The 55,112-nt window shown below is 75.6% G+C and carries 51 protein-coding genes (1 of these 51 running past the window's edge); 29 read left to right on the top strand and 22 right to left on the bottom strand.

What is annotated here, in order from left to right; translation table 11 throughout:
* Positions 1 to 322: the beginning of a hypothetical protein gene (locus tag ACH4SE_RS33775; RefSeq protein ID WP_398547379.1), read on the bottom strand. The gene continues 515 nt to the left of window position 1, outside the view; only the first 322 of its 837 coding nucleotides appear in the window; its start codon is at positions 320 to 322; its stop codon lies beyond the left edge, outside the window.
* Between the two features lie 223 nt (positions 323 to 545).
* Here ACH4SE_RS33775 and ACH4SE_RS33770 point away from each other — a divergent pair, with 223 nt between their 5' ends.
* Together ACH4SE_RS33770 and ACH4SE_RS33765 are read left to right on the top strand one after the other, a co-directional pair.
* On the top strand, positions 546 to 1,271 hold the full coding sequence (locus ACH4SE_RS33770; protein ID WP_398547378.1) for a transglycosylase family protein: 726 nt from the start codon (positions 546 to 548) through the stop codon (positions 1,269 to 1,271).
* 517 nt (positions 1,272 to 1,788) lie between these two features.
* A complete protein-coding gene (locus ACH4SE_RS33765; protein WP_398547409.1) occupies positions 1,789 to 2,004 on the top strand; it encodes a proteinase inhibitor I78 in 216 nt (71 codons plus the stop codon).
* 99 nt (positions 2,005 to 2,103) lie between these two features.
* Here the strand turns inward: ACH4SE_RS33765 and ACH4SE_RS33760 are convergent, their stop codons facing one another.
* The gene (locus tag ACH4SE_RS33760; RefSeq protein WP_398547377.1) at positions 2,104 to 3,123 is read right to left on the bottom strand and encodes a phosphatase PAP2 family protein; all 1,020 of its coding nucleotides are present in this window, start codon (positions 3,121 to 3,123) and stop codon (positions 2,104 to 2,106) included.
* A 373-nt stretch (positions 3,124 to 3,496) separates the two neighbouring features.
* Here ACH4SE_RS33760 and ACH4SE_RS33755 point away from each other — a divergent pair, with 373 nt between their 5' ends.
* The gene (locus tag ACH4SE_RS33755) at positions 3,497 to 4,690 is read left to right on the top strand and encodes an acyl-CoA dehydrogenase family protein (protein WP_398547376.1); all 1,194 of its coding nucleotides are present in this window, start codon (positions 3,497 to 3,499) and stop codon (positions 4,688 to 4,690) included.
* 121 nt (positions 4,691 to 4,811) lie between these two features.
* On the opposite strand, the gene ACH4SE_RS33750 is transcribed toward ACH4SE_RS33755, so the two are convergent.
* Complete coding sequence (locus ACH4SE_RS33750; protein ID WP_398547375.1) at positions 4,812 to 5,261, bottom strand: cell division protein SepF; 450 nt, start codon at positions 5,259 to 5,261, stop codon at positions 4,812 to 4,814.
* Positions 5,262 to 5,718: 457 nt separating this feature from the next.
* On the opposite strand from ACH4SE_RS33750, the gene ACH4SE_RS33745 reads away from it, so the two are divergent.
* The 5 genes from ACH4SE_RS33745 (at position 5,719) to ACH4SE_RS33725 (ending at position 11,724) form a co-directional block, all read left to right on the top strand.
* A complete protein-coding gene (locus ACH4SE_RS33745; protein WP_398547374.1) occupies positions 5,719 to 7,038 on the top strand; it encodes a DUF5685 family protein in 1,320 nt (439 codons plus the stop codon).
* Positions 7,039 to 7,450: 412 nt separating this feature from the next.
* The gene (locus tag ACH4SE_RS33740; RefSeq protein ID WP_398547373.1) at positions 7,451 to 8,548 is read left to right on the top strand and encodes an LLM class flavin-dependent oxidoreductase; all 1,098 of its coding nucleotides are present in this window, start codon (positions 7,451 to 7,453) and stop codon (positions 8,546 to 8,548) included.
* Positions 8,545 to 9,285: an LLM class flavin-dependent oxidoreductase gene (locus ACH4SE_RS33735; protein ID WP_398547372.1), complete on the top strand. Its 741-nt coding sequence runs from the start codon at positions 8,545 to 8,547 to the stop codon at positions 9,283 to 9,285. Before ACH4SE_RS33740 ends, ACH4SE_RS33735 begins: the two co-directional genes overlap by 4 nt.
* A gap of 331 nt (positions 9,286 to 9,616) precedes the next feature.
* Complete coding sequence (locus tag ACH4SE_RS33730; RefSeq protein ID WP_398547408.1) at positions 9,617 to 10,609, top strand: S1 family peptidase; 993 nt, start codon at positions 9,617 to 9,619, stop codon at positions 10,607 to 10,609.
* A gap of 125 nt (positions 10,610 to 10,734) precedes the next feature.
* The gene (locus tag ACH4SE_RS33725) at positions 10,735 to 11,724 is read left to right on the top strand and encodes a helix-turn-helix transcriptional regulator (RefSeq protein WP_398547371.1); all 990 of its coding nucleotides are present in this window, start codon (positions 10,735 to 10,737) and stop codon (positions 11,722 to 11,724) included.
* 161 nt (positions 11,725 to 11,885) lie between these two features.
* Here the strand turns inward: ACH4SE_RS33725 and ACH4SE_RS33720 are convergent, their stop codons facing one another.
* Positions 11,886 to 12,422 carry an ArsR/SmtB family transcription factor gene (locus ACH4SE_RS33720; RefSeq protein WP_398547370.1) on the bottom strand — a complete coding sequence of 179 codons (537 nt, stop codon included), beginning with the start codon at positions 12,420 to 12,422 and terminating at the stop codon, positions 11,886 to 11,888.
* A gap of 76 nt (positions 12,423 to 12,498) precedes the next feature.
* Between ACH4SE_RS33720 and ACH4SE_RS33715 the strand changes: the two genes are divergently transcribed.
* The 4 genes from ACH4SE_RS33715 (at position 12,499) to ACH4SE_RS33700 (ending at position 18,856) form a co-directional block, all read left to right on the top strand.
* Positions 12,499 to 13,764, top strand: coding sequence for an MFS transporter (locus ACH4SE_RS33715; protein WP_398547369.1), 1,266 nt, complete (start codon positions 12,499 to 12,501; stop codon positions 13,762 to 13,764).
* Between the two features lie 163 nt (positions 13,765 to 13,927).
* On the top strand, positions 13,928 to 17,383 hold the full coding sequence (locus ACH4SE_RS33710; protein WP_398547368.1) for a DNA polymerase III subunit alpha: 3,456 nt from the start codon (positions 13,928 to 13,930) through the stop codon (positions 17,381 to 17,383).
* On the top strand, positions 17,380 to 18,438 hold the full coding sequence (locus ACH4SE_RS33705) for a DNA polymerase thumb domain-containing protein (protein ID WP_398547367.1): 1,059 nt from the start codon (positions 17,380 to 17,382) through the stop codon (positions 18,436 to 18,438). The genes ACH4SE_RS33710 and ACH4SE_RS33705 overlap by 4 nt, the downstream gene beginning before the upstream one ends.
* 37 nt (positions 18,439 to 18,475) lie before the next feature.
* Positions 18,476 to 18,856 (top strand): GntR family transcriptional regulator, encoded by a 381-nt coding sequence (locus ACH4SE_RS33700; protein ID WP_398547366.1) that lies wholly within the window; start codon positions 18,476 to 18,478, stop codon positions 18,854 to 18,856.
* A 4-nt stretch (positions 18,857 to 18,860) separates the two neighbouring features.
* Here ACH4SE_RS33700 and ACH4SE_RS33695 read toward each other — a convergent pair whose 3' ends face one another.
* The gene (locus tag ACH4SE_RS33695) at positions 18,861 to 20,117 is read right to left on the bottom strand and encodes a DUF5925 domain-containing protein (protein WP_398547365.1); all 1,257 of its coding nucleotides are present in this window, start codon (positions 20,115 to 20,117) and stop codon (positions 18,861 to 18,863) included.
* A gap of 274 nt (positions 20,118 to 20,391) precedes the next feature.
* On the opposite strand from ACH4SE_RS33695, the gene ACH4SE_RS33690 reads away from it, so the two are divergent.
* Positions 20,392 to 20,655, top strand: a complete 264-nt coding sequence (locus ACH4SE_RS33690) for a hypothetical protein (protein WP_398547364.1) — start codon at positions 20,392 to 20,394, stop codon at positions 20,653 to 20,655.
* 168 nt (positions 20,656 to 20,823) lie between these two features.
* Here ACH4SE_RS33690 and ACH4SE_RS33685 read toward each other — a convergent pair whose 3' ends face one another.
* The 4 genes from ACH4SE_RS33685 to ACH4SE_RS33670 form a co-directional block, all read right to left on the bottom strand.
* Entirely contained in the window at positions 20,824 to 22,071 is a 1,248-nt protein-coding gene (locus tag ACH4SE_RS33685) for a type ISP restriction/modification enzyme (protein WP_398547363.1), read from the bottom strand.
* 14 nt (positions 22,072 to 22,085) lie between these two features.
* Complete coding sequence (locus tag ACH4SE_RS33680; protein WP_398547362.1) at positions 22,086 to 22,847, bottom strand: GntR family transcriptional regulator; 762 nt, start codon at positions 22,845 to 22,847, stop codon at positions 22,086 to 22,088.
* Positions 22,844 to 24,175, bottom strand: a complete 1,332-nt coding sequence (hmgA, locus tag ACH4SE_RS33675; protein WP_398547361.1) for a homogentisate 1,2-dioxygenase — start codon at positions 24,173 to 24,175, stop codon at positions 22,844 to 22,846. The genes ACH4SE_RS33680 and hmgA overlap by 4 nt, the downstream gene beginning before the upstream one ends.
* Positions 24,176 to 24,379: 204 nt before the next feature.
* Positions 24,380 to 25,831 carry a DHA2 family efflux MFS transporter permease subunit gene (locus ACH4SE_RS33670; RefSeq protein ID WP_398547360.1) on the bottom strand — a complete coding sequence of 484 codons (1,452 nt, stop codon included), beginning with the start codon at positions 25,829 to 25,831 and terminating at the stop codon, positions 24,380 to 24,382.
* A 389-nt stretch (positions 25,832 to 26,220) separates the two neighbouring features.
* On the opposite strand from ACH4SE_RS33670, the gene ACH4SE_RS33665 reads away from it, so the two are divergent.
* From ACH4SE_RS33665 to ACH4SE_RS33650, 4 genes are all read left to right on the top strand, one after another.
* Entirely contained in the window at positions 26,221 to 26,850 is a 630-nt protein-coding gene (locus ACH4SE_RS33665; RefSeq protein ID WP_398547359.1) for a TetR/AcrR family transcriptional regulator, read from the top strand.
* A gap of 4 nt (positions 26,851 to 26,854) precedes the next feature.
* Positions 26,855 to 27,472, top strand: a complete 618-nt coding sequence (locus tag ACH4SE_RS33660; protein ID WP_398547358.1) for a TetR family transcriptional regulator — start codon at positions 26,855 to 26,857, stop codon at positions 27,470 to 27,472.
* A 134-nt stretch (positions 27,473 to 27,606) separates the two neighbouring features.
* Positions 27,607 to 29,049: an aldehyde dehydrogenase family protein gene (locus tag ACH4SE_RS33655; RefSeq protein ID WP_398547357.1), complete on the top strand. Its 1,443-nt coding sequence runs from the start codon at positions 27,607 to 27,609 to the stop codon at positions 29,047 to 29,049.
* Positions 29,050 to 29,232: 183 nt separating this feature from the next.
* Positions 29,233 to 30,321 (top strand): Zn-dependent alcohol dehydrogenase, encoded by a 1,089-nt coding sequence (locus ACH4SE_RS33650; RefSeq protein ID WP_398547356.1) that lies wholly within the window; start codon positions 29,233 to 29,235, stop codon positions 30,319 to 30,321.
* Between the two features lie 52 nt (positions 30,322 to 30,373).
* Here ACH4SE_RS33650 and ACH4SE_RS33645 read toward each other — a convergent pair whose 3' ends face one another.
* Entirely contained in the window at positions 30,374 to 30,919 is a 546-nt protein-coding gene (locus tag ACH4SE_RS33645; RefSeq protein ID WP_398547355.1) for a DUF402 domain-containing protein, read from the bottom strand.
* 12 nt (positions 30,920 to 30,931) lie between these two features.
* Positions 30,932 to 31,618 carry a TetR/AcrR family transcriptional regulator gene (locus tag ACH4SE_RS33640; protein ID WP_398547354.1) on the bottom strand — a complete coding sequence of 229 codons (687 nt, stop codon included), beginning with the start codon at positions 31,616 to 31,618 and terminating at the stop codon, positions 30,932 to 30,934.
* A gap of 119 nt (positions 31,619 to 31,737) precedes the next feature.
* Between ACH4SE_RS33640 and ACH4SE_RS33635 the strand changes: the two genes are divergently transcribed.
* A complete protein-coding gene (locus ACH4SE_RS33635; RefSeq protein WP_398547353.1) occupies positions 31,738 to 32,898 on the top strand; it encodes an acyl-CoA dehydrogenase family protein in 1,161 nt (386 codons plus the stop codon).
* 134 nt (positions 32,899 to 33,032) lie between these two features.
* Positions 33,033 to 33,665, top strand: coding sequence for a TetR/AcrR family transcriptional regulator (locus ACH4SE_RS33630; protein WP_398547352.1), 633 nt, complete (start codon positions 33,033 to 33,035; stop codon positions 33,663 to 33,665).
* Here ACH4SE_RS33630 and ACH4SE_RS33625 read toward each other — a convergent pair.
* Positions 33,656 to 34,120, bottom strand: a complete 465-nt coding sequence (locus tag ACH4SE_RS33625) for a MaoC family dehydratase (RefSeq protein ID WP_398547351.1) — start codon at positions 34,118 to 34,120, stop codon at positions 33,656 to 33,658. The two genes, ACH4SE_RS33630 and ACH4SE_RS33625, sit on opposite strands and share 10 nt — an antisense overlap.
* 98 nt (positions 34,121 to 34,218) lie before the next feature.
* Positions 34,219 to 35,367 carry an LLM class flavin-dependent oxidoreductase gene (locus ACH4SE_RS33620; protein WP_398547350.1) on the bottom strand — a complete coding sequence of 383 codons (1,149 nt, stop codon included), beginning with the start codon at positions 35,365 to 35,367 and terminating at the stop codon, positions 34,219 to 34,221.
* Between the two features lie 359 nt (positions 35,368 to 35,726).
* Between ACH4SE_RS33620 and ACH4SE_RS33615 the strand changes: the two genes are divergently transcribed.
* From ACH4SE_RS33615 to ACH4SE_RS33605, 3 genes are all read left to right on the top strand, one after another.
* On the top strand, positions 35,727 to 36,494 hold the full coding sequence (locus ACH4SE_RS33615) for a helix-turn-helix domain-containing protein (RefSeq protein ID WP_398547407.1): 768 nt from the start codon (positions 35,727 to 35,729) through the stop codon (positions 36,492 to 36,494).
* A gap of 70 nt (positions 36,495 to 36,564) precedes the next feature.
* Entirely contained in the window at positions 36,565 to 37,311 is a 747-nt protein-coding gene (locus ACH4SE_RS33610; protein WP_398547349.1) for an SAM-dependent methyltransferase, read from the top strand.
* Between the two features lie 123 nt (positions 37,312 to 37,434).
* Positions 37,435 to 40,185 carry a penicillin acylase family protein gene (locus ACH4SE_RS33605; RefSeq protein WP_398547348.1) on the top strand — a complete coding sequence of 917 codons (2,751 nt, stop codon included), beginning with the start codon at positions 37,435 to 37,437 and terminating at the stop codon, positions 40,183 to 40,185.
* A gap of 73 nt (positions 40,186 to 40,258) precedes the next feature.
* Here the strand turns inward: ACH4SE_RS33605 and ACH4SE_RS33600 are convergent, their stop codons facing one another.
* On the bottom strand, positions 40,259 to 41,521 hold the full coding sequence (locus tag ACH4SE_RS33600) for a serine-threonine protein kinase (RefSeq protein WP_398547347.1): 1,263 nt from the start codon (positions 41,519 to 41,521) through the stop codon (positions 40,259 to 40,261).
* A gap of 286 nt (positions 41,522 to 41,807) precedes the next feature.
* Here ACH4SE_RS33600 and ACH4SE_RS33595 point away from each other — a divergent pair, with 286 nt between their 5' ends.
* The 4 genes from ACH4SE_RS33595 (at position 41,808) to ACH4SE_RS33580 (ending at position 45,961) form a co-directional block, all read left to right on the top strand.
* Positions 41,808 to 42,605: an SDR family oxidoreductase gene (locus ACH4SE_RS33595; protein ID WP_398547346.1), complete on the top strand. Its 798-nt coding sequence runs from the start codon at positions 41,808 to 41,810 to the stop codon at positions 42,603 to 42,605.
* Positions 42,602 to 44,257, top strand: coding sequence for a class I adenylate-forming enzyme family protein (locus ACH4SE_RS33590; RefSeq protein ID WP_398547345.1), 1,656 nt, complete (start codon positions 42,602 to 42,604; stop codon positions 44,255 to 44,257). Before ACH4SE_RS33595 ends, ACH4SE_RS33590 begins: the two co-directional genes overlap by 4 nt.
* A gap of 71 nt (positions 44,258 to 44,328) precedes the next feature.
* Positions 44,329 to 44,961: a TetR/AcrR family transcriptional regulator gene (locus tag ACH4SE_RS33585; RefSeq protein WP_398547344.1), complete on the top strand. Its 633-nt coding sequence runs from the start codon at positions 44,329 to 44,331 to the stop codon at positions 44,959 to 44,961.
* A gap of 19 nt (positions 44,962 to 44,980) precedes the next feature.
* Positions 44,981 to 45,961, top strand: coding sequence for an NADPH:quinone oxidoreductase family protein (locus ACH4SE_RS33580; RefSeq protein ID WP_398547343.1), 981 nt, complete (start codon positions 44,981 to 44,983; stop codon positions 45,959 to 45,961).
* A gap of 58 nt (positions 45,962 to 46,019) precedes the next feature.
* Here the strand turns inward: ACH4SE_RS33580 and ACH4SE_RS33575 are convergent, their stop codons facing one another.
* Together ACH4SE_RS33575 and ACH4SE_RS33570 are read right to left on the bottom strand one after the other, a co-directional pair.
* Entirely contained in the window at positions 46,020 to 47,234 is a 1,215-nt protein-coding gene (locus ACH4SE_RS33575) for an acyl-CoA dehydrogenase family protein (protein WP_398547342.1), read from the bottom strand.
* Between the two features lie 5 nt (positions 47,235 to 47,239).
* Complete coding sequence (locus ACH4SE_RS33570; protein WP_398547341.1) at positions 47,240 to 48,316, bottom strand: phosphotransferase family protein; 1,077 nt, start codon at positions 48,314 to 48,316, stop codon at positions 47,240 to 47,242.
* A 137-nt stretch (positions 48,317 to 48,453) separates the two neighbouring features.
* On the opposite strand from ACH4SE_RS33570, the gene ACH4SE_RS33565 reads away from it, so the two are divergent.
* A complete protein-coding gene (locus ACH4SE_RS33565) occupies positions 48,454 to 49,791 on the top strand; it encodes a glucarate dehydratase family protein (protein ID WP_398547340.1) in 1,338 nt (445 codons plus the stop codon).
* A 54-nt stretch (positions 49,792 to 49,845) separates the two neighbouring features.
* Here ACH4SE_RS33565 and ACH4SE_RS33560 read toward each other — a convergent pair whose 3' ends face one another.
* From ACH4SE_RS33560 to ACH4SE_RS33540, 5 genes are all read right to left on the bottom strand, one after another.
* The gene (locus ACH4SE_RS33560) at positions 49,846 to 50,358 is read right to left on the bottom strand and encodes a gluconokinase (RefSeq protein ID WP_398547339.1); all 513 of its coding nucleotides are present in this window, start codon (positions 50,356 to 50,358) and stop codon (positions 49,846 to 49,848) included.
* A gap of 120 nt (positions 50,359 to 50,478) precedes the next feature.
* Positions 50,479 to 50,805: a DUF202 domain-containing protein gene (locus ACH4SE_RS33555; protein WP_398547338.1), complete on the bottom strand. Its 327-nt coding sequence runs from the start codon at positions 50,803 to 50,805 to the stop codon at positions 50,479 to 50,481.
* A complete protein-coding gene (locus tag ACH4SE_RS33550) occupies positions 50,802 to 51,197 on the bottom strand; it encodes a YidH family protein (protein WP_398547406.1) in 396 nt (131 codons plus the stop codon). The genes ACH4SE_RS33555 and ACH4SE_RS33550 overlap by 4 nt, the downstream gene beginning before the upstream one ends.
* Positions 51,198 to 51,283: 86 nt before the next feature.
* Positions 51,284 to 51,442 carry a hypothetical protein gene (locus ACH4SE_RS33545; protein WP_398547337.1) on the bottom strand — a complete coding sequence of 53 codons (159 nt, stop codon included), beginning with the start codon at positions 51,440 to 51,442 and terminating at the stop codon, positions 51,284 to 51,286.
* The gene (locus ACH4SE_RS33540) at positions 51,439 to 52,494 is read right to left on the bottom strand and encodes a hypothetical protein (protein ID WP_398547336.1); all 1,056 of its coding nucleotides are present in this window, start codon (positions 52,492 to 52,494) and stop codon (positions 51,439 to 51,441) included. The genes ACH4SE_RS33545 and ACH4SE_RS33540 overlap by 4 nt, the downstream gene beginning before the upstream one ends.
* 29 nt (positions 52,495 to 52,523) lie before the next feature.
* Between ACH4SE_RS33540 and ACH4SE_RS33535 the strand changes: the two genes are divergently transcribed.
* Positions 52,524 to 52,853 carry a hypothetical protein gene (locus ACH4SE_RS33535; protein WP_398547335.1) on the top strand — a complete coding sequence of 110 codons (330 nt, stop codon included), beginning with the start codon at positions 52,524 to 52,526 and terminating at the stop codon, positions 52,851 to 52,853.
* A gap of 293 nt (positions 52,854 to 53,146) precedes the next feature.
* Here ACH4SE_RS33535 and ACH4SE_RS33530 read toward each other — a convergent pair whose 3' ends face one another.
* Positions 53,147 to 53,707 carry an NUDIX hydrolase gene (locus tag ACH4SE_RS33530; RefSeq protein ID WP_398547334.1) on the bottom strand — a complete coding sequence of 187 codons (561 nt, stop codon included), beginning with the start codon at positions 53,705 to 53,707 and terminating at the stop codon, positions 53,147 to 53,149.
* A 59-nt stretch (positions 53,708 to 53,766) separates the two neighbouring features.
* Here ACH4SE_RS33530 and ACH4SE_RS33525 point away from each other — a divergent pair, with 59 nt between their 5' ends.
* Positions 53,767 to 54,732, top strand: coding sequence for a pirin family protein (locus tag ACH4SE_RS33525; RefSeq protein ID WP_398547333.1), 966 nt, complete (start codon positions 53,767 to 53,769; stop codon positions 54,730 to 54,732).
* Positions 54,733 to 55,112 lie beyond the last annotated feature (380 nt).

The raw sequence follows: 55,112 nt of genomic DNA, 5'->3' as shown, positions 1-55,112 counted from the left end.
GCACCGGCGAGTGAAACGGTACGGCAGGTGCCGGCGGCGCCGTCCCGCCGCCTCCGGCGGTGCGCACCGCGCCCTGCAGCTGCTCCTCCGCGACGGGTACGACCTGCGACGGGATGCAGGCGGCGTGGGCGAAGGCGAGCACCGCGGTCTCGTCGCCCACGAAGAGCACCGTGCTGGTCCGCTCCTGCGTGCTGTCCCCGGGGGTGCGGCAGGACGTGCAGTCGTACGTGCCCGGGGCGTTGTCGCCGGCGAGGAGACGCCTGGTCTCCTCCTCGCCGATCTCGGCTCGTACCTCGTCGCTCACGTCGAGCAGGGGCGCCACGGGAGTCTCCTTGGTCCGTTTGGCCGGGCCTGCCCCGGCGCACTGTGACAACGGACGGTCTGCGCCGGGAGTCACGGTTTGCGCCGGCGCCGCTTGCGGCCCGCACGCCGGGCTGGGCCGAACGGGTGCGCTGCGGCGGCAGGCGGGGCGCGGCTCCCGCGGGGGCGGGGGAACGCGTGCTTAGCGTGGGGCGATGAGCGAGAAATCGTCTTATCGTCATGTGTTGAGGTGCCAACGCGCCGCCGCCGTCGCCGGTTTCGGCGCCGCGGCCGTCCTGCCGCTGGCGGCCCAGCCCGCGGCGGCGGCGCAGGCGGCCGCCCCCGGGCGCCCTCCGGCCGTGTCCGGTGGCGCCACGGCGATCCGCCTTCCGGCGATCGGCGTCACGGCGCGAGCGGCGAACACGGTGAGCGCGGTGAGCGCAGCAAGCGCAGCGAACGCGGCCGGCGCGGTCAATGCGGCCGGCGCGGCGCGGACGGCCGCCACCGCCGCCGTACCCGGCCTGCCGTCCGGCTTCCCGGGGACGGCGCCACCGCGCTCCCGCTCCGTCTGGGACGACCTCGCGCTGTGCGAGAGCAGCGGTGACTGGCACATCAACACCGGCAACGGCTTCTACGGGGGCCTCCAGTTCTGGCAGCCCACCTGGGAGATGTTCGGCGGCCTGAAATACGCCCCGCGGGCCGACCTGGCCAGCCCCGACCAGCAGATCACCGTCGCCGAGGCCGTGCTGCGGGTCCAGGGCTGGAGTGCCTGGCCGGTGTGCTCCAAGCGGCTCGGGCTCAGCGGCGGTGCGACCTCGGTGCACACCGTCAGGGCCGGCGAGACGCTGGCCGGTATCGCGAGCGCCGAGGGCGTGGCGGGCGGCTGGCGGAAGCTCTACACGCTCAACCGGAAAGCGGTGGGCGCCGACCCCGACAGGCTCGTGCCCGGCGAGCTCCTGAACCTGCACTGAGCACGGCGGCGGGAGCCGGAAGGATGCGGGATCCGCCACCGGCTCCGCGCGCGCCGCGGACCCTCCGCCGGACTCCCGGCGCCGCCCGGAGCCGGGTCCGGCAGCCCCCTGCCCCCGGCTCTGGCGGCGCGGCCGTGCTGCGTAATTCCGCGGCCGAATGCCCCCGCGCCCGGCCGCCGGGGGCCCCGCCGACGGGCCCGGAGGCGGTGGCCCGGCGGGGGAGTCGGCCGGGTGTCCGAATGGCAATACGTCCCCTATAGCGGTCACCCGCGGGTGGTGGGCAATGCCGCGAGTTGTGTGTAAATCGTGTGGGTGGGAAATCGGCGGCGGCGGCCGATTTTCACCCCGGCGCAATGTCCGCGATGCACGATCCGTGACGCGAACACGCCGACACCGGCCGCCGCCCCGCGCAGGGCGCCCGCCGCCGCCGCGGCCTACGGTGGCAGGCATGGCCCCCGCATCGCACACCCCCGAGGACCCCCGCCCCGGCGAACCGTCCGAGCCGCCCCGGCGGCGCATGCCCGAGCAGCCGTTTCCGGGCGGCATCCCCGACGACGACCTGGACGCCTACGTCGGCCTGCCGCAGCGCGAGGCCGAGCACCGGGCGTACGAGCGCGGCTGGCGGCCGGTCCGCAGCCTGCCGCGGGACGCGGTCGTGACGATGGAGTACGTCGCCGGCCGGCTCAACTTCACGCTCGACGGCGGCCGCGTCGTCCGCTGCTGGACCGGCTGAGCCGGACCGGCACGGTGCCCGCGTGCACGGCCGCGGGCCGGGCACCGCACCGCACGGCGGCCGGGTGCCCGGCCCGCGGCCGGCCGGAGGGTGAGTGGCTCAGCCGGTGATCCCGCGGCCCCGGGCCTGCTGGTGGACCAGCGGGCCCGACGAGCGCGGGTGCTCGCTCTGCGGGCGGCGGCTGCCGGCGGGAGTCGTCGTGGTGCGCTCGTGCCGGCCGGCGGCCTGCCGCCCCGCGGCCGGCCTGGCCGCGGTGTGCGGCCCGCCGGCCGGTGTCTTCGCCGCGGTCGCGGGCAGCCGGGCCGCGGAGGTGCTCTCCGGGCCGTCGGCGCCCTCGCGGGCGAGGGCGCCTGCCGGGAGCGCCGTGAGCGAGCGGGCGGTGGAGCGGTTCCCGCGGTGGAACACACGGGCCCAGCCGGTGGCCAGATACGCCTCCGCCGAGGCCATCGCCGGTTCGAACCACGGCAGCGCCAGCAGGATGAGGAGACCCGCGGCCCAGCCGAGCAGCACGTCGCTCACCCAGTGCGTGCCGAGGTAGACCGTCGTGGCGCCCACGCCGAGCGCGAGCAGCGCGCTTGCGATGGAGCCCCAGCGCCGCGCGCGCGGCGTGGTGCCCAGGTACGCCAGGACGCCCCAGGTCACGACCGCGTTGGCGGTGTGACCCGACGGGAATATGTCGCCGCCGGCGAACATCTCGGCCGATCCGACGGTCGTCGCGTAATGCGGTCCGAGCCGCCCGAGGCCGTACTTGACGGCCCCCACGGTGATGTTCAGCAGCAGCAGGGAGGTGCCCAGCACCAGCAGCGGGTAGAGCGTCCGGCGGCGCCACCCCCGCCAGCTCAGCCACGCCAGGACCATCACGGCCGTGGGCCCGCGCTGGCCGAGGACCACGAAGTAGTCCAGGAAGGCGTGGATCTGCGGCCACTGCTTGTAGGGACGCCAGAGCATGACCTGCCAGTCGAGCGTCACCAGCTTGGATGTGGTGAGGACGCCCACGACGATGGCCACGTACACAGCCAGCGTCGCACCGAACAGCCATACGCGTGTTCGACTCATCCGGCCCAGGAGGCGGCGGGTCGGGCGCTCCGCGGCGCGGTGGAGCCTGTCATCGGTACGCACCCAATTGACGTTACAGCGTGTGACGGCACAGGTCGGCCGAAAGGCCTGCTTTGTGATGACGATGTGATGTGGACTGCGTCTCACCACCCCTTTGGCGCACGGGGTTTCGGTGGAATCCGGTCCGTGCCCGCCGTTAATCCACTGGTGGGCATACTCTCACGAAGGTCTTCTTATTTATCGCTTATTTCCCTCACCTTTCTCCCCGGTTCTCCCCGGTTTCCCGTCCGCAGAGCGGACGCCGGTGACCGCCGTGCGCGTCCCCCCGGTCCGGCCGCGCCGCCGCATCCGGGCTCTGGACGCGCGCGAGACTGGTCCGTAACGTCGGCCTGACCGTCGTTACCACTGCTAGTTTTCCGGCCGGAGGTCACCTGCCATGCCGCCCGCTCCCGCCCTGCCGCCGTTCGACCCGTACGACCCGCTGGGCCTGGACGACCTGCTGAGCGACGAGGACCGCGCGGTCCGCGACACCGTACGGGCCTGGGCCGCCGACCGCGTGCTGCCGCACGTCGCGGAGTGGTACGAGCGCGGCGAGCTGCCCGTGATCCGCGGGCTCGCGCGCGAGCTGGGCGCGATCGGGGCGCTCGGCATGCAGCTCACCGGCTACGGCTGCGCGGGGGCGAGTGCCGTGCAGTACGGACTGGCCTGCCTGGAGCTGGAGGCGGCCGACTCCGGCATCCGCTCGCTGGTGTCCGTGCAGGGCTCGCTCGCCATGTACGCGATCCACCGCTACGGCTCCGAGGAGCACAAGCAGGAGTGGCTGCCGCGGATGGCCGCGGGCGAGGTCATCGGCTGCTTCGGCCTCACCGAGCCGGACCACGGCTCGGACCCGGCCGCGATGCGGACCCGGGCGCGCCGGGACGGCACCGACTGGGTGCTCGACGGCCGCAAGACGTGGATCACCAACGGGTCGGTCGCAGGCGTCGCCGTGGTGTGGGCGCGCACCGACGACGGTGTCCGCGGTTTCGTGGTGCCGGCCGGCACTCCCGGGTTCAGCGCCCCGGAGATCCGCCACAAGTGGAGCCTGCGCGCGTCCGTCACCAGCGAGCTCGTCCTGGACGGCGTCCGGCTGCCCGGCTCCGCGGTGCTCCCTGGGGTGACCGGGCTGCGCGGCCCGCTCAGCTGCCTCAGCCACGCCCGCTACGGCATCGTGTGGGGGGCCATGGGTGCCGCCCGGTCGAGTTTCGAGGCGGCGCTGCGCTACGCCCGCGAGCGCGAGCAGTTCGGCCGTCCGATCGGCGGTTTCCAGCTCACCCAGGCCAAGCTCGCCGACATGGCCGTCGAGCTGCACAAGGGCATCCTGCTGGCGCACCACCTGGGCCGCCGGATGGACGCCGGGCGGCTGCGCCCCGAACAGGTCAGTTTCGGCAAGCTCGCCAATGTCCGCGAGGCCATCGAGATCTGCCGCACGGCCCGGACCGTGCTCGGCGCCAACGGCATCTCGCTCGCATACCCCGTGATGCGGCACGCCACGAACCTGGAGTCGGTGCTCACCTACGAGGGCACCGTCGAGATGCACCAGCTCGTGCTGGGCAAGGCCCTGACCGGCTTCGACGCCTTCCGCGGCTGAGCCTTGGCCGCGACCGCGCCCGTCCGCCGCCGGGGCGTGGGTGGTCGCCCGGGCGCCGGGCCGCGGGCGCACGGCAGGACTCCCACCGGACGCGCGCCGCGCGGTCCGGTGAGAGCCCTGCTCAGCTCTGGTTGAAGAAGCCGTCGCCGCCGCGGCGGTCGTCGGCGTTGAGCACCGAGTAGTCGGCGGGGGTCAGCAGGAAGACCCGGTTGGCGACGCGCTCGATAGAGCCGCGCAGGCCGAAGGTGAGGCCCGCGGCGAAGTCGACGACGCGCTTGGCGTCGGCCGGCTCCATGGAGGTGAGGTTGACGATCACCGGCACCCCGTCGCGGAAGAGCTCGCCGATGCCGCGCGCGTCCCGGAAGCCGTCGGGGGTGACCGTGGCGATCCGCCCGCCCTGCTCCTGTGCCGCCTCGCTGGCGATCCGCACCCGCGGATCGGTCACCCAGGTGTCGACACGCTGGGACTGGGAGCCCTCGCCGTAGTCGGCGTACTCCTCGTCGTAGTAACCCTCGCCGCCGTTGTCGTCGACGAGGCCCAGCCAGGCACTCGCCCGTCGAACCGATCCCATGGACGCCTCCTCTCTCACACGCGGTCAGTACCGTCCGTCCGCAGGTCCTATCGTCGACCATGATGTGGATAGTCCGCCAAGCGGATAGCCGCCACTCGGGCGAGTTGTGACGGTACTGGCACACACGATAGTGGCGTACCGTCAGGCTGCCGGAGGTGTAGGGAAGGTGACGATCCGATGGGAACGCATTTCACGTCCGGGTGACTTGTCGCGGCCGTACGGCCCCGCACGGCGCTGACCGGCCAGGTCGCCGGTGCCGTCGCTGACGGGGCGCCGCCGGCGGCGCGGCCCGTGCTCCGGGCGGACCACCATGATGCATTCTCTGCCGATGATCCGACAGGCGTTAACATGACCGCGCTCACTTCGGCGGCGCTTGAACGGGCGTCTGCGAACGTGAACCACGTTTTGATGTGTCATCCGGGAAATGCGGGGCACACGGGGTCAGTGGGGGGAATGCATGTTCGGCATCATCAGGCCGTGCCGCCATCGAATGTCGGAGGGAATGGCCGCCTCGTGGCTGGCCCATCTGTGCGGGCTGTGCCTGGCGCTGCGGGACGGGCACGGCCAGGCGGCGCGCATGGCCACCAACTACGACGGTCTGATCGTCTCCGTCCTCGTCGAGGCGCAGACTGCCGCGGACACCGGGCAGCAGCGCCGCACCGCGGGACCGTGCCCGCTGCGGGGCATGCGCACCGCCCCGGTCGCCACCGGTGAGGGCGCCCGGCTCGCCGCCGCGGTCTCGCTGGTGCTGGCGTCGGCGAAGATGCGCGACCACGTCGAGGACCGGGACGGCGCCTACGCGCGGCGCCCGGTGGCCGCCGCCGCCCGCGGGATCGCCCGCCGCTGGGACCGGGCCGGTGCCCGTACCGGGGAGGACCTGGGCTTCGACACGGCGGTGCTGGTCGACGCGATAGGCCGGCAGGGCGCGATCGAGGCCGCCGTCGGCCCCGGCACCCCGCTGCTCGCCGTCACCGAGCCCACCGAGACGGCGACCGCCGCGGCCTTCGCGCACACCGCCGTACTCGCCGGGCGCCCCGGCAACAGGGCGCCCCTGGAGGAGGCCGGACGGCTCTTCGGACGGCTCGCACACCTGCTGGACGCCGTCGAGGACCTCGCCGAGGACACCCGCACGGGAGCCTGGAACCCGCTCACCGCGACCGGCACCGGCCTGGCCGAGGCGCGCCGGCTGTGCGACGACGCGCTGCACGGCATACGGCTCGCGCTGCGCGACACCGACTTCGCGGGTTCCGCCTCCGGGCGGCTCGCGCACGTGCTGCTCGTCCACGAGCTGGGACGGTCGGTGGACCGGGTGTTCGGCGGCGGCAGCTGCGCGCACCCCGACCACCGCGAGGCGGCGGCGGACGGCGCCGCGACCGGGATCGCCGCGTACGACGGCGGCATCCGGGTGGGCACCGCGCAGGCCGGCGGCAATCCCTTCGGCCCGAGCCCGTACGCGCCGAACCCGCCGGGCAGTCCGGCCGATCCGGGCCGGAGCCCGTACGCGCCGGGCGGTCCCGGCGTCCCCGGCGGCTTCCCGCCGCCGCCCGAACCGCCGCGGCGCCGCGGGCTGCTGGCGGGGTGCCTGGTCTTCACCGGGCTCTTCTGCACGTGCCAGCTGTGCTGTGCGACGCACGAGAACCCGTGGAGCCGCGAACGCAAGGAGCCGTGGTGCGACGGCTGCGACGGCTGTGACGGGTGCTGCGACTGCTGTAACTGCTGCAATTGCTGCGATGGTTGTGATGGCTGTGACGGTTGCGACTGCGGGTGCGACTGCTGACACCGCCCGCCCGTGGGCTCACGGGCGGGCCGGCGGTGCCAGGTGGTGACGTCGCGTCCCGCGGGATCGCCCGAGGGAGGGGCGGGGGTGGAGCGAGACCGGCTGTGTGAAGGCGGGTGATCCGTCGAGGCGGGTCAGCGACCGCAACACGAGGCCGACCACACTCGACACAGGTCGATGTGGCCGCGGGTGACGAGCCGGCAGCTGCGCATGGCCACAGTGCAGCAGCCGCCACCGCGATCCGTCAACGTGCCAGGACGCCGTGTCCACGGGCTGGACACGCTTGACAGCGGGTCGCACCGGCGGCTTAGCCTGCTGTGAAGGCCTGGTGGCCCAGTCGCGTTGAGGGACGCGACGGCCCTGTGTGAAGGCACCCGCCCGTGCCTCTTCCGCGTGTCGACGGAGCCTTCGCATGCCTGCCCACACCTCCCCTCCCTCCTTCCGCACCCTTCCCGCCGCGCCCGCGGTGCCGCGTCCCGGCCCCCTCGCGCCGCCTCCCGCCGGCCCTTTCGTCCGCGGCCGCACCCTGCACCTGGCCGCCGCGATCGGCGGCCGCCTGCCGCAGGACGCCGCCCACTACCGGGAGATGGCCCGGCTCGCCGAGGACGGAGGGCTGGACTTCGTGACCCTCGGCCCCGTCGCGGCCGGCGCCACCGGACTGCTGGACGCCGTCGCGCTGCTCGCCGGGGTCGCGCCCGCGACCGACCGGATCGGCGTGGTGCCCGCGCTCGCCGCCTCCGGTGCCGAAGCCGCCGACCCGCAGGCCATCGCCCCCGCGCTGGCCGCCCTGGACTGGGTCAGCCGCGGCCGGGCCGGCTGGACGGTCGAGGTCCCGGCCGCGCCCGCGCCACGGGGCAGGGGGCGTGCGCGGCCGCAGCGGCCCGAGGCACTCTGGCGGGCGGCCGGCGACACCGCCGAGGCGGTGCGGCGCCTGTGCGGCGCCCCCGGCGGGGCGCCGCGGACCGCGCCCGTCACGGTGCTGGACGCCACCGAGCCCGCCGCCCGCAGGACCGCGGCGCGGCACGCGGACCTGGCCTTCGTCCGCGCCGCGCGCCCCGACGACGCCGGGCGGGCCAGGGCCGAGGTGCAGGGGCTCGCCGCCGAGGCCGGGCGCGGCCCGGAACCGCTGCCGGTGCTCGCGGACCTCGCGGTGGACCTCTGCGGCGGCGAGCGCGGCCCGGAGCCGGGCGCGGAGATCGCGCTGGCGGCGGACGCGTCGGGCGGGGTGCTCTTCCGCGGCGGGCCGGTCGACCTCGCGGACCTGATCGCCGACTGGCTGCGGCAGGGCGCGGTCGACGGCTTCCACGTCCGCCCGGTGGAACCGCGCCGCGATCTCGAACGCTTCGTCAACGGGACCGCCGCGCTGCTCCAGCACCGCGGGCTCTTCCGCTCCTTCCACCCCGGTTCGACGCTGCGCGAGCACCTCGGCCTGCACCGGGTGTGGACCGGCGGTGCGGCCCTGCCGCCGGCCGGGGACCGCGCGGGCGCCCGTGCCGGGGCGGCGTCGTGACCGGGCGACAGCCGGGTGCGCGGGGCGGCGGGGTGCGGCCGCTGCACCTGGCCGTGCTGCTGCCCGCGGGCGGCGGCAGCGGCGCCGGGGCGCCGCCGGACTTCGCCGTGTGCGCCGCGCTCGCCGGGGCCGCCGAGCGCGCGCTGTTCGACTTCGTGCTGCTCGACGGCAGCCGTGGCCCCGAGCCGGTCACCGTGCTGCACGCGCTGGCGGCACTGACCGAGCGGATCGGGCTGGCCGTGGCGTTCCCGGCGGGGGCCGCGGCCAGGGAGCCGTACGACCTGGCCCGCCGGATCGCCGTACTCGACCGGCTCACCGGCGGGCGTGCGGGCGGCCCGCCCGGCCCGCCCGGCGAGCCCGCCGGGCCCCAGGGGCCGCCGGTGGCGGTGGACTTCGCGGGCACGCCGGAGGTGCTGCTCGCCGGCCGGGCGCCCGGCGTGCGGCGCCGCGGGCGGCGGGTGCGGGTCCTCTCCCGGCTGGACCTCGCCGGGGCCGGGCTCGGTGCGGACGCGGACGCGGGCGCGGCGCGGACGCTCGCGGAGCGGCTGCACGCGCAGGTGCAGGGCACCGCGACGGACGGCTTCGTCCTGAGCCCCGACCCGGCGGCGGGCGGCGCGGGCCTGGACGCGTTCGCGGAGCAGGTGGCGCCGCTACTGCGCGAGCGCGGGTCGCTGCGGAGCGCCTACACCGGGACGACGCTGCGCGAGCACCTGGGGCTGCCGCGCCCGGCGGGGTGAGGAGTGCGCCGGGTGTGCGGGGGCGTGCGGCGGGTGCGCGTTCGGAGGGGTGTCAACTCCTGGTGCGCCCGGCGCGTTTGGGGCCGCCGGTGCACATGCGTTACGAGCTGGTTTCCGGGGCCGATGCCCTCTTGTGTGTTCCCTGTGGTGCCTGAATACTCCCATGAGTGCCCGTCAAGCTGAGAGTGCGCCCGCTCATCCGTGCGCACTTGACTGTACATCGTCAAGAACGACGGGCGCCGACCGGCACCGCCAAGAGTCACCTCCATCCCCGCAGGAGGATCGAGTGAAGTCCACCCGACGCATACAACTCCTCGCCGTCACCACCGGCATGCTCGCCGCCACCGCCTTCGCCGTCCCGTCCGCCGGCGCTCTCACCCCGTCCGCCGGCGCCCCGAAGGCGTCCCCCGCAGCGGCCGCCTCGCTGGCCGCCACCCTCGGTGCCGACCGCACCGCCGGGGCGTACTACGACAGCGCGGCCGGGACCTCGGTCGTCAACGTCACCAGCCAGTCCGCGGCCGACGCCGTACGCGCCGCCGGAGCGACCCCGCGGCTGGTCGCCCACAGCTCCGCCCAGCTCGCGAAGGCCGCCGGCGCCACCGCGGCCGCCGATGTCGCGGGCACCTCCTGGTCGGTCGACCCGCGCACCGACACCCTCCAGGTCAACGCCGACAGCCGGGTGACCGACGCCCAGCTGTCCGCGCTCGTCAAGGCCACCGCGGGCTACGGCGACGCCGTCCGCGTCAACCGCGTGGCGGGCACCTTCAGCAAGCTGCTGTCCGGCGGCGACCCGATCCTCACCACGCAGTGGCGCTGCTCGGTCGGCTTCAACGTCCGCAGCGGCAGCACCTACTACTTCCTGACCGCGGGCCACTGCACCGAGGGCTACCCCAACTACTACACGAGCTCGAGCACGTACATCGGCCCGACCGTCGGGACGAGCTTCCCCGGCAACGACTACGGCATCGTCCGCTACGACAGCTCCGTCGCGCACGACGGCACGGTCGGCAGCCAGGACATCACCAGCGCCGCGAACGCCTACGTCGGCGAGCGCGTCACGCGCCGCGGCTCCACCACCGGCGTCCACAGCGGCACCGTCCAGGCGCTCAACGCCACCGTCAACTACGGCAACGGCGAGATCGTCTCCGGCCTGATCCAGACCAACGTCTGCGCCGAGCCCGGCGACAGCGGCGGCTCCCTCTACGACGGCACCAAGGCCATCGGCCTGACGTCCGGCGGCAGCGGCAACTGCAGCTCGGGCGGCACGACCTTCTTCCAGCCGGTCACCGAGGCACTCAGCGCGTACGGCGTCAGCGTCTACTGACACCCCGCCGGCAGCGCCCGCACCCCCGGTCGCGCCCCCGCTGTCTCCCTGGGCGGCGGGGGCGTACCGCTGCCCGCGGCCGTACGCCCCCGGGGCCCGGCGGCGGGCGCTGGCAGACTGGCGGCATGCTGGAAACCTCCGCGCGGCTGCTGCGCCTGCTGTCGCTGCTCCAGTCCCGCCGCGAATGGGGCGGACCCGAGCTGGCGCAGCGGCTCGGCGTGACCGCGCGGACCGTCCGCCGGGACGTCGAGCGGCTGCGGGCGCTCGGCTATCCCGTGCACGCAGCCCCCGGCACGGCGGGCGGCTACCGGCTGGGTGCCGGTGCCGCGCTGCCGCCGCTGCTGCTGGACGACGAGGAGGCCGTCGTCGTCGCGCTGAGCCTGCGCACCGCCGCGGGCGGCAGCGTCGAGGGCATCGAGGAGACCTCGCAGCGCGCGCTCGCCAAGCTCGAACAGGTGCTGCCGTCCCGGCTGCGGCACCGCGTCCAGGCGATGCAGGCCGTCACCGTCCAGCCGGCGGGCCCCGGCCCGACCGTCGGCCAGGACGTGCTGACCGCGCTCGGCGCCGCCTGCCGCGACCACGAGCGGCTGCGCTTCGACTACCGCGACCACGGCGGCAGCACCACCCGCCGCTACGTCGAGCCCTACCGCCTGGTCCACCACTGGCGGCGCTGGTACCTGCTGGCCTACGACGTCGAGCGGGGCGACTGGCGCACCTTCCGGGCCGACCGCATCGAGCCCCGGACGCCCACCGGCCCGCGCTTCACCCCGCGCGAACTGCCCGAGGACGCCGCGTCGTACGTCGCCGCGGGCGTCACCCAGCGCGCCTACCGCTACCAGGCGCGCATCGTGCTGCACGCCTCCGCGGACTTCGTCCGGACCCACGGCTGGGCCGGCTTCGGCACGGTCACCGTGCTGGACGACGGCACGTGCGAGCTGCGCACCGGCTCCGAGAGGCTGGAGGCGCTCGCGATGTACGTCGGCATGCTGGGCGTCGAGTTCGAGGTGATCGAGCCGCCGGAACTGACCGCGCGGCTGCCGGAGGTGGCGGCGCGGCTGTCCCGGGCGGCGCGGGCGTCCCAGGAGCGGGCGGCGCGGCCGGCGGACACCTCCTGAGGGCCGTCCCGTGATCCCGGCGGGCGCCCGGCGGCGGCCGCGGCACCTCGCGGCGTCGTCGGGCCCGCCCGGACACGGCCCGGTACGAGGACGGCCCTGCGTCCCGCGGTGCACCGCGTCCGGCGCCGCACGCCGCTGCACCGGGGATCACGGGACGGCCCTCAGGCTCCGGGCCCCGCGCCGGCTCCCGGTTCCGGTTCCGCCAGCGGGAGGACCATGGCCGTCACGCCGATGCCGACCGTGCCCGGCGCGTGCGGGGCCTGTGCCGCGTCGTGCAGCTCCGCGAAGAGCGCGGCGAGCCGGTGCCGGAAGCCCGCCCAGACCTCGGGGGCGACCCACAGCTCCGCGTCCGTGGCCACGCCCTCGGCGCCCGGCGCGCGCCGGCCCGCGCGTTCGCGCAGGTTGTGCGCCATGGCCTCGGCGATCAGCCGGGTGCCCTCGTACCGCTGGTCGGACAGCGGGGAGCCGTGCACCGCCCGGTAGCGGCGCTCCCGCCCGCCCCGCTTCTCCCGCACCTCGGCCAGCTCGACGAGCCCGGCCGCGTCCAGCCGGCGCAGGTGCTGGCTGGCGAGCGCGTGCGAGATGCCCAGCTCGCGGGACAGCTCGGCGGCGGACAGCGGGACGTTCCAGACCAGCGACACGATGCGCAGCCGTACGGGATGGGCGAGGGCTCGGAGCAGGGGGTCCGTGGTGCTCATACGCCCATTACACCGCTTCCGCTTCCGTGCGGGGACGGGGTGTCCGCGCAGACCCCCAAGCATTACCTTGGGGGTCATGTCTGCACGGGAGGTGCTGCGCGACCGGGGCGCGGCGACGTATCTGGGCGGGGTCCTGGTCTCCGGGTTCGGCGACTCGGCGATGATGCTGGCCGCCGGTGTGTGGGTGAAGACGCTGACCGGCTCCAGCGGTCTGGCCGCCGCGGTGAACGCGTGCGTGTGGGCGCCGACCCTCTTCGGGCCGCTGCTCGGCACCGCCGCCGACCGCTTCCGCCGCCGCCCGCTGCTGGTCGCGGTGAACGCCGCGCTGGGCGTGCTGCTGCCCGCGCTGCTCGCCGTCCGCACCGGCGGGGACGTGTGGCTGCTGCTCGCGGTGCTCACCGCGGTCGGCGCCGGGTCGGTGCTGTGCGACGCCGCCCAGGCGGGCCTGGTGGTCAGCGCGATCCCGGCCGGGCTGCGCGGCGACTTCAACGGGCTGCGGATGACCGTCAACGAGGGCATGAAGCTGCTCGCCCCGCTGGCCGGCGCGGGCCTGTTCGTCCGCTGGGGCGGGGGAGCGGTCGCCGTGCTGGACGGCGCGACCTTCGTGCTGGCCGCGCTCGCCTTCGCGGCCCTGCGGGTGAAGGAGCAGCCGCCCGCGCCGGCCGCCGGGTCCTGGCGCGAGCAGACCGCGGCGGGCGTACGGGCGTTGCGCGGCAACCCGCTGCTGGTGCGGCTGGTGGGCGCGGGCGGGGTGGCCCTGCTGCTGTCCGGGATCAGCAGCGCCGCGACCTACGCGCTGGTCGACACCGGCCTGCACCGCCCGCCGGCCTTCGCCGGCGTGGTCTACGCGGTGCAGGGCGCGGGGTCGGTGGCCGCCGGGATCGCCGCGGGCGCCGTCATGCGCCGGATGCCGGAGCGGGCCTTCGCCGCCACCGGGCTGCTGCTGTTCAGCGCGGGCGTCGGGATGCGGGTGGTGCCGTCGCTGCCGTCCGTGCTCGGCGGGGCGGTGGCGATCGGGGTCGGGCTGCCGTGGGTGGTCGTCGCGGCCTTCACCGCGGTGCAGCAGCACACCGAGCCCGTGCTCGTCGGCCGGGTGGCCGCCGCCGCGGGGACGGTGGTCTTCGGGCCCACCGCGCCGGCCACCGGGCTGGGCGCGGGGCTCGTCGCGCTGGCCGACTACCGGTTCCAGCTCGCCGGGTCCGCCGTGGCCGGCGTGCTCGCGGCATGGCTCCTGCTGCTGCGCCGCCCGGCGGCGGACCGGCGCGCCGGCCGTGACGGAAATCTCCCGGCGCCCCGCGGCCGGGACGCCGGCGCCAAGTCGGCGGCCCCGCCCGGGAGATGACGCGCGAGGTCCGGATCCGGCCGCCTCCTCCGGTGGCTGGATCCGCTGCCGTGTCCTGCTTCGGGTCGCTGACCTGGGGCAACCGCGATACGCTAATCGAACGAACGTACGAGAGACGATCGGGACGACTGGCCGAAAAGGGGTGGGGCAGTGGAGGTGCGACATGGCGGGCTTCGCGCATCTGCATGTCGCATCCGGTTACTCCGAGCGGTACGGCGCCGCGCACCCCGAGCAGCTCGCCGCACGGGCGGCCGAACGCGGCATGGACACCCTCGCGCTGACCGACCGGGACACCGTGACCGGCGCGGTGCGCTTCGCGCGGGCCTGCGCCGAGCACGGCGTCCGGCCGGTCTTCGGCATCGACCTCGCGGTGCGGCCGCTCACCCCGCCGCCGGCCCCGCAGCCCCGGCGGCGCACCCCGGTGCGCGGCGGCGCCCACGTGGCGGAGCCGCCGCTGCGCTTCACACTGCTCGCCCGCGACCGCGAGGGCTGGGCGCGGCTGTGCCGGATCACCTCGGCGGCGCACGCGGGCACCGCCTCCGGCGCGGCGCCCGTGGAGGTCCCGTGGCAGGCGCTGCGCGAGCACGGCGGCGCCGGCCTGACCGCGCTGCTCGGGCCGATGTCGGAGCCGGTACGCGCACTGGCCGCGGGGCGGGAGGACGCCGCGGTGGCGCTGCTGCGGCCCTGGTGGGAGGTCTTCGGCGAGGGCCTGCGGCTGGAGGCGGTCGTGCACGGCCGGCCCGGCACCGGCCCCGGCTCGCTGCGGCTGGCCGCCCGTACCCTCGCGCTCGCCGACCGCACCCGCACACCCGCGGTGCTCACCAACGCCGTCCGCTACGCCGACCCCGGCCAGCACCGGCTCGCCGACGTCCTGGACGCCGCCCGGCTGCTGCGGCCCATCGACCGGCGGCGGCTGGACGGCGGGGAGCGCTGGCTCAAGGACGAGCCGGAGATGGCCCGGATCGCGCAGCGGATCGCCGAGTGCGCCGGCGCGGGCCCGCGGCGGGCCGGGCGGCTGCTCGCCGACACCGCCGCCACCGCGGCCGCCTGCCGCCTCGACCCCGGCAGCGGCCTGGGGCTCGACGCCCTGCACTTCCCCGAGGCCGAGGTCGTCGGCGCCGCGCGGGGCGGGGCGCGCGACGAGCTGCGGCGGCGCTGCGCCGCGGGCCTGGAACGGCGCGGCCTGGACCGGGACCGGGCGGCGCGCGAGCGGCTGGAGAGCGAGCTGGGCGTCATCGGAACGCTGGGCTACGACTCGTACTTCCTGGCCGTCGGGCAGGTGGTCGCCGACATCCGCGAGCTGGGCATCCGGGTCGCCGCCCGCGGTTCGGGCGCCGGGTCGATGGTCTGCCACGCCCTCGGCATCGCCACCGCCAACCCGCTCGACCACCACCTGCTGTTCGAGCGCTTCCTCAGCGAACGCCGCCGGAACCTGCCCGACATCGACATCGACGTGGAGTCGGCGCGGCGGCTGGAGGCGTACGACGCGGTCTTCCGCCGCTTCGGGCACGAACGGGTCGCGGTCACCGCGATGCCCGAGACCTACCGGGCCCGCCGGGCCCTGCGCGACACCGGGCTCGCGCTCGGCATCCCGCCGCACGACGTGGACCGCATCGCCAAGAGCTTCCCGCACCTGCGTGCGGCCGACATCACCGGCGCACTCGCCGAGCTGCCCGAACTGCGCGCCCTCGCCGCCGAGGCGCCGCGCTACGGCCCGCTGTGGGAGCTGGCCGAGGGACTGGACTCCCTCGTCCACGGCATGGCCATGCACCCGTGCGGGGTGATCATCAGCGACGCGACGCTGCTCGACCGGCTGCCGGTGCAGCCCACCCCGCAGGGCGACTACCCGATGGCGATGGCGGCGAAGGAGGAGGTCGAGGCACTGGGCAACATCAAGCTCGACGTGCTGGCGGTGCGGATGCAGTCCGCGATGGCGCACGCCGTCGCCGAGATCGAGCGCGCCACCGGGGACCGTGTCGACCTGGACGACCCGCGGCAGGTCCCGCTGGACGACGTCTTCGCCTTCAAGCTCATCCAGGCCAGCAACACCATCGGGATGTTCCAGCTGGAATCGCCCGGCCAGCAGGACCTGCTCTCCCGGCTGCAGCCCCGGGACGTCCAGGACGTCATCGCCGACATCAGCCTCTTCCGCCCCGGACCCGTCCAGGGCGGCATGCCGGAGCGCTACATCGCCGCCCGGCACGGCGGCGACCCGCACTACGCCCATCCCGCGCTCGAACCCGTCCTCGCCGACACCTACGGCGTGACGATCTGGCACGAGCAGGTCATCGAGACGCTGGACGTGATGACCGGCTGCGGCAAGGACCGGGCGGAGGTGGGCCGGCGGCTGCTCGGCGACAAGGAGCAGCTGCCGCTGATCAGGGAGTGGTTCCACCGCGCGGCCGCCGCCCGGGGCTTCTCCGCCGAGGTCCGCGACGAGGTGTGGGCCACCGTCGAGTCCTTCGGCGCGTACGGCTTCTGCCGCGCGCACGCCGTCGCCTTCGCCGTGCCCGCCCTGCAGTCCGCCTGGCTCAAGGCGCACTACCCGGCCTTCCTGCTCGCGGGCCTGCTGGAGCACGACCCCGGCATGTGGCCCAAGCGCGTCATCGTCGCCGACGCCCGCCGGGGCGGCGTGCCCGTGCTGCCCGTCGACGTCAACCGCTCCCGGGCCGGGCACACCGTGGAACGGGCCGAGGGGGAGCGCTGGGGCGTGCGGCTCGCCCTGGCCGGGGTCCGCGGGATCACCGCGGAGGAGTGCGAGCGGATCGCCGCGGGCAGCCCGTACACCTCGCTGTCGGACTTCTGGCAGCGCGGCCGCCCCAGCCGCCCGGTCGCCGAGCGGCTCGCCGGCATCGGCGCCCTCGACGCGCTGCACGACGGCCGGCTCACCCGCCGTGACCTGCTGCTGCAGATCGCCGAGCTGCACCGGCAGTCCCGCGTCCGCACCGCGGGCGAGGGCCAGCTGCCGCTGGACGCGGGCGCGGTAGGCGGCTCCGAACCCAGCGGGGTGCCCGAGCTGACCGGCCGGGAGGCCCTCGGCGCGGAGCTGGACGCCCTCGGCATCGACGTCTCCCGGCACCTGATGGAGCACCACCACCGGCTGCTGCGGGAGATCGGCGCGACCGACGCCGCCCACCTGGCCGCCCTCCCGCCCGGCCGCCAGGTCCTGGTCGCCGGGGTGCGCGCCGCGACCCAGACCCCGCCGATCGCCAGCGGCAAGCGCATCATCTTCGTGACCCTGGAGGACGGCTCGGGTCTGGTGGACCTGGCCTTCTTCGAGGACTCCCACGAGGCCTGCGCCCACACCGTCTTCCACTCCGGGCTGCTGCTGGTGCGCGGTACGGTCCAGGTCCGCGGCAGCCGCCGCACGATCGTCGGCACCATGGCCTGGGACCTGGAGAAGGTCGCCGCCACCCGGCGCGACGACGGGCCCGAGGCCGCACTCGCGCTGCTCGGCGCGGACAGCCCGCACCCCACCCCGGCGCAGCTCCCCGGGCGCACCCTCGAACACGGCACGGCGGGCGCCCGGCTGCACCCCTACGCCGACCTCCAGCCCGCCGGCACCCGCACCGCCGACCTGCGCCGCCTCGGCCACCGCAGCCCGGGGAGCGCGGGATGACGCGAACCCCCCGCCGGCAGGGCCCGGAGCCCTCCCCGCCGCCCGCCGGGCCGCGCCCGCGCCACATCGCCCACCTGCGCCTGCACGGCACGCTCGACGGCGGGCGGTACGACGCCGCACTGGCCCTGCTCGGCGACATCACCCCGCACGTCCAGGCCTTCCCGCCCGACGCCGTCCAGCTCGACCTGACCTCCGCCCTGCGCTACTTCGGCCAGGACCCGTACGAGCTGCTCCAGATGGCCCGGATGCGCCTCATGGCCCTGTACGGCATCGCGAGCAGCGCCGGGCTGGCCGGCAACCGGATGCTCGCCGCGATGGCCGCCGCGGCCGAGCCGCGGCAGACCACGCAGATCCCGCGCGACCAGGCCGCCGCGGACCGCTGGCTGCGCCCCCGCCCGCTGACCGCGCTGCCCGGCGTCGGCCAGGCCACCGCCGCCGCCCTCGGCCGCTACGGCCTGCACACCGTCGGCCAGGTCGCCGACCTGCCCCCGGCGACCCTCCAGCGCATCCTGGGCGCGGGCCCCGCCCGGCTGCTGGCCGAGCGCGCCCGCGGCCGCGACCCCCGCCCGGTCACGCCCCAGGCACCCGCGGCCCAGCTGTCCGCCGACCTCCGCTACGAGCGGGACTGCCTGGACCCCGGGCAGCACCACCAGGGCGTCCTCGGGCTCGCCGAGCAGCTCGGCCGGCGGCTGCGGGCCGGAGGCCAGGTCGCCGGCCGGCTCACCCTCACCGTCCGCTACGCCGACCGCAGTTCCACCACCAGGACCCGCGCCCTGCCCGAACCCGCCGACCACTCGCCCGACCTGGCGGCCGCCGCCCTCGGCCTCCTCACCTCGCTGGGCCTGCAACGCGCCCGGGTGCGGGCCCTCGACCTGCGCGCCGACCGGCTCGCCCCCCGCGAGGCCGCCCACCGCCAGCTCAGCATGGACCCGTCCGAGGACCGCGCCCGCGCCCTGGAGGCGGCCGCCGACCGCGCCCGCCGCCGCTTCGGCCCCACCGCCGTCCTGCCGGCCACGCTCGCCCCGCCGCCGGGGGCGGACGGCGGCGGCGGGTAGGCGCCGCGGCCGCGCGGGCTGTGCCAGGATCCCCGGTATGACGCTGGAGATCACCATCGACGCGGCCTCGGCCGTACCGCCGTACGAGCAGCTGCGCGGGCAGATCGCGGACGAGGCCCGGTCCGGCAGGCTGCCGGTCGGCTACAAGCTGCCCACCGTGCGGGGGCTGGCCGAGCAGTCGGGGCTGGCGGCGAACACGGTCGCCAAGGCCTACCGGGCGCTGGAGGCCGACGGGGTGATCGAGACCCGGGGCCGGCACGGCACCTACGTGGCCGCCGCCGACGCCCGCGCCCGCGAGGTCGCCGCGGCGGCCGCCGAGTACGTCGACCGCACCCGCCGCCTCGGCCTGGACCGCGCGGACGCCCGCGCCGCCGTCGAGGAGGCGCTGCGGGCGGCCTACGGGGACCCCGCGCAGTGACCCGCTACAGGTAGAGCCCGTCGACGGCCCGCGGGGCGGGGCCGAGCGCAGGGTGGGCGCCGCGGCGCAGCGCGTAGAGCTCGGCCAGCGTGGCGCCGTCGCGGCCGACGCCCTCGGAGGTGCCGAGCCAGCCGGTCGCCTCCTCGCGGGTGAGCGGGCCGACCTCGATCCTGGCCAGGCAGCGGCCGGGGCGGACGACCGCGGGGTGCAGGCGCTCCAGGTCCTCGTTGGTGGTGATGCCCACCAGGACGTTACGGCCCTGGCCGAGCAGGCCGTCGGTGAGGTTGAGCAGCCGGGAGAGGGCCTGGCCGGCGGCGTGCTTGGCCTGGCCGCGGATCAGCTCGTCGCAGTCCTCCAGCAGCAGCAGGCGCCAGCGGCCGCCGGAGGCGCCCTCGTCCACGCCGATCGCGATGTCCATCAGGTAGCCGATGTCGTTGAACAGCCGCTCGGGATCGAGCACGCAGTCGACCTGGCACCACTCGCGCCACGAGCGGGCCAGCGTGCGCAGCGCCGACGTCTTGCCCGTGCCGGGCGGGCCGTGGAGCAGCAGCAGCCGGCCGGTGACGTCGTCGGCGCCCAGCTTCATCAGGCCGTCCATCGCCGCGGCGACCTTCGCGGTGTAGTTGCCGCGCAGCTCCTCCCACGGCGCGGCGGTGATCTGCCGGGCCGTACGGTGCGGGCCGCGGCGCTGGGAGAGGTACCAGAAGCCCATGCTGACGCTCTCCGGGGCGGGCTCCGGCGTGTCCTCGGCGCCGTCCACCGCCGAGCCGAGGACCTTCTCGGCCAGTTCGTCGGTCACGGCGGTCACGGTGACGTCGGCGCCGCGGTTCCAGCGCGAGACCAGGACCGTCCAGCCGTCCCCCTCGGCGAGCGTGGCGCTGCGGTCCTTGCCGCGGGCCTGCCGCAGCACGGTGGCGCCCGGCGGCAGCAGGGTGCGGCCGGACTTGACGCTGTCCAGCGCGGCGCCGCGCGCGAACGGCTGCTCGCCCGCGGCGAAGCGGCCCATGAAGAGGGCGTCGACCACGTCGGAGAGCGAGTCGCTGTCGTCGAGGCCCACCTGGACGGGGAGGGCGCGGTGCGGTGCGGCCGGGGGGGGGGCGGCGGCCCGGGCCCCCGGGCCCGCCCGCGCCGCCCGCCCCGCGGGGGGCGCGGGGGGGGGCGGGCCCGCCGGGCCGGGGCCGGGGGCCGCCGCGGCGGGGCCCGCCCCGGCGGGATCGGCGGGCGGAACGTGCCTGCTCGGCTCCCCGGATGTCACGGACATGAGGCCATGATCCGCCAGAACCACCCGATCGGCCCAGCGCTTTTCGGCTCCTTGCGGCCGGCCCCGCCGGCCCTCCCCGCGGACGCCGCGAACGCCCCCGACCGGCGGGTACCGTGGTCGGCGACGGCGCGAGGCGCGGCCGAGGGGGCGTCAACACCCTTGAAGCGGCGGTGAATCGGGCATCATGGTCGGACGGGGGATGCACGGGTGACGCGGCGGGGCGATAGGGTTTAGCCTGCCCGGGCCGGGAGCCCTCGTCAGGGTGGGGAGAGTCATGGAACAGATAGTGATGCGCAGCAGGCCCAGAGTGCCTGCCATCAACGCGGGGACGGGCACGTCCAGCGCGCGGCTCGACCGGCATCTGTCGATACTGGCCGGCCCCGCCGTACCCCAGCGCGAGGCCGAGGAGGCGACCGTGCTGATGCGCGAGCTGACCTCGCGTCCCGCGGGCCACGCCACGACCAACCGCCACGCCCGGGTCTCGCTCTTCGCCCCGCTGCGCCGGCTGCGCCGGACGCTGTTCGGCAACCGCCGCTGACCGGCCGCCGCTGCCGCTGAGCAGCCGCCGCGCACGGTACCGGCCCCCGGGCGCGGCTGCCGGGCGCCGGCGTGCCCTCCTCTCCCCGGCACCGCCTGCGCCCCGCCTCTCCCCGCGGGCCGCACGGCGCCCGGCCGCGCCCTCCCCGCCCCCGCCCGGCCGGTGCGCTCACACCAGCGCGAACTGCCCGTCAGGCCCCTCCTCCCGATGGCCGAGCACGGACGCGGGACGGCGCCTGGCCGCCGGCACCGGCAGCACCCCCGCCTCCCGCAGCACCTCCCCGTCCACCCGGGCGTCCGCCGGCCGCGCGGCCAGCCGGCGGGCCAGTTCCCGGCGTTCGGCGTCCAGCCCGGCGAGCAGCGTCAGCACGCTGATCGTCTCCAGCAGCTCCGAGGTGCTGGACCTGGTCCACGGCGCCGGGCGCAGCGCCTCCAGCGAGCCCGGCGCGCCCGGTGCCGTACGCCGCTCCCACCACGCCTCCAGAACCCGCACCCCGCCGGCCGTGCGCTGCCACGCGGCGGGGGAGACGGGCGCGATCCGGCCCGCGCCGATCCGCAGCTCGCGCTGCTCGGGGTCGTACTCCAGCTCGCCGGGCCCGGGGGCCGCCGGCAGCGGGGCGCGGACGTAGGGGCGGCTGCCGCCGGGCAGCCGGGGCCCGCCGGTGTCGCGGCCCTCGGCCGGATCGGCGCAGCGGGCCCCGCGGGTGTGCACCCACACCAGGCGCTCGCCCAGCGCCACGCCGGCCCGCCAGTCCTCGGGGTCCGCGGGGAAGGGCACGCGGCAGCCCCCGGGCGCCGGCTGCCCGGCCGCGGCGACCCAGGCCAGCACGTCCCAGGCGGTGACCGCACCCCCGTAGGCCGCCGACAGCACCGCCGGCAGGCCCGGCGCGAGATTGGGGTCCCGGCCGCCCGGCTGCCGGAACAGCGGGCGGATCCGGCCCGGACGGCCCGCCGGGGAGCGGCCGTCGGGCAGCAGCGCGGCGAACGACACCGGCGGCTCGCCCGCTTCCGGCAGGAACGCCTGCTCCACCGCGAAGACCTGCCGCTCGTCCAGCACCCGCCACAACTCCGGCCGGGCGGCGTCCACCAGCCGGTGATCGGGTATCAGCCACAGCCGGTCGTAGGCACCGTGGGCGATCGGCACCGGCTCGGGGCACGGCCCCTCCTCGCGGGCCAGCGCCGTGGTCGCCGTGCGGTGCCCCGGCAGCTGCCCGACCCTGCTGTACAGGCCGCGCGCCCGGCTGGGGTGCAGCAGCGCGGCCCGCTCCTCCTCGCCCGCCGCGGTGAACAGCGCCCAGCGTGCGCGCAGCGTCGCGGCGTCCGGCGCCACGGGCCAGCCGCGGCCGATGCGCAGCGGCGCCACGGACCAGGGCATCAGGTCGTGCAGCAGGGGCGCGTTGTCGCTCACCGCACGCATGCTACTGACGCCGCTCAGCGCGCCTCCATCGTCACGGTGAAGGAGAAGCGGTCACCCCGGTAGTGGATCCGCACCACGTCGACGGCCTGCCCCGACTCGTCGTAGGTGACCCCCGTGTAGTGCAGGATCGGGCTGAGCAGCGGCACCTGGAGCAGCCGGGCCGTCTCCGGGTCGGCCAGCCGCGCCTCCACGGTGTCGGTGATCCGGCTGATCCGCACCCCCAGCACGTCCCTGAGCACCTTGGTCATCGGCCAGCGTTCCAGATCGGCCAGGTCGATCCCCGCGGCGGTCTCCGGACGGAGGAAGTTCTCCGCCCAGTTGGTCGGCTCGCCCTGCTCGTCGCAGCGCAGCCGGCGGAACGCCACCGCCTCCTCCAGCCCCGGGAAGTGCTCGCGCACCTCCGGGGGCAGCGCCGCCGGGCCGTGCTGGAAGACGGCGGTGCGCCCGCCGGACTGCTGCGCCACGATCGCGTCGACCGAGCCGAGCAGCCGCACCGGGGCGCCGCGCAGCGCCGTCGGCTCGATGAAGGTGCCGCGCCTGCGGTGCCGGGAGATCAGGCCCTCGTCCTCCAGCTCCTTGAGGGCCTGCCGCATGGTGAGCACGCTCACGCCGTAGTGCCCGGCGAGGGCGTCCTCGGTCGGCAGCCGCAGCGGGTCGTCCCGGCGGCGGCCCAGTATCGACGCGCGCAGCGACTGCGAGACCTGGTACCACAGCGGCAGCTTGCGGTTCAGCACCAGGGAGTCCGGGGCGAAGGAGGAGGAGGCGGAGGAGGTCACAGGCGGAAGTTTCTCTCAAGGCCCTCCCACACCGCGTCGTAGTCCGGCTGCCGGTGCCCGGCGGACAGGGCGAGGTCGGTGGGCACGACCGGCCAGCGCGTCTCGAACATGAACGCCAGCCCGTCGTCCACCCGCTGCGGTACCAGCTCGGCGGTGCTGGCCCGGTCGAAGGTGGTCCGGTCGGGGCCGTGCGCGGACATCATGTTGTGCAGCGAGGCGCCGCCGGGCACGAAGCCCTCGGCCTTGGCGTCGTAGGCGCCCTCGACCAGGCCCATGAACTCCGACATCACGTTGCGGTGGAAGTAGGGCGGGCGGAAGGTGTCCTCGCCGACCAGCCAGCGCGGCGCGAAGACCACGAAGTCGGCGCCGGCCAGCCCCGGGGTGTCGGAGGGCGACGTCAGCACCGTGAAGATCGACGGATCCGGGTGGTCGTAGCTGATGGACCCCAGCACGTTGAAACGGCGCAGGTCGTACAGGTACGGCACGTGGCTGCCGTGCCAGGCCACCACGTCGAGCGGCGAGTGGCCGTAGCGCGCCGCCCACAGGTTGCCGCCGAACTTGTTGACGACCTCCGTCTCCTCGTCCCCGTCCTCGTACGCGGCGACGGGGGCGAGGAAGTCCCGCGCGTTGGCGAGGCCGTTGGCGCCGATGGGGCCGAGCTCGGGCAGCTGGAAGGGGCGGCCGTAGTTCTCGCACACGTAGCCGCGGGCCGTGCCGTCCGGGAGGTCGGCCGCGAAACGTACTCCGCGCGGGATCAGCACCACGTGGCCGGGCTCCGCCCGCAGCAGGCCGAACTCCGTCCGCAGCAGCAGCGCGCCCTGCTGCGGCACGATCAGGAACTCGCCGTCCGCACTGGAGAACACCCGGCCGCGCATCGAGCGGTTGGCGGCGTACCAGTGGATGCCGATGCCCTCGCGGCGCAGCACGTCGCCGTTGCCCCCCACCGTGACCAGGCCCTGCACGAAATCGGCCGGCTCCTCGGGCAGCGGCAGCGGGCCCCAGCGCAGCCGGTTGGGATCGGGCTCGACGTCCCGGAACGGGCCGCTGCGCAGCGCCCCGTTCGGCACCCGGTGGAAGGGGGGATGCGCGGCGGAGGGCCGGATCCGGTAGAGCCAGCTGCGCCGGTTGTGCGCGCGCGGCTCCGTGAAGGCGGTGCCGCTCAGCTGCTCGGCGTACAGCCCGAAGGGCGCGCGCTGTGGCGCGTTCCGCCCCACCGGCAGGGCGCCGGGCACCGCCTCGCTGCTGTGCTCGTTGCCGAAGCCGGGCGAATAGGCGAGCCCTCTGCCCGCCGCGTCGCCGGCCGGCACGTCCCTGCCGAAGTCGTCCATGATGCGCTCCCCGCTCGCGTTGCCGTCCTTATTCCTATGCTGAGCCACAGGAATGAGGACGGCAACCCTCACCCGGCGCCCTGTGGACAACTCCGGACGACCCCCGTGCGCCCGGCGCGGCCGTTCGCCGCTCCCGCCCGCGCGGCGCGGTGCCGGCCGGCGGCCGATGCGCGCCCCGCGGGGAGCCCGCAGGTGCGCCGCGCCTCAGGCCTCCTTCGGGAGGGTGCGGGCCATGCCCAGGCCCACCGCGGCGGCGCCCGCGGCGAGCAGCGCGCAGACCAGGAAGACGTCCCGGTAGGTCTGCGGCCCCGCCACGCCGTGCGCGGCGATCACCGAGGCGGTGGCCGCGACGCCGAGCGACCCGCCCAGCTGCCGGGCCGTGGTGGTCATGCCGACGCCCGAGGCGAACTGCTGCGGCGGCAGCGACCGGGCCGCCGCCGTCGCCAGCGCGGTGAGCGCGCCGCCGAAGGCCGCGCCGCCGACCAGGCCCATCGGCAGCCACAGGGACAGGAAGCGGGCTTCCGTGCCCAGGCCGAGGTACATCCACACACCGACCGCGGCGAACGCCGCCATCGACACCGCGACCACGGCGGGCAGTTGGTGCGGCCGGGCCCGCCTGCCGACCGCGACGGCGGCGAACGCCGACGTCAGGGCACCGGGGGTGACGGCGAAACCGGCCTTGAGCACCGAGTAGTGCCACACCGTGGTGAGGAACAGCGGGCTGCTGAGCAGCCAGGCGAAGAGGGCCGCCCCGGTGAAGGCCGCGGCGGCGCTGGAGACCGCGAACGCCGGGTTGCGGAAGAGCGAGATCTCGACGGCGGGGACCCGGTGGCGCGCGGACCGCAGGAGTGCGAGGGCGATGAGCGCCGCGCCGCCGGCGACGCCCGCCACGGTGGCGGCCCCGCCCCAGCCCCAGTCGCTGCCCTTGGTCAGCCCCAGCACCAGCAGGGCGATGCCCGCGGTCACGGCGGCCGTGCCCAGCGGGTCGGGCAGCCGCCGCTGTGCGCCGGTCCGTTCGGGCAGCCCGCGCAGGCCGGCGAGGACGAGGGCGGCGCCCACCGGCACGTTGATCAGGAAGACGGCGCGCCAGCCGAAGGCGTCGACCAGGACGCCGCCGAGCGCGGGCCCCGCGGCCGTGGCCATCGAGCCGGCGGCTCCCCAGGCGCCGATGGCCGCGGGGAGGCGCTGCGGCGGGGTGGTGGCGAGCAGCAGCCCGAGCGCGGCCGGGATCATGCCGGCCGCCGTGGCCCCCTGCAGGGCGCGGGCGGTGATCAGCAGCGGCAGGTTCTGCGCGGCGGCGCACAGCGCGGAGGTGAGCGTGAAGCCGGTGAGCGAGGCCAGGAAGAGCTTCTTGCGGCCGAGGGCGTCGGCGATGCGCCCGGCGGGGGTCAGCAGCGCGGCGAAGAGCACGGCGTAGCTGCTGACCACCCACGACAGGTCGGAGACCTTGTCGGCGGGGAAGTCGGCGGCCAGGTCGGGAAAGGCGACGTTGACGACGGTGGTGTCGAGGAAGGCGATGAAGGTCGCCCCGGCGCTGAGCAGCAGCACGGCGCCCGGCCGCGCGGGCGAGCCGCCGGGCGGCGTCCGCGCGGTGCCTTCCGGGCCGGCCTGAGCGGCGGGGGCGGTGGGATTCGAGGGACCGGCGGGAGGAGGCATGGGCCTTCCTTCCTTGCACTCGGCGGGAACATACTTGCGGTATGGAACATACATACCGTAGGTATGTGACTGTCAAGCGGTACCGCGAGCCGGGACCGGGTGTGCGGCGGGGCGTGCGGGGACCGCCGCGGCAGGCCCTGAGAGCCGTCCCGGAAACCCGGTGGGGCGGCGTACGGCGCCGGATGCCGTGCGGCGCGGCGCGGGGTCGTCCCTCGTGCCGTGCCGTGCCGTGTCCGGGCGGGCCCGACGGTGCCGGGAGGTGCCGGAGCCGTCGCCGCACGCCCGCCGGGGATCGCGGCGGCAGCCCTTAGGGTGGGGGCACGGATCTCACACGGACGGGGGCGGCGCCGCGGCACACGCGGCACGGCGGGCAGGACAGGAGGACGGCCGTGACGCCAACGCGCACGGGAAACGGGCGGCCGCGGGTACGCCCGACGCAGCAGGAGCGCTCGGACGCGACGGTCGAGGAGCTGCTGACCGCGGCCCGCGCGCTCTTCGCGACCGCCGGTTACGCCGCCACCTCCCTGGACGCGGTCTGCGAGCGCGCCGGAGTGACCAAGGGCGCCCTCTACCACCACTTCTCCGGCAAGAAGCAGCTCTTCGGCGCCGTCTACGCCCGCGAGCAGGAGCGCCTCAACGAGCGGATCACCGCCGCCTACCGCGCCGTCGCCGATCCCTGGGAGGCCGTCTTCGAGGGCTGCCGCGCCTACCTGGAGGCGTCCCTCGACGCCGGGGTGCAGCGCATCACGCTGCTCGACGCGCCCGGAGCGCTCGGCTGGGAGTCGATGCGGGACCTCGACGACAACTGCCGCGAGCTGACCCGCAGGGGAGTCGCCCGCGCCATCCGCAAGGGCGCACTCGCCGACCGCCCCGCCGACCCGCTGGCGTCGCTGCTCTACGGCGGCCTGAGCGAGAGCGCGATGGCCATCGCCCGCGCCGGCGACCCGCGGGCCGCACTGGACGACGCCGTCACCGACCTGCGCAGGCTCTTCGACGCCCTTGCCGCCGCCGGGAGCTGACCGGATGGCGGGCGACGGCGGCCGGCCGGACGCGGACAGCGGCCTCCTTCGCCGCACGCCCGTCCAGCAGCGCAGCGCCGAACGGCTCCAGCGCATCCTCGACGCCTGCGCGCGGCTGCTCGACGAGGGCGGTTACGAACGGCTCAGCACCAGGGCCGTCGCCGCCCGCGCCGGGGTGCCGATCGGCTCGGTCTACCGCTTCTTCGCCGACAAGCGCGCGATGGCCGACGCGCTCGCGCACCGCAACCTCGACGAGTTCCTGGCCAGGACCGCCGCCCGGCTCGCCGCCCCCGGCACCGCGAGCGGCTGGCGCTCCGCGGTCGGGGTGCTGGTCGACGAGTACACCGCCATGAAGCGCACCGCCCCCGGCTTCGCGCTGCTGGACTTCGGGGTGCCCGGCGAGACCAACCACGACCTCGCCGAGCGCCTGCCCGCGCTGCTCGCCGGCCGCATCACCGCGGACCCCGCCGACCCGCGGCTGCGCAGGGCGCTGACGGTCGCCGTCGAGGCCGCGGACGCCGCCCTGCGGCTGGCCTTCCGCGCCGATCCGGACGGCGACCCGCAGATCGTCGCCGAGACCAAGACGCTGCTGCTGGCCTACCTCGCGACCGTCCTGGACTGATCCGTCCGCGCCGCGGCACGGCGTACGCTCCCGGGCGCGTCGGGCGGACGGGCACCGGCGGGGCCTGGCACCGTAAAACTATCGGCGCTAGTTTGGGGGTCGGACGCACGGACTCGAAGGGCGGCGGGTGGACCATGGCTGACGGCGGGCGGACGGACGAGGCGGGCGGCGGGGTGTTCCGCGGGCGGGAGGCGGTGTTCGTCGCCGGGGAGTGGCGGCCCGCCGCCGGGGAGGGCCTGATCGAGGTGCTCGACCCGGCCACCGAGCAGGTCGTCGGCCGTGTCCCGGCCGGTGACGCACGGGACGTGGACGCCGCCGTACGGGCCGCGCGCGAGGCGCTGCCCGGCTGGGCCGGCACGCCGCCCGCCGAGCGCGCGGCCGTGCTCGCCGCGGCCCGCGGCCTGCTGGCCGCCCGCCGGGAGGAGATCGCCGCGACCGTCTCCGCGGAACTCGGCGCGCCGCCCGACTTCGCCGCGGCCGTGCACGCCGGCCTTCCCACGGCCGTCATGGCGGGCTACGCCGAGCTGGCCGCCGCGCACCCCTTCGAGGAGCGCATCGGCAACTCCCGGGTGCTGCACGAGCCCGTCGGCGTGGTGGGCGCGATCACCCCGTGGAACTACCCGCTGCACCAGATCGTCGCCAAGGCGGCCCCCGCGCTCGCCGCGGGCTGCACGGTGGTGCTCAAGCCCGCCGAGGACACCCCGCTGGTGGCGCAGCTCTTCACGCAGATCCTGGCCGACGCCGGGCTGCCCGCCGGGGTGTTCAACCTGGTCACCGGGCTCGGCCCGGTCGCGGGGCAGGCGCTCGCCGAGCACCCGGACGTCGACCTGGTGTCCTTCACCGGCTCCACCGCGGTCGGGCGGCGGATCGGCGCCGCGGCCGGAGCGGCCGTCAAGCGTGTCGCGCTCGAACTGGGCGGCAAGTCCGCCAACGTCATCCTGCCCGGCGCCGACCTGGCCAGGGCCGTCAACGTCGGCCTGGCCAACGTCTTCGCCAACTCCGGCCAGACGTGCAGTGCCTGGACGCGCATGCTGGTCGACGCCGAGCGCTACGACGAGGCCGTGGCGATCGCCGCGGCCGCCACGGCCAAGTACGTGCCGGGCGAGCGCCTCGGCCCGGTCGTCAACGCCAGGCAGCGCGAGCGCGTGCGCGGCTACATCCGCCGCGGTGTCGAGGAGGGCGCCCGCATCGTGGCGGGCGGCCCGGACGCGCCGGAGGGCCTGGAGCGCGGCTTCTACGTGCGGCCGACCGTCTTCGCGGACGTCGCGCCCGGCATGGCGATCGCGCAGGAGGAGATCTTCGGCCCCGTCGTCGTCCTGATCCGCTACGAGGACGAGGAGGACGCGCTGCGTATCGCCAACGGCACGGTCTACGGCCTCGCGGGGGCGGTGTGGGGCGCGGACGAGGAGGCGGCCGTCGCCTTCGCCCGGCGCATGGACACCGGCCAGGTCGACATCAACGGCGGCCGGTTCAACCCGCAGGCCCCCTTCGGCGGCTACAAGCAGTCGGGCGTGGGCCGCGAGCTGGGCCCCCACGGCCTCGCCGAATACCTCCAGGCCAAGTCGCTCCAGTTCTGACGCCGCACCGCCCTGCGCCCCGGGGGGAGACGGCTCGTCGACCCACGGGCACGCGGAGACCCACAGGCACACAGGCCCATCGGCACATCGGCACATCGACAAGCCGCCACCCGGCAGTGCCCTGTGCCGTCCGCCCCTCAGCCCACCGTCCGCCCGCCCCACCGCACCGATCAGGAGACAGCCGTGGTCCGCGCCGCCGTCCTGCCCGCCGTCAACGCACCGCTGGTCGTCACCGACATCGAGCTGCCCGATCCCGGCCCCGGCCAGGTGCGGGTACGGCTCGCGGCGGCGGGCGTGTGCCACTCCGACCTGTCGCTGTCCAACGGCACGCTGCGCCAGCCCGTCCCCGCGGTGCTCGGCCACGAGGGCGCCGGGACGGTCGTCGCGGTCGGCGAGGGCGTCGGCCATGTCGCGCCCGGCGACCCGGTCGTGCTCAACTGGGCGCCCGCGTGCGGCACCTGCCACTTCTGCGGGCTCGGCGAGCCGTGGCTGTGCGCCAACGCGGGAGCGGCGGGCGCGAAGCCGTACGCGACGCTCGCCGCCGACGGCACCGCGCTGCACCCCGGCCTGGGCACCGCCGTCTTCGCCGAGGAGACCGTGGTCGCCGCGGGCGCGGTGCTGCCGCTGCCCGAGGGCGTGCCGCTCGCGGACGCGGCGCTGCTCGGCTGCGCGGTGCTGACCGGCTACGGCGCCGTGCACCACGCGGCGGCGGTGCGCGAGGGCGAGTCGGTCGCCGTCCACGGCATCGGCGGTGTGGGCCTCGCGGTAGTCCAGGCCGCGCGGATCGCGGGCGCCGGGCGGATCGTCGCCGTCGACGTGGCCGCCGGCAAGGAGGAGCTGGCGCGCGCCGCGGGCGCGACCGACTTCCTCCTCGCGGGCGAAGGGCAGGACACCGCCCGCGCCGTCCGCGGGCTGACCGGCGGCCACGGCGCCGACGTCGCCGTCGAGTGCGCGGGCCGCGCGGAGACCATCCGCGCGGCCTGGTCGTGCACGCGCCGCGGCGGGCGGACGACGGTGGTCGGCATCGGCGGCCAGGACCAGAAGGTCACCTTCAGCGCGCTGGAGCTGTTCTACTTCGGCCGCACCCTGTCCGGCTGCGTGTACGGCAACTGCGACCCGGCCGAGGACCTGCCCGTCCTCGCCGAGCACGTGCGCGAGGGCCGGTTCGACCTGTCCGCCATGGTCACCGACCGGATCGGCCTGGACGGCATCCCGGCGGCCTTCGAGGCGATGACGGCGGGCCGCGGCGGCCGCACGCTCGTCGTCTTCTGAGCGCCCCGTGTCCGTGCCTCCCGTGCCCCGTGGGCGGACCGGCCGGCGCGTGTCACACCGCCGGGTCCACCATCGCCAGCCACGGCCGGTGCGCGCCGCCGAACGGGCCCGTGCCCCGCGCCACCGCGTCCATCAGCCACTGCGCGGACGCCCGCGCCGAGGCGATGACGTCGGGCGGGTAGCCGAACCGCACCTGGTGCTCGGCGAACTCGTCCTCGTCGACGAGCAGCGGCTGCGGCGCGTCGCGCTTGCGCAGCACGTCGAGGTCGAGGTCGACCATCGTCACCTCGTCCGGTGAGGGCCACTGCGGCGGTGTGGTGATGTCGCAGTAGATCTCGGTGCTGCGCGGCGCCGCGTTGAAGACGGCCGTCCACCACGCGTCGCGGGGGAAGAGCAGGACGTGGGCCTCGGCTATGGTGATGTCCGGATTGTGCCCCTTGCGCATCACGCCGTTCGGCGGCAGCCCGAGCCACACCCCGTGCTCGTCCTCGCCGAGCCGGTGCATCCGCAGGTTCCAGTGCAGAGTGCCGTCGTACTTGTGGTAGTTGACCTGGACGAGGCCGTGCGCGCCCGTCACCGCTGACTCCGGAGTCGACATGGCGCCATCCTGTCAGCCGCCGTTCGCCGCCCGGCTGTCTTCGGACACCTCGGTCCCGCCCGCCTCGGCGTACTGGAGCGCCAGACCGTCGATGAGCGCCCGCAGGCCGGTGTCGAAGGCGCCCTCGTCGACCCGCTCGCGGTGCCGGGCCAGCAGGTGCGCCTGGCCGAGGTGCGGGTAGTCGGCCGGGTCGTACGCGGTGGCGTCGCCGACGAAGCCGCCCGCGAAGGAGCCGAGCGCCGAGCCGGTCACGAAGTAGCGCATCGCGGCGCCGATCCTGGTGGCCTGCGCGGGCGGCCAGCCGGCCTCCACCATGCCCCCGAACACGGCGTCGGCCATCCGCAGGCCCGCGGGGCGCAGCCCGGGGCCGACGGCGAGGAAGGGCACGATGTTGGGGTGCGCGCTGAGCGCCGCCCGGTAGGAGCGGCCCCATGCCAGCAGAGCCTGCCGCCAGTCGGTCCCGCCCGCCGCTCCGCTCTCGAACATCGACACGTCGACCTGCCCGATCACGGTGTCGGCGACGGCGTCGAGGATCGCCTCCTTGGTGGCGAAGTGGTTGTAGAGGGAGGGGCCGCTCACCCCCAGCTCCGCCGCCAGCCGCCGGGTGGAGAGCGCGGCCAGGCCCTCGGCGTCGACGAGCGCGAGCGCGGTCGTGACGATGCGGTCGCGGCTCAGCAGAGGCTTGCGGGGGCGGGCCATGCGCCACATAGTAGAGGCTGCCGACAGAAAACTAGCGATGGTAGTTTCTGCTTCCCCGCGCCGGGTGCGCCGCACCGGCGGGAGGCGGCATCGCGCCGGGACGGAAAGGCGGGAGGGACATGGCCGTGACGTTCGGGCTGTCCGCGGAGCAGGCCGACACGAAGGCCCTGGCCAGGGATTTCGCCGAGCGGGAGATCATCCCCCACGCGGCGGCGTGGGACCGCGCCGAGGCCGTGGACCGGGCGATCGTCAAGAAGCTCGGCGCGGTCGGCTTCCTCGGCCTGACCATCGGCGAGGAGTACGGCGGTTCGGGCGGCGACCACCTGGCGTACTGCCTGGTCACCGAGGAGCTGGGGCGCGCGGACTCGTCCGTGCGGGGCATCGTGTCCGTCTCCCTCGGGCTCGTCGCCAAGTCCGTCGCGCACTGGGGGAGCCGGGCGCAGAAGGAGCAGTGGCTGCCCCGGCTCACCTCGGGCGACGCGATCGGCTGCTTCGGCCTCACCGAGCCCGGCACGGGCTCCGACGCGGCGAACCTGACCACCCGCGCCGTCCGGGACGGCGACGGCTACGTCATCACCGGCGCCAAGACGTTCATCACCAACGGCACCTGGGCCGACGTCGTCCTGCTCTTCGCCCGCACCGGCACCCCCGCCGACGGCCACCGCGGGGTGAGCGCCTTCCTGGTGCCGGCGGACACAAAGGGGCTGACCCGCCGGGAGATCCACGGCAAGCTCGGGCTGCGCGGCCAGGCGACCGCGGAGATCACGCTCGACGCTGTCCGCGTCCCCGCGGGCGCGCTGCTCGGGCCCGAGGGCAAGGGCTTCTCGGTCGCGATGTCGGCGCTGGCCAAGGGGCGGATGTCGGTCGCGGCGGGCTGCGTCGGCATCGCCCAGGCGTGCCTGGACGCGGCGGTCGGCTACGCGGGGCAGCGCGAGCAGTTCGGCGCGCCGATCGCGGGCCGCCAGCTCGTGCAGGAGCTGCTCGCCGACATCGCCGTGGACGTGTCGGCCGCGCGCCTGCTGACGTGGCAGGTCGCCGACCTCATCGACCGCGGGCAGCCCTTCGCGACCGAGTCGTCCGTCGCCAAGCTGCACGCGAGCGAGGCCGCGGTGCGCTGCGCGAACAACGCGCTCCAGGTCTTCGGCGGCTACGGCTACATCGACGAGTACCCGGTGGGCAAGCTGCTGCGCGACGCCCGCGTCATGACGCTGTACGAGGGCACGAGCCAGATCCACAAGCTGCTGATAGGCCGCTCCCTGACGGGGGTGTCCGCCTTCTGAGACCCGCCGGCACCGCTAAGCGCTTGCTCACCCGCCCGGGTAGGGTGTGACCCTGACAACCTGATGGCCGGCCCGGCCGGCGGGACGGGACACGGCGGACGGCCGTGCGGACAGGTCCGAGGAGCGTGCGAGCGATGAGTGCGGAGGCGGCAACCGGCGAGGCGTGGGAGGACGTCACCCCCGACGCCGCCAGGCGGCTGGTGATCGCCGCGGTGCAGGCGTTCGCCGAGCGCGGCTACCACGCGACGACCACCCGGGACATCGCCGGGCGGGCCGGGATGAGCCCCGCGGCGCTCTACATCCACTACAGGACCAAGGAAGAGCTGCTCTACCAGATCAGCAAGGTCGGCCACCTGCGCTCGCTCGCGATGCTGGGCCAGGCGCGCGACAGCGGCGGCAGCGCCGCCGACCGGCTCGCGTCGGCCGTCCACGCCTTCGTGCGCTGGCACGCCGAGCACCACACCACCGGGCGCGTCGTGCAGTACGAGCTGGGCGCGCTCGCCGAGGACCACTACGCCGAGATCGTCGTGCTGCGGCGGCAGAGCGAGGAGGCGATCCGCGCGATCATCGCCGACGGCGTGGCCGCCGGGGAGTTCGACGTGCCCGAGGTGCCGGGCACGACCCTCGCCGTGCTGTCGCTGTGCATCGACGTGGCCCGCTGGTTCAACCCCGCCGGGCGCCGCACGCCCGACGAGGTCGGCGCGCTGTACGCCGACCTCGTGCTGCGGATGGTGCGGGCGGACGGCCCGGAGCCGGCTCAGAGGTAGAAGCGCGCCACCGTCTCGGCCACGCACACCGGCTTCTCCCCGCCCTCGCGCTCGATCGTCACCCGGGTGACGACCTGGAAGCCGCCGCCGGCCTCCGAGACGTCGGCGATCACCGCTGTCGCGCGCAGCCGCGAGCCGACCGGCACGGGTGCCGGGAAACGCACCTTGTTCACGCCGTAGTTGACGCCCATGCGCACGCCCTCGACCCGGAAGAGCTGCGGCGTCAGCGACGGGATGAGCGAGAGCGTCAGGAAGCCGTGCGCGATGGTGCCGCCGAAGGGACCCTGCGCCGCCCGCCCGGGGTCGACGTGGATCCACTGGTGGTCGCCGGTGGCCTCGGCGAAGGCGTCGACGCGCTTCTGCTCGATCTCCAGCCAGTCCGTCCAGCCGAGCTGCTCACCGACGGCGGCCCGCAGCTCGTCGGGCGAGGCGAAGACGCGGGGCTGCTGGGACATGGGCGGGGCCTCCGGGCGGTGACGGGTGGTCGGGCTGGACGCTGGTGTGCCGCGGGTTTCCAAGCGCTTGCTCAGCATGGTTGCGGTGTACCGGGCTGTCAACGCCGCGCGCCACCCGGCGCGTCCGGTACGGCGACCACGGGCGGGTCGGCGGGGACCGAGGCGTCGAGCGCCGGGCGCAGCGCCGCGAGCCCTTCCAGCTGGCCCGGCAGCGCGGCCATGTCCGGCACCGCCGGGCGCAGCACCAGATGCCGCGCCCCCTGCGCGACGTAGCGGCCGAGCGTGTCCACGACGGCCTCGGGCGTGCCCGCCGCCAGGGCCTGGATCGACGCCATCTGCGCGAGCGGCAGCCCGTAGGTGGCCCGCGCGTACGCCTCCAGGGCCGCCTGCCCGCCGTCCGCCGCCCCGGTGAGCAGGACGTTCACGAACAGCGCCGGGCTGAAGGGCGCCGCCCCGCGCCCCGCCCGCGCCGCGGAGGCGCGGACGGCGGCGAGGCCCGCGCCGTAGTCCGCGGGATCGGGCGGGTAGGGCAGCCAGCCGTCGTAGAGGCGTCCCGTGCGGGCCAGCGCGGCGGGGGTGGCGCCGCCCAGCCAGACGGGCGGGCCGCCCGGCCGGAAGGTGCGGGTGCCGGGCGCGACGTCGTCGAACCGCAGCACCTCGCCGTGGTAGGTGACCGGGCCGTCGCCCGCCCACAGCCGCCGCCACAGCTCCACCGTCTCGTCCAGCCGCCGGAAGCGGCGCGGCCACGGCGTGCCGGCCATCGCGTAGACGGGCTGCCCGAAGCGTCCCGGGAAGCCCGCGCCGACGCCCAGCACCAGGCGTCCGCCCGACAGCAGGTCCACCGAGGCGATCGTCTGCGCGGCCTGCACGGGCGTGCGCAGCGCGGGCAGCAGCGCCCCCGTGCCGAGGGTGACGCGTTCCGTCACCGCGGCGAGCGCGGCGAGCGTGCTGAGGGCTTCGAGCCGCGGGGTGAGCAGCGAGTCGGTGACCCACAGCGAGTCGAAGCCGGCCCGCTCGGCCCGCACGCCGAAGGCGAGGACCTCCCGCGGGTCGGTCCCGGGGCCCCACTGCGCGGCGGTGCTGGGTACGAAGACGCCGAGCCGTACGGGCTCGGTGCGCGCCCCCTGCGGGCCGGGCACGGGGCCGGGCCCGTGGCCCGCTGCCCCCTCCGGTGGGCGGGACGCGGTGCTCGGAGCGGTTCCGGGGCTGCCGGGGGCGGGGTTCTCGCCGGTGGATACGCGTGTCATGCCGCCGATCGTCGGCAGCCGGGGCCTCTGCCCTCAATTCCCGGCAGGGAATGGCCGGTGCGACCGGGGCAGGGCTAGAAAGGACCTGTGGACAGCCCCTCACGACACCCTCTCCCCGCCGCCGCGGGCTCCCGGAAGCCGCTCTCCCGCGGCCGCGGAACGCCCCCCGGAGCGGCGGTCCCCGCGGCGGCCCGGCCGCCGCGGGCGCGCACGCCCTTCCGCGTACCGCCGCTCCGGCCGGGCCGCGCCACCCCGCGGGCGGCCGCCGGGAGGCGGCCGTGACCGCCGCGCCGGGCACCGGCACCGTCGGACGTGCGGGCGGCCGCCCGCGGGGTGGCGCGGCCCTCCCCTCCGCCGGCCTGACCTTCTCCGAGGCGCTGCGCGCCAGCCGCACCCGGCGGCGGCTGAGCCAGCTGGAGCTGGCGCTGCGCGCCGGGACCACACAGCGCCACATCAGCTTCATCGAGAACGGCCGCTCCACGCCGGGGCGCGCGCTCGTCGCCCGGATCGCCGACTCGCTCGCGCTGCCGCTGCGCGAGCGCAACGGGCTGCTGCTCGCCGCCGGTTACGCGCCCGTGCACCCGCAGCGCGACCTCGCCGACCCCGCGCTCGCCCCGGCCCTGGAGGCGCTGGACCACATCCTGACCGGCCACCTGCCCTACCCCGCCATCGTCGTCGACCGCTACGGTGACCTGGTCGGCTCCAACTCCGCCTTCGGCGTGATGACGGAGGGCTCGGACCCCGCGCTCCTCGGCCCGCGGGCCAACATCCTGCGGCTGGCGCTGCATCCGGCGGGCATGGCCCCGCGCATCCGCAACTTCCCGCAGTGGGCCCGGCACGTCATCGAGGCCCTGCGCGAGGAGCAGCGGCGCAATCCCGACGACCGGCTCGCGGCGCTGTACGACGAGCTGGCCGGGTACGTACCCGCGCCCGGTGAGGGGGCCGACGCCGCGCTCGGCTTCACGGTGCCCATGGAGCTGGACTCCGCCTCGCGCGGGCCACTGCGCCTCATGACGACCGTCGCGGTCTTCGCCACCGCCGCCGACGTCACCATCGCGGAGCTGAAACTGGAGGCCTTCCTGCCGGCCGACCGCGCCACCGCCGACGCCTTGCGGCAGGATTCCTGACGGGCCCGGCGAGCCGCGCCGGGCCCGTCACGCGACGCGAGACGCACGAGACCGAGGACCGAGGAACCGCATGAGCCTGCGCCATCACGAGATCGCCGAGTCCCGGCACCGCATCCTCAATCCGATCACCGAGGAGAAGCTGATGCTGCTCGGTGACGTCTGCCGGCTCGGCAAGGGGCAGCGGCAGCTCGATCTGGCCTGCGGCAAGGGCGAGATGCTGGTCCGCTGGGCGCAGCGGTACGGCACGAGCGGCACCGGCGTCGATCTCAGCGAGGTGTTCCTGACCGCGGCCCGCGAGCGGGCGGCCGAGCTCGGCGTCGCGGACGCGGTGGAGTTCGTCCGCGCGGACGCGGGCGCCTACCGGGCGGAGCCCGGCGCCTACGACGTCGTGTCGTGCGTCGGCGCGACGTGGATCGGCGGCGGTCTGGCCGGCACGATCGACCTGCTGCGGCCCGCGCTGCGGCCCGGCGGCCTGATGCTGATCGGCGAGCCGTACTGGAACGACCCCGCGCCCGCGGGCGCCCTGGAGGCGAACGGCGTGGCGCCGGACGACTTCACCTCGCTCGTCGGCACGCTGGACCGCTTCGAGTCCGCGGGCATGGAGCTGCTGGAGATGGTGCTGGCCGACGGCGACAGCTGGGACCGCTACGCCGCCGAGCAGTGGTTCGCGATCTCGGACTGGCTGCGCGAGCACCCGTCCGACCACCCCGACGCCGCCGACATGCGCGCGTTCCTCGCCCACGCCCGCCGCACCCACCTGGAGTGGAACCGCCGCTACCTGGGCTGGGGCGTCTTCGTGCTGCGCGCGGCCGGCTGAGGCCCGCACCGCACGTCCTGCGGCGGCGAGTTGTGCGGAAGTCGAAAAGCTGACGCATGTTCATCTTCCGGGTCGGGATAACCGGCGGTAACCTCCGCCCACCGGCTTCCGGAAGGAGCAGACATGCCGCTACGGACCCCACGACGGACCGGCAGCAAAGGCGTGCTCAGAACGGCCGCCGCGGGCGCCCTCCTGGCGCTCGCGGCGACCCTCGTGGCCCCCGCGCCGCCGTCCGCGCACGCCGCCGGCTCCGGCGACTACTGCGCGGGCCAGTGCGCCGACATCCTGCCGCCCGGCGAGAACGGCAACGCCACGCTCGCCGACATCCTCGCCAACAAGACGCTCGGCACCCGCCCCGCGCACACCGCCGACCAGCTCGGCCCGTACGCCGCCCTCGCCGACGGCTACCCCGCCCTCACCGACGCGACGATCACCAGGTTCTTCAACGACGCCTCCTTCGGTGTCCCCGCGAGCCAGGTGGCCTCGGTCAGCAGCCCGCGCTCCGACGTCACGATCACCCGCGACAGGGCCACCGGCGTCCCGCACATCAAGGGCACCACGCGCGCGGGCACCGAGTTCGGCGCCGGGTACGCGGCCGCGCAGGACCGGCTCTGGCTCATGGACCTCTTCCGGCACGTCGGGCGCGGCGAGCTGTCGTCCTTCGCCGGCGGGGCCGCCGCCAACCGCGGCCTGGAGCAGGAGTTCTGGCGCCAGGCCCCGTACACCGAGGCCGACCTCCAGGCGCAGATCGACTGGCTCTCCGCCAACGGCGGCACCCGCGGGCAGCAGGCGCTCGCCGACGCGCAGGCGTACGTCGACGGCATCAACGCCTACGTCACCGCCGCGAAGAACGGCCGCTACTTCCCCGGCGAGTACGTGCTGACCGGGCACGTCGACGCCCTCACCAACGCCGGCACCATCGAGCCCTTCCGGCTCACCGACCTCATCGCGCTGGCCTCCGTGGTCGGCGCGCTGTTCGGCACCGGGGGCGGCGGCGAGGTGCAGTCGGCGCTGTCGCTGCTGGCCGCGCAGCAGAAGTACGGCGTCACGGAGGGGACGAAGGTCTGGGAGTCCTTCCGCGAGCGCGACGACCCCGAGGCCACCTCGACCGTCCACGACGGCACCAGCTTCCCCTACGCGGGCAGGCCCGCCACCGCGCAGGGCGAAGCGCTGCCCGACCCCGGCTCCGTCACCGCGGAACCGCTCGTCCACGACGCGACCGGCGGCGCCCAGCTCACCACCACCGCGAGCCCGGGCGTGCTGCCCGGCACCCTCTTCTCCACCAGGAAGGGCATGTCCAACGCCCTCGTCGTGAGCGGCGCGCACACCGCGAGCGGCCACCCGGTGGCCGTCTTCGGCCCCCAGACCGGCTACTTCGCACCGCAGCTGCTCATGCTCCAGGAACTCCAGGGCCCCGGCATCAGCGCCCGCGGCGCCTCCTTCGCGGGCCTGGGCATGTACGTCGAGCTGGGCCGCGGCCAGGACTACGCCTGGAGCGCGACCTCCGCGTCCCAGGACGTCACCGACACCTACGCCGTCGAGCTGTGCCAGGACGCGACGCACTACCTCTTCCACGGCCAGTGCACCGCCATGGAGAAGCTGGAGCGCACCAACTCCTGGAAGCCCACGCTCGCCGACTCCACGGCGGCCGGCTCCTACCGCATGGAGATCTGGCGCACCGCCTACGGCCCGGTCGAATACCGCGCCACGGTGGGCGGCAAGCCCGTCGCCTACACGCAGCTGCGCAGCTCCTACCGCCACGAGGCCGACTCGATCATCGGTTTCCAGGAGCTGAACGACCCGGGGTTCGTCCACGACCCGGCGTCCTTCCAGGCCGCCGCGCAGGACATCAACTACACCTTCAACTGGTTCTACGCCGACTCGCAGCACACCGCGTACTACAACAGCGGCACCAACCCGGTGCGCGCCGCCGGTGTCGACGCGTCCTTCCCGGTGTGGGCGCAGGCCGCGTACGACTGGCGCGGCTGGGACGCGGCGGCCAACACCGCCTCCTACACCCCGCCCGCCCAGCACCCGCAGTCCGTCGACCAGGACTACTTCATCTCCTGGAACAACAAGCAGGCCCCGGGATACACCTCCGCGGGCTTCGGCAACGGCTCCGTGCACCGCGCCGACCTGCTGGAGGACCGCGTCAAGGCGCTCACCCGGGCCGGCGGGGTGACCCGGTCGGCGCTGGCCGCGGCGATGGACGACGCGGCGCTCACCGACCTGCGCGGCGAGGACGTGCTGCCCGACCTGCTCCAGGTCATCGCGGCCGCGCCCGTCACCGACCCGCAGGAGGCCGCGGCCGTACAGCAGCTGACGGCGTGGCAGGCGGCGGGTACCAGGCGGCACGAGTCCTCGCCGGGCTCGCACACGTACGCCGACGCGGACGCCGTACGGGTCATGGACGCGTGGTGGCCGCTGCTCGTGCAGGGCGAGTTCCAGCCCGGCCTCGGCAGTGACCTCTACACCGCGCTGACCGCCGACCTCACCGTCGACGAGTCGCCCTCCGCCGGGCACGGGCCGACGGGCTCGCACGCCGGAAGCGCCTTCCAGTACGGCTGGTGGAGCTATGTCGACAAGGACCTGCGCAGGGTGCTGGGGCAGCCGGTCGCCGGGCCGCTGGCGCAGTCCTACTGCGGCGGCGGACAGCTCGCCGCCTGCCGCGACATGCTGCTGAGCACCCTCAAGCAGGCCGCGGCGGTGCCGGCCACCACCGTCTACCCGGGCGACGACGGGTGCCCGGCGGGCGACCAGTGGTGCGCGGACTCCATCGTCCAGCGGCCGCTGGGCGGTGTCACCGACGACCGCATCAGCTGGCAGAACCGCCCGACCTACCAGCAGGTCGTGGAATTCCCCGCGCACCGCTGAACCGCAGCCGTACCGCGGCTGCGCCGTGGGGCCGGTCCTCCCGGGCCGGCCCCACCCGGCGGGCGCGCCCCGGCTACGCGATGAGCGCGCCCGCCCGCAGCACCAGGCGGGCCAGCTCCGGGTGGCAGATGTCGCTGTGGGCGCCGCACGGCGGGCCGCCGTGGCACACCGCCGCCGAGGCGTCGACGCTCACGCAGCCCGCGGGCGGGAAACCCTTGCCGAGGGCCGCCGCCAGGGGCAGCGCGGGGGAGGCCGGAAGGCCGTGGAAGCCGTCGTGGCCCAGCGCGCCCCAGCGCCCGTCGCCCAGCAGGGAGCGGTCGTCCCCGGACAGCCGGGAAGCCAGCGGGTAGAGGACGCCCAGCGCGGAGTCATGGCGGGAGTGCCCGGCCACCACCGGCCCGTGCACCCGGTGCTGCATCCCGTCGAGCGCGCCGCCGGGGGAGAAGGCGGAGTGCGAGAAGGCGCCCTGGAGCAGCGTGACCGAGGCGACGTTGTGCGCCGTGGCCGGCAGTCCGGCCAGGGCGAAGGCGACCAGCCGGGCGCCGAAGCTGTGCCCCACCAGATGCACCCGCGTCCAGGGCGCGCACTCCGCCAGCTGCCCGAGGAACGGCCCGAGCCCCGCCCTGCCGACCCTGCCGGCCCGGCCCTTCATCGCGAAGTACGTGGCCTGGCGCAGCATCTCGCGCGCCCCGGCCCAGATCTTCTTCCCCACGCCGCCCAGCAGGGCCTCCGCGTCGTCCTCGGGCCCGACCGTGGCGGCCAGCGCGTCGGCCAGCTCGCGGCACACCGCGTCCGGCTTGCCGGTGAAGAGCGCGGGCAGCGCGCCGCCCCCGGCGCCGCCGAAGTCCTGGGCCAGGGCCGCGGACACGGGCCCCGCGCCGGTCAGCGTGCGCACCAGCCCGGCGAACTCCTCCAGGGCCTCCGGCTCGTCGGGCTGCCGCCGCAGCAGCTCCGCGATCCGGTCGGCCTCCGCGTCGTGACCGGGCAGCACCCGTTTGAGGACCGCGATGTCGGCGCCGGAACCGGGCACGGTGACGTCGGCGATGCGCGGGAAGTCCGCGATCGGCTCGTCCGAGAAGCGCATGGAGGGCCAGTGCACCCCGGCGTACGCCGGACGCACGGCCGGGTAGGCGGCGAGCAGCCCGGGGAAGGGTGCGTAGAAGCGGTCGTAGAGGCGGCAGGCGCTGGACAGGTCGTTGTTCCAGCCGTGGGAGAAGAGCACCAGGTCGGTGTGGCCGGCGGCGTGTGCGAGGAGCGCGTCGCGCTGCTCCGGATCGGGATCACCTTCCGCGTCGAACGTCAGGTCCCAGTAGGGCTGCACGCTTTTCACGGTCATGGCTCGGCTCCCCCTCGCCCGTCCCGGATCACGGAAAGATCCGTGATTGTCCGCTCTGCGCCCATCATCCCGACATCCTGCCCGCCGCGTCCATCCCTCGGCCGGGTGAAACCCGGTCAATCCGGCGTGTCCTCCCAGGTCCTGGCCGTGGGTGTGCGGGTGGCCGCAGTGCGGGACGGCCGGGCCGGCGGGCGGCCCCGTCCGCCGCCGCCCCTTCCGCATTCAGTGACCGACCGCTTAGTATGCGCACGGGGGAGAGGCCGGGCGTCGAGTCGAGGGAGACACGATGGTGGTGGAAGCACTGCGCGGTGCGCGGGTGGTCGTCACGGGCGCGGGGGGCGGCATCGGTGCCGCGCTGGCGCGCGCCTTCGCGGCCGAGGGCGCCCGCGTGGCCGTCAACGACCTCGACGCGGACGCGGCCCGCGCGGTCGCCGGCGAGATCGGCGCCGCCGTCGTCGCCGGGGACGCCTCCGGGATCGTGCCCGCCGCCCGTACCGCCCTCGGCGGCGGCGTCGACGTCTTCTGCGCCAACGCCGGCGTCGCCACCGGCGGCGGTCCCGAGGCGGACGACGCCGCCTGGGAGCTGGCCTGGGACGTCAACGTGATGAGCCATGTCCGCGCCGCCCGCGCGCTGCTGCCGGAGTGGCTGGAGCGCGGCGGCGGGCGCTTCGTGTCGACCGTTTCGGCCGCCGGCCTGCTGACGATGATCGGCGCGGCCCCGTACTCGGTGACCAAGCACGGCGCCCTGGCCTTCGCCGAGTGGCTCTCGCTCACCTACCGCCACCGCGGCGTCCGGGTGCACGCCGTCTGCCCGCAGGGTGTGCGCACCGCGATGCTGGACGCCGCCGGGCCCGCCGGGGAGCTGGTGCTCGCGCCCACCGCCATCGAGCCGGAGGACGTCGCGCGCGCGGTGCTGGCCGGCATCGCCGAGGAGCGGTTCCTGATCCTTCCGCACCCCGAGGTCGCCGGCTACCACGCCGCGCGCGCCGCGGAACCGGAACGCTGGCTCCGCGGGATGAACCGGCTCCAGCGCGAGTACGAGGCGGCAACGGCGGCCCGCCCCGGGAAGGAGCGGAAGGCATGACCGGATACGCCGACCAGCCCTGGCTGCGGTTCTTCACCGACGAGCAGCGCGAGGACCGCGACTTCCCGCCGTCCGTGCTGCACGGCTTCCTCGCCCGCGCCGCCGAGCACCCCGGGCGGCGGGCGGTGGCGTACTTCGACGGCGCCCTGACCTACGGCGAGCTGGACGCCCTCTCCGACGGCCTGGCCCGCCACCTCGCCGGCCGCGGCTTCGCCCCCGGCGACCGGCTCGCCCTCCTGCTGCAGAATGTGCCGCAGTTCGTGGTGGCGCTGCTCGCGGCGTGGAAGGCGGGCGGCACGGCCGTGCCCGTCAACCCGATGTACAAGCGCGGGGAGCTGGCGCACATCCTCGACGACGCGGGCGCCGCCGCCCTGGTCTGCTCCGAACGCGCCTGGGCCGAGTACGTACGGGAGACCGTCGCGCAGTCGCCCGTGCGCATCGTGCTGACGGCCTGCGAGCGCGACCTCCAGACGCGGGACGACCCGCGCGTGCTCACCGCCCCCCGGATACCCGCCGACGACGCCCGGGACGTGCTCGACGCGGCCCGCGCCGCCGCCGGGCCGCGCCCGCACCTTCCCCTCCCGGCCGCCGCCGGCACCGCCCTGATCAGCTACACCTCGGGCACCAGCGGCCGGCCCAAGGGCGCGCTCAACACGCACGGCAACCTCTCCTTCAACGCCCACCGCCAGGTGCGCGTCCAGGCGCTGCCCGCCGACTCCGCGGTCTTCGCGCTGGCCCCGCTCTTCCACATCACCGGCATGGTGTGCGAGCTGTCCGCGGCGCTGGCCGGCGGCCACACCCTCGTGCTGGCCCACCGCTTCGAGCCCGGTGTCGTCCTCGACGCCTTCCGCGAGCACCGCCCCGCCTACACCGTCGGCCCCGCCACGGCCTACATGGCGCTGCTGGCCCGTCCCGACGCCACCGCGGAGGACTTCGCGTCCTTCCGCCTGATCTCCTCCGGCGGGGCCCCGCTGCCGCCCGCCGTCGTCGAGGCCTTCCGGGCCCGGGCCGGCGGCCTCTACCTCGCCAACGGCTACGGCCTGACCGAGTGCTCCGCCCCCTGCGCCAGCGTCCCGCCCGGCTACGAGGCCCCGGTGGACGCCGCGTCCGGCACACTCGCCGTCGGCGTGCCCGGCCCGGGCACCATGGTGCGGATCCTCGACGACGACGGCGCCGAGCTGCCCTTCGGCGAGCCGGGCGAGATCGCCGTCAGCGGCCCGATGGTCGTCCCCGGCTACTGGAACCAGCCGGAGGCCTCCCGCGCCGCCCTCCCCGGCGGCGAGCTGCGTACCGGCGACATCGGCTTCATGGACGCCGAGGGCTGGCTCTACGTCGTCGACCGCAAGAAGGACATGATCAACGCGTCCGGCTTCAAGGTGTGGCCGCGCGAGGTCGAGGACGTCCTCTACACCCACCCGGCGGTGCGCGAGGCCGCGGTCGTCGGCGTCCCCGATTCCTACCGCGGGGAGAGCGTCAAGGCGTACGTGAGCCTGCGTCCCGGCGCCGTCGCCGAGCCGTCCGAGATCGTCGCCCACTGCCGCGAGCGGCTGGCGGCCTACAAGTACCCGCGCGAGGTCGAGGTGCTGCCCGAGCTGCCGAAGACCGCCACGGGCAAGATCCTGCGCCGCGAGCTGAAGGCCGCGTCCGGATGAGCCCTTGACGGCCGGATAAGGTCCGTAGCGGCCGGAACGGCTCGACGGGGAGTACGAGGAAGGGGCAGGCGATGGCACGCGGGACCACGGGGGAAGGCGGCGGCACGGGGCGCTCGGAGGGCGGCCAGGCCGCGGCGGCGGTGCCCGAGCGGCTGCTCGCCGAGGCCACCCGGCTGTTCGCCGAGCGCGGCTACGACCGCACCTCCGTGCAGGAGATCGTGGAGGCCGCGGGCGTCACCAAGGGCGCGCTCTACCACTACTTCGGCTCCAAGGACGATCTGCTGCACGAGGTCTACGCCCGTGTGCTGCGGCTGCAGACCGAGCGGCTCGACGCCATCGCCTCCCGCGGCACCCCGGTGCCCGAGCGGCTCGCGGAGGCCGCGGCCGACGTCGTCGTCACCAGCATCGAGAACCTGGACGACACCAAGATCTTCTTCCGGTCGATGCACCAGCTGAGCCCGGAGAAGCAGAAGGCGGTACGGGCCGAACGCCGCCGCTACCACGAGCGCTTCCGCTCGCTCGTCGAGGAGGGACAGCGCGACGGCCACTTCCGGCCCGAGCTGCGGCCGGACCTGGTCGTCGACTTCTTCTTCGGCTCCGTGCACCACCTCGGCACCTGGTACCACGCGGACGGGCCGCTGTCCGCGCAGCAGGTGGCCGGCGAATTCTCCGACCTGCTGCTGCACTCGGTGCGGCGGTCCTGACCCCGACGGGAGCACCCGCGTGAAGGCATGGCGCGTCCACGGCAACGGCGAACCGCGCGAGGTGATGCGCCTCGACGACGTCCCGCAGCCCGAACCCGGCCCCGGCGAGGTGCGCCTGCGGGTGCGCGCCGCGGGTGTCAACTTCCCCGACGCGCTGCTGTGCCGGGGCCAGTACCAGATCCGCCCGCCGCTGCCCTTCACCCCCGGCGTGGAGATGTGCGGCGAGATCACGGCGCTCGGCCCGGGCGTCACGGGCCTTTCCGAGGGCGACCGCGTCATCAGCACCGCGGCCCTGCCCGGCGGCGCCTTCGCCGAACACGCCGTGGTGCCCGCGGCGGGCGTGCTGCCCGCGCCCGCGGCGCTGGACGACCCGGCCGCCGCGGTACTGCACATCGGCTACCAGACCGGCTGGTTCGGCCTGCACCGCCGCGCCGCCCTCCGCCCCGGCGAGACCCTGCTCGTGCACGCCGCTGCCGGGGGCGTCGGCAGCGCCGCCGTCCAGCTCGGCAAGGCCGCGGGCGCGTTCGTGATCGGCGTCGTCGGCGGGGCGGACAAGGCGGAGGCCGCCCGCGGGCTGGGCGCCGACCTGGTGGTCGACCGGCACACCGAGGACTTCGTGGCCGCCGTCAAGGAGGCCACCGGCGGCCGCGGCGCCGACGTCGTCTACGACCCGGTCGGCGGCGACGCCTACGCCCGTTCCACCAAGTGCGTCGCCTTCGAGGGCCGCATCGTCGTGGTGGGCTTCGCCGGAGGCACCGTCCAGGCCCCCGCCCTCAGCCACGCCCTGGTCAAGAACTACTCGATCCTGGGCCTGCACTGGGGCCTGTACGCCGCCCGCGACCCGGAGTCCGTGCGCGCCGCCCACGCGGAGCTCACCGCCCTCGCCGCGGCCGGCACCGTCCGCCCCCTCGTCGCCTCCCGCCCCCTGTCCGACGCCCCGGAGGCGGTGCAGTCCGTGGCGGACGGCCGTACGGTGGGCCGGCTGGCGCTGGTGCCGTAGCGCGCCCGGAACCGCGTGCGTGCCCCGGCCCGCTGCCGGGGCACGCACGTACGGCCCGTCAGGTGTGGCGGGCCAGCTCGCGGCGGGCCAGCGAGCGGCGGTGGACCTCGTCGGGCCCGTCCGCCAGGCGGAGGCTCCGGGCGCCGGCCCACAGGCGGGCGAGCGGGGAGTCCTGGGAGACGCCTGCGGCGCCGTGGGCCTGGATCGCGCGGTCGACGATCCGCTGGACCGTGCCGGGGGTGGCGATCTTGATGGCCTGGATCTCGGTGTGCGCGCCCTTGTTGCCCACGGTGTCCATCAGCCACGCCGTCTTGAGCACCAGCAGCCGCAGCTGCTCGATCTCGACGCGCGACTCGGCGATCCACTCCTGCACCACACCCTGCGCGGCCAGCGGCTTGCCGAAGGCGACCCGCCCGGCGACGCGGCGGCACATCAGCTCCAGGGCGCGCTCGGCCATGCCGATCAGCCGCATGCAGTGGTGGATCCGGCCGGGCCCCAACCGCGCCTGGGCGATGGCGAAACCGCCGCCCTCCTCGCCGATGAGGTTCGCCGCGGGCACCCGTACGTCGCGGAAGACGACCTCGGCATGGCCGCCGTGGTCGGCGTCGTCGTAGCCGAAGAGCCGCATGCCGCGGCGGATCTCCACACCGGGGGTGTCGCGGGGGACGAGGATCTGGCTCTGCTGGCGGTGCCGTTCGGCGGCCGGGTCCGTCTTGCCCATGACGATGAGGACGGCGCAGTCCGGGTTCATCGCCCCGGAGATGTACCACTTGCGGCCGTTGACGACGTAGCTGTCGCCGTCCCGCTCGATGCGGGTCTCGACGTTGGTCGCGTCCGACGAGGCGACGTCCGGCTCGGTCATGGCGAAGGCGGAGCGGATGTCGCCGGACAGCAGCGGCTCCAGCCACTCCTTGCGCTGCTCGGGGGTGCCGAACTCGGCGAGCACCTCCATGTTGCCGGTGTCCGGCGCGGCGCAGTTGAGGGCGGCCGGGGCCAGGAAGGGGCTGCGGCCGGTGAGTTCGGCCAGCGGGGCGTACTGCAGGTTGGTCAGGCCCGCGCCCAGGTCACCGGGCAGGAACAGGTTCCACAGGCCCTGCCGCCTCGCCTCGGCCTTCAGCTCCGCCACGACCGGCGGGACGCTCCAGTGCGCGTCCGGTGCCGCCTGCTCGTGCTGCGCGGCGAAGACGGCCTCGGCGGGGTACACGTGCTCGTCGAGGAAGGCGCCGAGCTTCGCGCGCAGCTCCTCGGTGCGGGCGTCGAAGGCGAAGTCCATCGTGCTCAGTCCTCCTGGTGCGTGGCGGTGGTCTGCGCCGCGGCCCGGGGGCGGCGGCGGATGGTACGCAGTCCGCGTTCGATGAAGAGCGGGACGACGGTGCCGATGCTGTCGAAGCCGGCGCCGAGGGTCTGGCCGAGCGTCCAGCGGTAGTGGATGCCTTCGAGGATGACCGCGAGTTTGAAGTACGCGAACGCGGTGTACCAGTCGACGTCCGACACGTCCCGTCCCGAGCGCCGCGCGTACCGCTCCACGACCTCGGCGGCGTCCGGGTGGCCGGGGGCGCCGGAGGCGGTGGGGACGGGGAAGCCGGGGATGTCGTGCTGCTCGCCGTACATCACCAGCAGGCCGAGGTCGGTGAGCGGGTCGCCGAGCGTCGACATCTCCCAGTCCAGGACGGCGGTGAGGCGGTCGCCGGCGTCGAAGAGGACGTTGTCGAGGCGGTAGTCGCCGTGCACGACGGCGGGTGCGGGGGAGTGCGGGAGCGAGCGGCCGAGCGCGCCGCGCAGCTCGTCGATGCCGGCCAGCTCGCGGCTGCGCGAGGCCTCCAGCTGCTTGCCCCAGCGGCGCAGCTGCCGGTCGAGGAAGCCCTCGGGTCGCCCGAAGTCCGCCAGGCCCACCGCGCCGGGCTCCACCGCGTGCAGGTCGACGAGGGTGTCGACGAGGGTCAGGGCCACGGCCCTGGTGCGCTCGGGCCCGAGCGCGGTCAGCTGGTCCTCGGTGCGGTAGGGGGTGCCGGGGACGAAGTCCATGACGTAGAAGGGCGCCCCGACGACCTCGGCGTCCTCGCACATCAGCACCGTGCCGGGCACCGGGACCGGGGTCGGGGCGAGCGCGCTGATCACCCGGTGCTCGCGGCCCATGTCGTGCGCCGTGGCCAGGACGTGGCCGAGCGGCGGGCGGCGGACGACCCAGGTGCCGGCTCCGTCGGTGACCCGGTAGGTGAGGTTGGAGCGGCCGCCCTGCACCAGCTCGGCCCGCAGGGGACCGGTCACGAGGCCGGGGCGGTGCTCGTCGAGGTGGCGGCGCAGCCGGTCGAGGTCCAGCCCGCGGGGGTGGTCGGTGTCGGTCGTACGGGTCATGAGCGAATCGTACCGACTGGTCGGTATGGGGTCCAGTTCCCGGGCGGGACGGGCACCGGGCGGTGCGTGCGCCGGACTCGCGCCGTGCTCCCGCCCGCGTTGACGGCTCACGCGCGGCCCGCATAAGCTGCGGATTCATGGGTGAACGTGATTCATATATACAGACTGCGGGTCCTGCCGGGCCCTCCACCGCGTTCACGATCGCCGAGGTGCGCCTGACCCCCATCCTCATCGCCGATCCGCCGCTGCTCAACACCCACGGCGTCCACCAGCCCCACACGCCCCGCCTCGTCGTCGAGATCGTCACCGCCGACGGTACGTCCGGCATCGGCGAGACCTACGGCGACACCCGCTACCTGAACCTCGCCGCCCCCCTCGCCGCCGCCCTGCCGGGCCACTCCGTCACCGACCTGAACGGCCTGTTCACGCTCGCCGAGCAGGTCTGCGGCGACGTCACCGGGACCTCCGACTCCGTGGCCGCCGGCGGCCTGCGCGGCGTCCAGACCGCCGACAAGCTGCGCCTGTCGGTCATCTCCGGCTTCGAGGTCGCCTGCCTCGACGCGCTCGGCAAGATCGTCGGCCTGCCCGTCCACGCCCTGCTCGGCGGCAAGGTCCGCGACACCGTCGACTACAGCGCCTACCTCTTCTACAAGCTCGACGGCCACCCGCAGGGCCAGGGCGAGCCCGACGACTGGGGCGCCGCCCTCGACCCGGCCGGCGTCGTCGCGCAGGCCCGCCGATTCGCCGCCACCCACGGCTTCGGCTCCTTCAAGCTCAAGGGCGGCGTCTTCCCGCCCGAGCAGGAGATCGCCGCGATCCGCGCGCTGGCCGACGCCTTCCCCGGCAGGCCGCTGCGCCTGGATCCCAACGGCGCCTGGTCGGCCGCGACCTCCCTGCACGTCGCCCGCGAACTCGCCGGCGTGCTGGAGTACCTGGAGGACCCGGCGGGCAGCACCGCCGAGATGGCCGAGGTGGCGCAGGGCACGGACGTGCCGCTCGCCACCAACATGTGCGTGACGACCTTCCAGGAGATCAAGGAGGCCTTCGCGCGCGACGCCGTCCAGGTGGTGCTGTCCGACCACCACTACTGGGGCGGGCTGCGCAACACCCAGCAGCTCGCGGCCGTCTGCCGCACCTTCGGGGTGGGCCTGTCCATGCACTCCAACACCCACCTGGGCATCAGCCTTGCCGCCATGACGCACGTCGCGGCCACCGTGCCCAACCTGGACTACGCGTGCGACTCGCACTACCCGTGGCAGACGGAGGACGTCATCACCGAGCGCCACGTCTTCACCGGCGGCGCCCTGACCGTCTCCGACCTGCCCGGCCTCGGCGTCGAACTGGACCGCGACGCCCTCGGGAAGCTGCACCGGCGGTGGCTGGACGACGACGGCACGATGCGCGACCGCGACGACGTCGCCGCGATGCGCAAGGCCGACCCCGCCTGGCGGGCCCCGAGCGTGCCGCGCTGGTGACGCGGCGGCCGCACGCCGTCAACGCCGCCGGGCGGCGGGTGCGGGCGGCGGCGGTCAGCGCGGCAGTACCGCGAGCGCCCGCTCGGTGATCTCCACGGGCCCGCCGTCCAGCGGCACGGCAGCCCCCGGCTCGTCGGCGTCCAGCGGCTCCAGCGCCCCGAACTGCGACCCGAGCAGCCCCGCGGGCATGAAGTGCCCCGTCCGCGCGGCCAGCCGGGCCGCGATCAGCTCCGGCGAGCCGTCCAGGTGCAGGAAGAAGACCCCGGACCCGGCGGCCCGCAGCCGGTCCCGGTAACGGCGGCGCAGCGCCGAGCAGCTCACGACCCCGCCCCGGTCGCCGCGCCCGGCGATCCACTCCGCTATCGCGTCCAGCCACGGCGCCCGGTCGGCGTCGTCCAGCGGCTGCCCCGCCGCCATCTTGGCGACGTTCGCGGCCGGGTGGAAGTCGTCGGCCTCCGCGTACTCCACGCCCAGCCGCTCCGCGAGCAGGCCCCCCACGGTCGACTTCCCGGAACCCGACACCCCCATGACCACGATCACCGTGCCCGCCGCGGCTCCAGCCACCATCGCCCGTGCCTCCCTCAGCCACCGATACGCCCACGGGCCGAACGCCACGCCCGGCCCCAGGCCCCGCGGCGTCCCGGCACCGGGCCACCCACGGATACTACGCACTCCCGTGCGCGGCCCTCACCACACCACCACGGCACCGAAGAGCGCGAGGGCGAGCATGCACGCCGCGACCGCCAGGGCGGTGGCGTGCGGGAGCAGCCGCGGGCGGGGGGCGACCAGCCGCTGGATGCGGTGGTGGGCGAGCCGGAGGAAGGCCAGGAAGACCAGGCCGGCGAGGCCCACGGTGAGGGTGACGTACCCGGCGCCGCCGTGCAGCGCCTGGCGCCCCGCCAGCACCGCGACGACCGCGCAGCTCAGCGTGGTGCGCCGCCACGCCAGGCGGGTGCGCTCCGGCTGGAGCCCGGGATCGCGGTCGGTCTCGACCGGCAGCCGCCGGGACGTCATCCGGCCCAGCCCGCGACCACCACACCGACCATCACCAGCGCGATCACCCCTATGAGCACCGCCAGCACCGCGGGGAAGCGGGAGACCGGCAGATCGGCGCCGCGGCGCATGGCCCGCTCGCACCGCACCCAGTGGTTGACCGCCCGCAGCGTGCACGCGACACCCCCGGCGAGCAGGGCCAGCGCGAAGGTCACCCGGGCCCCGTGCGTCAGGTGGTCGGTGAGGAACTGGTCGACGGCGAAACCGCCGCCGATCAGCGCGAGCGCGGTACGGATCCAGGCCAGGAAGGTCCGCTCGTTGGCGAGCGAGAACCGGTAGTCCGGGGTCTCGCCCTCCTCCTGGACCCGGGCCGGTGCGAACCACAGCCGGACCGCGTCACGCGCCCCGTCCAGCCGGTCGAATACGCTCACCCGTCCACACTAAGCGGTGCCGCCGCGGCCCACCCGCGGGCCCCGCCCCCGGCCGCCGTCGGCCCCGGTCACCTGCGGCGACGCTGCACCGCCGCGTACACCAGCACCACCAGGGCGACGACGAGCACGACCGACACCACGACGACCGCGGTGTGGTCGCCGCCACCCGAATCCCGGCGGGGGGCGATGTCGGCGAGCAGGACGGCGGCGGTGCTGGTCGTGGTCATGCGGTGCCTCCGGCGGCAGCGGTCGTAGTGGTCGGGGCGAGGCCGGGAGCGGCCTTCGGGCCCATGCCGAGGACGAGCATCAGCAGGACCGGGAATTCCAGGTAGGCGTGGTAGCTCGCGAGCGCCGAGTAGACCGAGGTGCCCTGGTCGTAGTCGCTCACGAACAGCGCGGCGAGCGCGGCGCCCGCGCCCAGGCCGAGCGCCCACGCCCGGCGGGCGCCGAGCACCGGCACCCGCTGCTCGAAGGCCGCGGTCGCGTCGGGTGCGTAGCGCGGCATGAACCACACCCACACCAGGTAGTGCATCAGCGCCATGAAGGCGAAGACGGTGACGAAGCGCAGCTCGGCGCCGCTGTGCAGCCACGCGGGCGGGGTGTACGCCGCCGACAGCCGCGCGGTCCAGCCCGAGCCGGCGCCCATCAGCGGGTCGAAGGCGCCGGCCAGGACGAGCGCCGGGATCACCAGCACCCAGCCCGTCTGCACCGCGCGGAAGAGCCGCCGGCCGCGGCCCATGCCGCGCGACCACTCCCACAGGAAGACCAGCGGCACCACGTTGTGCAGGTGCGTGAGGACCACGAAGTGGTAGGCGGGGAAACTCAGCGACGCCGTCGCCGCCGCGGCGATCAGCGCACCGGCCGCCGCCAGCACCCGCGGCCGGTGCCGCAGCGCGTGCGCGCACGCCACCGCGAGCAGCCCGTACGCGAGCAGGATCTCGCCGTCGCGGGTGGCGGCCGAGGCGGGCAGCACCCGGCACAGCACGATGCCGGTGATCAGCGCGGCCAGCAGCCGCAGGAAGGCTCCGTGCAGCACCTGCTCGAAGCGGCCCGCCATGTAGCGCAGCTCCAGCACGTTGTGCAGGATGCCCAGGCCCGCCAGCCCCACCACAGCGGTGCCCGCGGGCATCCGCAGCGAGACCGCCAGGACGGCCACCGTCAGCAGCGCGAACCCGGCGACCGGTCCGCCGCCCACCACGCGCGTCCCGTCGCTCCCGCGGATCCGGCCGCGGCCGGGCAGACCGCCCGCCGCCACCCCCGCACCGACCGCACTGGCCATGGCTTCCCTCCCCGTGACACGATCCCGCCGTGTCCTATCCCGCGGCCCTCGCCCTCACCGTGGCGACCGAGGTGCCCGTCTACGCGGCCGCGCTGACCGCCGCGTCCCGGACCCCACCAGGGCGTACGGCGGCCGCCGCCGTGATCGTCAACTGTGTGACGCACCCGCTGCTGTGGTGGTTCCTCCGCGGTGTGCCGTCCGGTGCCTACTGGCCCGCCCTCGCAGCGGCCGAGACCGCGGTGGTGCTGGCCGAGGGGTGGCTGGCGGCGCGTCTGCTGCGGCTGCGGGGGCCCGAGCCGTACGCGGCCTCGACGGCGGCGAACGCGGTGTCGGTACTGGCGGGCCTGCTGCTGCTCTGAGGGGCGGGAAGACCCCGAGCCCGAGCCCGAGCCCGCCGTCCGCGCCCGGCGCCCGCTGCCCGAGCCCGCCGTCCGCGCCCGCCGCTCGCAGTCCGCCGCCCGCGCCCGCTGCCCGAGCCCGCAGCCCGCTGCCCGAGCCCGCCGCTCGCAGTCCGCCGCTCGCTGCCCGAGCCCGCTGCCCGCGCCCGCTGCCCGAGCCCGCTGCCCGCGCCCGCCGCTCGCCGCTCGCCGGAGCCGCCGGGCGCACGACGTGCGGGCCCGCGCCCGTCCGCCGGCGCCGCTCCGGCCGCTGCTCAGTCCCGTCCGGGGTGCTCCGCGCGCCAGGCCTGCAGCCGGCGCCAGGCCTCCAGGCCGTCCGGCACCCACTGCCACTCCGTGAGGCGCCTTTCCAGCTCCTCGCGCGTCAGGAAGCCGTGCCAGGCGACCTCCTCGGGCTGCGGCGCCACCGGCAGGTCGCAGCGCACCTGGTAGACGGCGGACCACCAGCTGTGCGCGCCGTCCTCGTAGAGGAAGCGGAAGAGCGGCTCGGGCCGCGGCAGCCCGCTGACGCCGAGCTCCTCCTCGGCCTCGCGGTGCGCGGCGTCGTCGTAGGACTCGCCCGTGCCCAGCACACCGCCCACGAACAGGTCGTGGAGAGAGGGGAAGACCAGCTTCTGCGCGGTGCGGCGGTGCACGAACACCCGCCCGGCGCCGTCCGTCACCAGCACGAAGGCGGCCCGGTGCCGCAGGCCGCGGGCGTACGCCTCCGCGCGCCGCGCCCGGCCGACGACCACGTCGTGCTCGTCGACGATGTCGATGACCTCGTCCGCGGACAGCCCGCCCGCGCCCCCGCCCCCCTGCATGCCTTCGTCCATGCGGCGATTCAACCACCCGCTCCCGCGCCCGGGCGGGCGGCCCGGTGCATGATCGGCGTATGAGCAACCTCGACGTGAAGCCCGCCCCCACCGTCTGCGGCGGCCGCCAGGACGTCTCCGCCGCCCCCGTCCACGAACTGCTCACCGCCCGCACCGTGCCGCTCGGCGAGAGCACGCAGGTGCGCAGGCTGCTGCCGAACCTGGGCCGCCGCATGGTCGGCGCCTGGTGCTTCGTCGACCACTACGGGCCCGACGACATCGCCCAGGAGCCCGGCATGCAGGTGCCGCCGCACCCGCACACCGGCCTGCAGACCGTCAGCTGGCTGCACGAGGGCGAGGTGCTGCACCGCGACAGCCTCGGCAGCAAGCAGACAGTACGCCCGCGCGAGCTGGGCCTGATGACCTCCGGCCGCGGCATCTCCCACTCCGAGGAGTCCCCGCGCGACCACGCCCGCTACCTGCACGGCGCCCAGCTGTGGGTCGCCCTCCCCGGCACCCGCCTGGACATCCCGCCCGCCTTCGAGCACCACCCGGAGCTGCCCGCCGTCACCGGCGGCGGCTTGCACGCCACCGTCATCCTCGGCGAACTCGACGGCACCGTCTCGCCCGGCACCACCCACACCCCGATCGTCGGCGCCGACCTCACCCTCCCCGAGGGCACCCGGGCCCGCCTCCCCCTCCAGCCCGACTTCGAGTACGCCGTCCTCGCCATGTCCGGCTCCGCCGACGTCGACGGCGTCCGCGTGACCCCCGGCTCGATGCTCTACCTCGGCGCGGGCCGCACCGAACTCCCCCTCCACGCCGCCACCGACAGCTCCCTGATGCTCCTGGGCGGCGAGCCCTTCGCCGAACGCATCGTCATGTTCTGGAACTTCGTCGGCAGGTCAGGTGAGGACATCGTAGAGGCCCGCGAGGCCTGGCGCACCGGCACCCGCTTCGGCGAGGTCCACGGCTACGCGGGCCCCCGCCTGGAGGCCCCCGCCCTGCCGACGACGCCCTTGAAGCCGCGGGGGCGGGTGCGCTGAGCTGGGCGTCTGCCAGCCCCGCGCGGTTGCCGCCGGGGGGCCGGCCCGATGCTCCGGGCCCCCGGGAAGGCTGCCCTGGGCCAGCGCCACCGCCGGCGCGGGCCGGGTTCGGAGGGCTTCGGCGACGCCCTTGCGTGACGGGCTCTGACCAGGTGTTCCAGGATCGACTTCTGGGGGGGGCAGCGTTTCTCCGTCAGGTTGAGCAGCAGTCGTTGATCTTCCGGCTTCGAGATGTTCGCGAGTTCTGACAGCACTCGGCGCGTCGTCGTTCCCTCGGGAGGCTTTAGACCGTGTCCTATGTGGTGAGGCGGAGGAGGCGTTTGTAGCAGCAGAGGGCGGCGGCGAGTCCGAGGAAGGCCAGGTAGTTACGGGGATGGCGC

The sequence above is a fragment of the Streptomyces sp. NPDC020983 genome (assembly GCF_044333485.1).
Lineage (GTDB): Bacteria > Actinomycetota > Actinomycetes > Streptomycetales > Streptomycetaceae > Actinacidiphila.
This window is presented reverse-complemented; position numbering and strand designations above follow the sequence as displayed.

Bases quoted from the DNA above. Each gene is read 5' to 3' on its own strand.
- ACH4SE_RS33630 (WP_398547352.1), top strand. From the start codon at position 33,033: ATGAGTGCGGAGGCGGCAACCGGCGAGGCGTGGGAGGACGTCACCCCC.
- ACH4SE_RS33600 (WP_398547347.1), bottom strand. From the start codon at position 41,521: ATGACCGTGAAAAGCGTGCAGCCCTACTGGGACCTGACGTTCGACGCG.
- ACH4SE_RS33700 (WP_398547366.1), top strand. From the start codon at position 18,476: ATGACGCTGGAGATCACCATCGACGCGGCCTCGGCCGTACCGCCGTAC.
- ACH4SE_RS33670 (WP_398547360.1), bottom strand. From the start codon at position 25,831: ATGCCTCCTCCCGCCGGTCCCTCGAATCCCACCGCCCCCGCCGCTCAG.
- ACH4SE_RS33620 (WP_398547350.1), bottom strand. From the start codon at position 35,367: ATGACACGCGTATCCACCGGCGAGAACCCCGCCCCCGGCAGCCCCGGA.
- ACH4SE_RS33575 (WP_398547342.1), bottom strand. From the start codon at position 47,234: ATGGACTTCGCCTTCGACGCCCGCACCGAGGAGCTGCGCGCGAAGCTC.
- ACH4SE_RS33740 (WP_398547373.1), top strand. From the start codon at position 7,451: ATGCCTGCCCACACCTCCCCTCCCTCCTTCCGCACCCTTCCCGCCGCG.
- ACH4SE_RS33560 (WP_398547339.1), bottom strand. From the start codon at position 50,358: ATGGTGGCTGGAGCCGCGGCGGGCACGGTGATCGTGGTCATGGGGGTG.
- ACH4SE_RS33750 (WP_398547375.1), bottom strand. From the start codon at position 5,261: ATGGGATCGGTTCGACGGGCGAGTGCCTGGCTGGGCCTCGTCGACGAC.
- ACH4SE_RS33755 (WP_398547376.1), top strand. From the start codon at position 3,497: ATGCCGCCCGCTCCCGCCCTGCCGCCGTTCGACCCGTACGACCCGCTG.
- ACH4SE_RS33765 (WP_398547409.1), top strand. From the start codon at position 1,789: ATGCCCGAGCAGCCGTTTCCGGGCGGCATCCCCGACGACGACCTGGAC.
- ACH4SE_RS33640 (WP_398547354.1), bottom strand. From the start codon at position 31,618: ATGGCCCGCCCCCGCAAGCCTCTGCTGAGCCGCGACCGCATCGTCACG.
- ACH4SE_RS33610 (WP_398547349.1), top strand. From the start codon at position 36,565: ATGAGCCTGCGCCATCACGAGATCGCCGAGTCCCGGCACCGCATCCTC.
- ACH4SE_RS33720 (WP_398547370.1), bottom strand. From the start codon at position 12,422: ATGAGCACCACGGACCCCCTGCTCCGAGCCCTCGCCCATCCCGTACGG.
- ACH4SE_RS33655 (WP_398547357.1), top strand. From the start codon at position 27,607: ATGGCTGACGGCGGGCGGACGGACGAGGCGGGCGGCGGGGTGTTCCGC.
- ACH4SE_RS33645 (WP_398547355.1), bottom strand. From the start codon at position 30,919: ATGTCGACTCCGGAGTCAGCGGTGACGGGCGCGCACGGCCTCGTCCAG.
- ACH4SE_RS33595 (WP_398547346.1), top strand. From the start codon at position 41,808: ATGGTGGTGGAAGCACTGCGCGGTGCGCGGGTGGTCGTCACGGGCGCG.
- ACH4SE_RS33730 (WP_398547408.1), top strand. From the start codon at position 9,617: ATGCTCGCCGCCACCGCCTTCGCCGTCCCGTCCGCCGGCGCTCTCACC.
- ACH4SE_RS33695 (WP_398547365.1), bottom strand. From the start codon at position 20,117: ATGTCCGTGACATCCGGGGAGCCGAGCAGGCACGTTCCGCCCGCCGAT.
- ACH4SE_RS33715 (WP_398547369.1), top strand. From the start codon at position 12,499: ATGTCTGCACGGGAGGTGCTGCGCGACCGGGGCGCGGCGACGTATCTG.
- ACH4SE_RS33745 (WP_398547374.1), top strand. From the start codon at position 5,719: ATGTTCGGCATCATCAGGCCGTGCCGCCATCGAATGTCGGAGGGAATG.
- ACH4SE_RS33540 (WP_398547336.1), bottom strand. From the start codon at position 52,494: ATGGCCAGTGCGGTCGGTGCGGGGGTGGCGGCGGGCGGTCTGCCCGGC.
- ACH4SE_RS33705 (WP_398547367.1), top strand. From the start codon at position 17,380: ATGACGCGAACCCCCCGCCGGCAGGGCCCGGAGCCCTCCCCGCCGCCC.
- ACH4SE_RS33710 (WP_398547368.1), top strand. From the start codon at position 13,928: ATGGCGGGCTTCGCGCATCTGCATGTCGCATCCGGTTACTCCGAGCGG.
- ACH4SE_RS33660 (WP_398547358.1), top strand. From the start codon at position 26,855: ATGGCGGGCGACGGCGGCCGGCCGGACGCGGACAGCGGCCTCCTTCGC.
- ACH4SE_RS33635 (WP_398547353.1), top strand. From the start codon at position 31,738: ATGGCCGTGACGTTCGGGCTGTCCGCGGAGCAGGCCGACACGAAGGCC.
- ACH4SE_RS33555 (WP_398547338.1), bottom strand. From the start codon at position 50,805: ATGACGTCCCGGCGGCTGCCGGTCGAGACCGACCGCGATCCCGGGCTC.
- ACH4SE_RS33565 (WP_398547340.1), top strand. From the start codon at position 48,454: ATGGGTGAACGTGATTCATATATACAGACTGCGGGTCCTGCCGGGCCC.
- ACH4SE_RS33590 (WP_398547345.1), top strand. From the start codon at position 42,602: ATGACCGGATACGCCGACCAGCCCTGGCTGCGGTTCTTCACCGACGAG.
- ACH4SE_RS33570 (WP_398547341.1), bottom strand. From the start codon at position 48,316: ATGACCCGTACGACCGACACCGACCACCCCCGCGGGCTGGACCTCGAC.
- ACH4SE_RS33725 (WP_398547371.1), top strand. From the start codon at position 10,735: ATGCTGGAAACCTCCGCGCGGCTGCTGCGCCTGCTGTCGCTGCTCCAG.
- ACH4SE_RS33685 (WP_398547363.1), bottom strand. From the start codon at position 22,071: ATGCGTGCGGTGAGCGACAACGCGCCCCTGCTGCACGACCTGATGCCC.
- hmgA (WP_398547361.1), bottom strand. From the start codon at position 24,175: ATGGACGACTTCGGCAGGGACGTGCCGGCCGGCGACGCGGCGGGCAGA.
- ACH4SE_RS33625 (WP_398547351.1), bottom strand. From the start codon at position 34,120: ATGTCCCAGCAGCCCCGCGTCTTCGCCTCGCCCGACGAGCTGCGGGCC.
- ACH4SE_RS33525 (WP_398547333.1), top strand. From the start codon at position 53,767: ATGAGCAACCTCGACGTGAAGCCCGCCCCCACCGTCTGCGGCGGCCGC.
- ACH4SE_RS33530 (WP_398547334.1), bottom strand. From the start codon at position 53,707: ATGGACGAAGGCATGCAGGGGGGCGGGGGCGCGGGCGGGCTGTCCGCG.
- ACH4SE_RS33690 (WP_398547364.1), top strand. From the start codon at position 20,392: ATGGAACAGATAGTGATGCGCAGCAGGCCCAGAGTGCCTGCCATCAAC.
- ACH4SE_RS33545 (WP_398547337.1), bottom strand. From the start codon at position 51,442: ATGACCACGACCAGCACCGCCGCCGTCCTGCTCGCCGACATCGCCCCC.
- ACH4SE_RS33605 (WP_398547348.1), top strand. From the start codon at position 37,435: ATGCCGCTACGGACCCCACGACGGACCGGCAGCAAAGGCGTGCTCAGA.
- ACH4SE_RS33585 (WP_398547344.1), top strand. From the start codon at position 44,329: ATGGCACGCGGGACCACGGGGGAAGGCGGCGGCACGGGGCGCTCGGAG.